The following is a 57,671-nucleotide window of genomic DNA, read 5'->3' as shown; positions in this document are numbered from 1 at the left end:
TAAATAGGTTATTACAAGTAACTTCCCCCTCTGAAAAATCTTTAGAGCTTGCAATTATACCATATTCTACAACCTTACTCTCAGTTTTTTTTAAAATATTGTTAAACAAATTGTAACTAACTTCTGTATCAGGTTTATTTAAAGTAAAATATAATAAAGATATGATAAATAATAGTACTAATAATAAATAATTTCTCTTTCTCATAATTCTGCTATAAAATAGCTTCCCCCCCATAATTTAATAAAAAGTACTAATCCATAAATTACCTTTCACAATTAAATTATGGACATCTCCTATTAAAGTTATTCACTAAATATATTAATAATATATAAAAAAAACAAGAAAATGTTACAAAAAACCATGGTTTTATAATGTTTTTGAATAGTTTAAAAAATAGAAAAACACACTATATAAACCAATATAGTGTGTTTTTCTGGATGTGGTACAATATCTTCATCTATCTATTCAAATATTATGTGTTAAGCATTATTATTATCCATATGAATTTCTTCAAATACAATCTTTATTTCTCCATTTTCAACCTGCATAATACCTGCTGAATTAGAAAAGTTATATTCTTTACCCTTAATATCCTCAACCTTTGTATTAGTGGGTTTTAATACTGTAATAAAATTAGAATGACTAGGTAAAATTTCTATTTTCCCACCAATACTTTCTGTAATTATCTTTTTTATATCTGTATTAAAATATTCTTTATAAGGAGTACATAACTTAAGTTTCATATTATTATTCATAATTTTTCTCCTTAATCATCAATCATTGTCTTAGACTTTTCAACAACCTCATCTATTGTTCCTGCAAATAAAAATGCTGATTCTGGAATATTATCATACTTACCTTCCAAAATCTCTTTAAATCCTCTAACTGTTTCTTTAACAGGAACATACTTACCTTCCATACCTGTAAATTGTTCTGCTACAGTAAAAGGTTGCGATAAAAATCTTTGTATTCTCCTTGCCCTTGCAACTGCTGCTTTATCTTCTTCTGAAAGTTCATCTACTCCTAAAATAGCTATTATATCCTGCAATTCCTTATATCTTTCTAATATATGTTTTACCTCTGTTGCTACTTCATAGTGTTCTTTACCAACTACCCTAGGATCTAATATTCTTGATGAAGACTCAAGTGGATCTACTGCTGGATATATACCAAGTTCAACTATAGATCTTGATAAAACCGTTGTGGCATCCAAATGGGCAAACGTTGTTGCTGGAGCAGGATCTGTTAAGTCATCAGCTGGAACATATACAGCCTGAACTGATGTTATAGAACCATGAGTAGTAGATGTAATTCTTTCTTGTAAAGCACCCATCTCTGTTGCTAATGTTGGCTGATATCCAACTGCACTAGGTATTCTACCAAGTAAAGCTGAAACCTCAGACCCTGCTTGCGTAAATCTAAATATATTATCTATAAATAAAAGTACGTCCTGACCTTTGTCTCTAAAATATTCTGCCATGGTAAGCCCTGTTAAAGCAACTCTCATTCTTGCTCCAGGTGGTTCATTCATTTGTCCAAAAACTAATGCGGTTTTATTTATAACTCCTGATTCTTTCATTTCATTATAAAGATCATTACCTTCTCTAGTTCTTTCTCCAACACCTGTGAATACAGATAGTCCGCCATGCTGTCTTGCAATGTTATTTATAAGCTCCTGAATAAGAACAGTCTTTCCAACTCCTGCACCACCAAATAAACCTATTTTCCCACCCTTTTGATATGGTGCTAATAAATCTATAACCTTTATTCCGGTCTCAAACATTTCAGGTTCTACTGATTGTTCAGCAAACGTTGGAGCTGTTCTATGTATTGGATAAACCTCACTATTTTCCACTTTACCGCATTCATCAATAGGGTTACCTAATACATTAAATAATCTTCCTAATACATTTTCTCCTACTGGTACTGATATAGGTTTACCTGTGTCCACCGCTTCTAATCCTCTTTTAACTCCATCTGTCGCTTCCATAGCAATGGTTCTAACAATATCATCACCTACATGCTGTTCAACTTCTGTAATAAGTTTTTTATCCCCTAAATCTATTTCTATGGCATTGTATATATTAGGCAGATGTTCTGAATCAAATTTAATATCCACTACAGCACCAATTACCTGAACTACTTTTCCTACATTACCTGCCATGTTGCACCTCCTTAAAAAATCATTGGTGTTATTTCTGTGCCTCAGCACCACCAATAATTTCAGATATTTCTTCAGTAATAGCACTTTGTCTTATCCTATTATATTGGGTATTTAACTTATCAAGTAAATCCCCTGCATTCTTAGTAGCACCATCCATTGCTGTCATTCTTGATGCCTGTTCTGCAACTTTAGAATTTAATAAAAAGTATAAAATTTTTTCATTTGTATAAGTTTGAACCATTTGTTCTAGTAGTTCATCTGTACTTATTTCAAATTCAAAATTGTTATATTTAACTTCCTTAGAAAGTTTCATAGGATATAATCTTTCAACTTCTACCTTCTGTTTTATTGTGGATATAAATTTTGTATACACAACATTTACAGATGCGATATCCTCTTTTTGAAACATTTGTAATAATTCATTACTTATATCTTTAACATCTTGTAAATCAGGTAATTCAGATACACTTAAAAACTCTTTATCCACATTAATTTTAAACTTATTAAAATAACTCTTACCCTTTTTACCTACTACTAATACAATGGAATTATTTTTATCTTGTATCTGATTAATAGTTTCACTAACTACATTTATATTATATCCTCCACAAAGACCTAAATTAGAAGTTATCGTTAAATATACATTTTTACCGTTTTTACTATCATCTATATATATACTTTTATTTTGCATTGATGCTACTACATTATCCTTAATTTCTTCAAAATAAGCATGGTATTTAGAATTTTCATCTAATCTTTCTCTGCATTTTCTTAATTTAGCTGTGGCAACAAGCCCCATGGCTCTTGTTATTTTTTGAGTATTAGTTACAGATTTTATTCTTCTTTTTATTCCAATGAGTCCTGTAGCTGCCATGTTTCACCTCCTGCAAAGGGTTATTCCTTTGCTAAAAACGACTTCTTAAATTCTTCAATAACACTTTCAAGCTTATGTTTTATATCATCTGTTAATCGTTTTTGTTCTATTATTTCTTTACTAAGCTCTTTTTGATGAATATTTACATATTCCAAAAACTCTTTTTCAAATTTCTTTATTTTATCAATAGGTACATCCATTAGATGATTATTAACACCTGCATATAAAATCATTATCTGATCTTCTACTTCCATGGGTCTATACTGATCCTGCTTTAATAATTCTACTAACCTTTTACCCTTTTCCAATCTTCTTTTAGACTCTTTGTCAAGATCAGAACCAAATTGGGAAAATGCAGCCAGTTCTCTATATTGTGCAAGCTCAAGTCTTAAAGTTCCAGAAACCTGTTTCATAGCTTTTATTTGTGCATTCCCTCCAACTCTAGATACAGATATACCTGCATTAACAGCTGGTCTTACACCTGAATAGAATAAATCTGATTCAAGAAATATCTGTCCATCTGTTATAGATATAACATTTGTTGGTATATATGCTGTTACATCTCCCGCTAAAGTTTCAATTATAGGAATAGCTGTAATTGAACCTCCCCCTAATTTATCAGAAAGTCTAGCTGCTCTCTCAAGAAGTCTTGAATGCAAATAAAAAACATCTCCTGGATAAGCCTCTCTTCCTGGTGGTCTTCTTAAAAGTAAAGACATTGTTCTATACGCAACTGCATGTTTAGATAAATCATCATATATTATTAGTACATCTTTACCCTTATTCATAAAATATTCACCCATACTACATCCAGCATAAGGAGATAAAAACTGTAATGGTGCTGAATCAGATGCAGTAGATGATACTATTATAGTATAATCCATAGCTCCCATTTTACTTAAATCATTAACTATATGAGCAACTGTTGACTGCTTTTGTCCTATAGCTACATATATACAAACAACATCTTTTCCTTTTTGATTTAATATTGTGTCTATAGCTAATGCGGTTTTACCTGTTTGTCTGTCTCCTATAATCAGCTCTCTTTGTCCTTTACCTATTGGTATCATTGAATCTATGGCCTTAATTCCAGTTTGTAAAGGCTCATTTACTGATTTTCTTTCTATAACTCCTGGAGCCTGAATTTCTACAGGTCTTTTTTCAGTTGTTTTTATAGGCCCTTTATCATCTATAGGTCTACCTAAGGAATTTACAACTCTTCCTATAAGCTCCTCTCCCACAGGTACCTCCACAACTTCACCTGTTCTTTTTACAACATCTCCTTCTTTAATACCCTCCTCTGAACCAAATAATACACATCCTACATTATCCTGTTCTAAGTTAAGTGCCATACCATATACATCATTAGGGAATTCTAATAATTCTCCTGCCATACAATCATCTAATCCGTATACTCTAGCAATTCCATCTCCTATTTGTATTATAGTACCTGAATCCTCTGTTTGAATTTTCTTTTCATATCTCTCTATTTCTTTTTTTATTATTGATGTAATTTCTTCAGGTCTTACATGCATGATATCACCTCTATTCTCTTTTAAGCATTAATTTTTTCATATCATGAATTTTAGATTTTATAGTACCATCTATAACATCATCTCCAACTCTTACATACACTCCACCAATTATACTTTTGTCAATTTCTTCTTTAAGTATAATATCTTTATGATATTTTTTTTCAAGCTTTCCTATAAGCAAACTCTTATCTTCTTCGTCTAAAGGTATTACTGTCTTAACATGAGCTAATAACATATTGTGTTTTTCTCTATATATCTTTTCTAATTCTTTTTGTTTTTCCTTAATGTACAAAATTCTGTCTTTCTCTATTAAAATAAGTAAAAAAGATAATAATTCTTCATCTATTTTCCCCTTAAAAATATCAATAAATATTTTTTTCTTTTTAGAAGTACTTATCTGAGGATGTTTTATAAGTTGAAGTAATTCCTCATTGTTATATATTATATTTACTATTTCAAAAAGATCTCTTCTATATTCTTCAATTTTTCCTTTTTCCTCTGCTACTTTATACAATGCTAAAGCATATCTTCTATCCAAATATTCATACATAACTAAATACCTACCTTAGTAATAAAGTCCTTAATAAGTCTTCTATGTTTTTCCTCATCTATAGATTCTTCAAGCGCTTTACTGCACATTAAAACAGATAAATCCACCACATCTTTTGTCATTTCATCTTGAGCCTTTTCTCTTTCTCTATTAGCTTCAGTTTTAGCTCTATCTATAATAACTGAGGCTTCCTCATGTGCACCTTTTACTATTTCATCATATAATTCTTCGGCCTTTACTTTATAATCTTCTACAATACTCTTTCCTTGTTTCTTTGAGTTCTTTAAGAGTTTTTCATTTTCCATCTTGAAAATATTAGCTTTTTCTTCATTCTCTTTTGCATTATTTAACCTATCTTTTATACCATTTTCTCTAGTATTTAATATTTTTTGTACTGGTTTAAATAAAAAGTATGTAGCTACAACTAACATAATTATAAAATTAATTATAGTAGCTATTGATTCAGAAATATCTATCATTTAAGCACAAAGCCTCCCTTCAGGCTTATTTTACCAAATATAACTTTTATAAAATTACCTTAAATATTAATAACAATCCTATTAATGCTGCATATATAGCAGTTGCTTCTGAAAAGGCACTACCAATAATCAATGCACTCATAATTTTTCCATTAGCCTCTGGCTGTCTTGAAATTCCTTCCACAGCTTTTCCTGTAGCATTACCTGTTCCTATACCTGCTCCTATACATCCTATTGCCGCAAGTCCTGCACCTATTGCTGCCATACCGGCTATAAAAGCTTTTGGATCAATACCATTCATAATTAAATTCCTCCTTAAATTTCAAAATTATTTAATGTTCTGCTGTTATTTTAATATTAATCATTGTTAACATAACAAATATAACCATTTGTATAGTTCCATCAAAAAGATCAAAATACATATGAAGTGGAACTGGTATTACCAGTTGCGCTATCCAACTTATTCCTGCTAATGCACTATAAACAAGATCCATTATAACAACTGCTGCTGTCATATTACCAAATAATCTTAAACTTAATGATACTGGTAACATAATTCTTTCAATAATATTTAGTGGAAAAATAAAAGCATAAGGTTTAAAATAACCTCCAAAGTAATGCCCTATACCTATTTTCCTAATAGCAAATGCCTGTACTACAACAAATGTTATTGCCGCCATACCTAAATTTATACTATAGTCTGATGTTGGTGGTGCTACACCAATAAATCCAGTTAAATTCATAAATAATAAGTACAACATAAGTGTTCCAATAAAAGGAACAAACCCTAAGTAACTTTCTCCCATATTTTCTCTAACAAGTTTATTTACAGTTTCTACAAATATTTCTAATATATTTTGCTTTTTATCTGGAATAACTTTTAAATTTCTAGTTAAAATAAATGATAATAATCCTACTATGACAATTATTGCCCACTGAATTATAATATTAATAGTTACTCCAAAACTATATCCAAATAAGTTTAATGTAAATATAGGTTTTAACGCTTCCACCGTATTCCCCCTTTCTACACTAATTTTTAATTTTAAATGAGTATAAAATTATCCCAATAAAATGCAAACTATACCCTAATAAAAATGGGAATATACTAATTTTGTTATAGTTAAACATTAATAGAGCTATTGCACAAACTATGATAACTCTAAATAAAGAGCTAAGTGTCATAATAATTTTGTGATTACCCTTTTTATTATTAAATACATAGTTAGTAATTATACCATTTAAGAAAAAACTTAAAATAGCAGTTATTATTCCAACTAATATATACAAATAATAATCATACAAGAGAAAATAAGTAATTGCACCAACTATGAGAGCAATAAGTGCATCATAAAATAATACCTTTTTTAACATAGTTAAAAGTTCATCTGCCAAATTTGTCACTCCATAAAATTTATAATTTAAATATGTATAAATTATATATTTGAAAAATTTATATTCAAACTTTAAAAAACAGGTAAATATATTTGTTTAATACTATTTTTCTTTATTTAATTTAAATTATACCTACTTTTTTCTAGATATCTTAGTATTTATTTGCTTTTCTCATTTCATGAATATAATAAAATTCTTTGGTCAATTAAATAATTTTTAGAGAATCTTCTCAATTATTTAATAAATTACTTATGTTTATATAATCACTACAATCACAAATACTCGTTATAAATCTTAATTCAATTTTAGAAATCGATAACACCAAAATATTTTTTTAGAAAAATGAATTTTATTTTTTTATATATTGCAACTTTTTTTGAAAAAAATTTGATATTTAATTATACGCTTAACCTTTTTCTGTTTTTTATTAAGAGTTACTCTGCATTTATAAATAGGTTTTACATATTTTATCTTATTATACCTACTAGCCTAAAAATTTATATTTTATATTATGGAAATAAACTTATATTGTGGTAATATGAAATTTATAATGATACAACCTTTAATATGAATTGGGTGTGTAAATTTAAGAAATGTTAACAATTGTATTATTTTGTACTTACAACAAAAAAAAGTAGGAAATTAACTTCCTACTTTTTTATATATAATCTATATTTATTATCTTTCAACTACAAGAGCAGTTCCCATTCCGCCACCTATACAAAGTGTAGCTAAACCTTTTTTAGCATCTCTCTTTTCCATTTCATGTAAAAGAGATACTAATATTCTAGCTCCTGAAGCACCAATTGGGTGACCTAAAGCTATAGCTCCTCCGTTAACATTAACTTTTGACATATCAAAGTTAAGGTCTTTAGCAACTGCTAAACTCTGAGCTGCAAAAGCTTCGTTAGCTTCAATTAAATCTAAATCTTCTACTTTTAAGTTTACTTTTTCTAAAGCAACTTTTGTTGCGTGGAATGGACCATATCCCATGATAGCTGGATCTAATCCTGCTGAACCATAAGACACAATTTTTACTAACGGCTTTATTCCTAATTCTTCAGCTTTTTCAGCACTCATTATAACTAATGCTGCAGCACCATCATTGATACCTGAAGCATTACCAGCTGTAACTGTACCATCTTTTTTGAAAGCTGGTCTCAACTTAGCTAATTTTTCCTTAGTTGTTCCAAATCTTGGGAATTCATCAGTATCAACTACTTTTGGATCTCCTTTTCTCTGTGGAATAACAACTGGAACTATTTCATCCTTAAATCTTCCGGATTTAACAGCTTCTTCAGCCTTGTTTTGTGATGATGCTGAGAACTCATCTTGCATTTCTCTAGTTATTCCCCATCTTTCTGCTATGTTTTCTGCAGTTATTCCCATATGGTACTGATTAAATGCATCCCATAGACCATCTGTTATCATTTCATCAACCATCTGACCATTTCCCATTCTCTGTCCCCATCTAGCATTATTTAATACATATGGAGCTCTTGACATGTTTTCCATACCACCTGCTATAATTACATCAGCATCTCCTGCTTTTATCATTTGACATGCTAAACTTACAGCTCTTAAACCTGAACCACAAACTTTATTTATTGTAAATGCTGGTACTTCCTGTGGAAGTCCTGCTTTTATAACAGCTTGTCTAGCTGGGTTTTGTCCAAGTCCTGCTTGAAGAACATTTCCTAATATAACTTCTTGTACCTGTTCTGGTTTTATTCCTGCTCTGTTTATAGCCTCTTTTATAACAGTAGCACCTAAATCAACGGCAGGTACATCCTTTAATACTCCACCAAATGAACCTACTGCAGTTCTAACTGCGCTTGCAATAACAACTTCTCTCATTTTTATAAACCCTCCTAATATTTTATATTTTGCGTTTTTTATATACAATTTAAAAATTTTCTGTCAACAATTTAATTATACTCATATTTTAACTATTTATCAATAGATTTTGTTAAAAAAAACACAAACTTTATATAATTTTAAATTCTTCTGGTCTATTATTTAATCGTTTATAGTAGTAAAGTATAGCCTGAACTACTCTCTTAGAAGCCATTCCATCGCCATAAGGGTTAATAGCTTTACTCATCTTTTCATATTCATTTTTATTGTTAATTAATTCATTAGCAGAACTTACAATTTTTGAAATATCAGTTCCCACAAGCTTTACAGTTCCATATTTTACAGCTTCTGGTCTTTCCGTAACATTCCTTAATACAAGTACAGGTTTTCCAAGATGAGGGGCCTCTTCCTGAAGTCCACCTGAATCTGTCATAACCATAAAGCATTTATCCATTAAATTATGAGTCTCTTTTGTGTCTAATGGCGATAATAAATGTACTCTATCTATACCCTCTAAATATTTATGTACCACATCTTTTACAACAGGATTTAGGTGTACTAAATATACCAATTCTACTTCTTGATTTTTTTCCACTATTTCTTTTAAAGCTTTACAAATATTTTCTATTCCTTCTCCCCAATTTTCTCTTCTGTGAGCTGTTACCATTATTACTTTTTTATTTTTATAATCTATAGAATTCAACTTTTCATTTTCAAATTTATAATCTTCATCCACAGTAACATTCATTGCATCTATTACAGTATTTCCTGTAATAAATATATCTTCCTCATTTATGCCCTCTTTTAATAAATTTTCTTTAGATCCTATTGTAGGAGCAAAATGCAAATCAGCAATTGCCCCTGTAAGCCTTCTATTCATTTCTTCTGGGAATGGAAAATATTTATCAAATGTTCTAAGCCCAGCCTCTACATGTCCTACTTTAGTTTGTTGATAAAATCCCGCTAACGCTCCTGCAAAAGTTGTTGTTGTGTCTCCATGTACTAAAATAAGGTTTGGTTTTTCTCCTTCAAAAATCTCCTTTAATCCTGTTAATACCTTAGTAGTTATGCCAGTTAGACTTTGTTTATCTTTCATAATATTTAAATCAAAGTCTGGAGTAATATTGAAAAGTTCTAAAACTTGATCTAACATTTGTCTATGCTGTGCTGTTACACAAACCTTACTTTCTATTTCCTCTCTTCTTTCTAATTCTTTAACCAAAGGAGCCATTTTTATAGCCTCAGGCCTAGTCCCAAATATGGTTATAACCTTTAATTTATCCATTCTTTTCCCTCCAAATTAATAATAGCTAATCTCTGTGCTTAAAAAAACCACATTTCCAAGCGCCAAGCACAAGTATAATCATAACTATGGCCAGTAAAAAATAAGAACTCTGGCTACTTACCTGCATTGCAAGTATAGCTAAACTGCCTAATACTGCACTTATAAGATACATAATTATAACTGCTTGTTTTTGGGTTAAACCCATATCTAATAATCTATGATGCAGATGTCCTCTATCTGCTTGCATTATAGGTTTACCATTTATTTTTCTCCTGATCATAGCAAAAAGTGTGTCATAAATAGGTAATCCTAATGCCAAAATGGGTACAGAAATTGCCACTGCCGCTGCAGACTTTATAGTTCCCTCTATAGATATAGCTGCTAATAAAAAACCTAGTAGTTGAGCCCCTGTATCTCCCATAAATATAGATGCAGGATTAAAATTATAAGGTAAAAAGCCCAAAATAGCTCCACTTAATGCACAGGTTAAAAAAGCAGCCTCAAGCCTAGTATCAATTTTTAATAAAGCAATTATAAGAATTGTCACCGATGATATAAGTGCTATTCCAGCTGCAAGTCCATCTAAACCGTCTATTAGATTTATAGCATTTGTTATACCAACTACCCATATTATAGTCAATGGTATGGAAAATCCACCTATACTTAGCCATTGGGCTGCATCTGGTAATGGATTTGTAATATTTTTTATTGTTACCCCAAAAAATATTAGTACTACTGCAGAACCTACCTGAAACATTAATTTTACTAAAGGACTTAGTTCATATTTATCATCTAAAAAACCGCCTATTACAATTATAGTAGCACCAATTATAATTCCCTTTTCGGAATTCATTAAGGGGCCACTTTTACATATAACAGTTACTATAAATGCAATATATATAGATAACCCACCTAATAAAGGTATAGGTTTTTTATGTACTCTTCGTTTATCCTTAGGTACATCAATGGCACCTATTTTAACTGCTAATTTTTTTACCAGTGGAGTAAGTAAAAACGAAAGAATTGTAGAAAAAACAACTACCAAAAATAAATTGTTCATAACCATCTCTCCATTAATATGATCCATCACCAGAAAGTGAATCATCATTTTCTATCCATTCACTAACAGGTATTTCTCTATATTTTTCTTTTGTATCTCTTATTACTACTTTATCTATTCCTGAATTAATAATAAATCTTTTACATAAAGAACATGGTGCTGCATTCTTAACAAATTGTAAAGTATTCTGCTCTTTACCTACTAAATATAATGTCGCCCCTATCATATCCTGTCTTCTTGCAGAAATAATAGCATTTTGCTCTGCATGAACAGACCTACATAACTCATACCTAGTACCTCTTGGAACATTTAATTCTTCTCTTCTACATTTACCTATGTCACAACAATTTTTTCTTCCCCTAGGTGAGCCTGAATATCCAGTTGATATTATCTCGTCATTTTTTACTATTATTGCCGCAAAATTTCTTCTTAAACAAGTACCTCTTTCTAATATGGTTTCACAAATGTCTAAATAATAATTTTCTTTATCTATTCTACTCATACTTCCTCCAAATCATATAATAACCTTTTCATATAACTATGTATATTCTATACTAAAAAACGGATAATTAAAAGTATAAGTATAAAAGTTTAAAAACAGTCGACTTAAAGTAGTCGACTGTTTTTATCTTACTTAGTACCGTATAGTCTATCTCCTGCATCACCAAGACCTGGTAAAATATATCCGTCTTCACTTAATTTTTCATCTATAGATCCAACATATATATCCACGTCTGGATGGGCATCCATAACAGCTTTTATTCCCTCTGGTGCAGATATAAGACACATAAGCCTTATATGTTTTGCTCCCTTATTCTTAAGTAGTGTTATGGCATCTGCAGCTGATCCTCCAGTTGCAAGCATTGGATCTGTTACTATTACATCTCTTTCCCCAATATCTTGTGGAAGTTTGCAAAAATATTCAACTGGTTTTAAAGTTTTTTCATCCCTATATAACCCTATGTGTCCTACCTTTGCTGCAGGTATAAGCTTTAACATTCCATCAACCATTCCAAGACCAGCTCTTAAAATAGGTACTATAGCGACCTTTTTACCAGCTAACATTTTGCATTTAGCCTTACATATAGGAGTTTCAATTTCAACCTCTTGCAATTGTAAGTCTCTAGTAACTTCATAAGCCATAAGCATAGCTACTTCTTCAACTAATTCTCTAAAATCTTTTGAACCTGTATTTTTGTCTCTTATTAATGCTAATTTGTGTAATATTAATGGATGTGCTATTTGTGTTACTCTACTCATTATAAACTTCCTCCCAAAATATGAAATAAATTTAATAGTTTTATATAAATTATTTATTATAAAAATTAAACACTTTTATTTAGAATAGTTTCCTTCTATCGTAGCAATTTTATCTATTCTTCCTTGATGTCTTCCACCTTCAAACTTAGCATTTAAAAATGTATCTACTATATCTAATGCTAAACCTGCCCCAACAACTCTCTGACCTAATGCAAGTATATTAGCATTATTATGTTCTCTACAAGCATGGGCACTAAATGTATCACTACAAAGTGCTGCTCTTATTCCCTTAACCTTGTTTGCTGCAATACTTATGCCTATTCCTGTTCCACAAACTAAAATTCCAAAGTCAAATTCCTTTAAAGCTACCTTTTCTGCTACCTTCATAGCATAATCAGGATAATCACAAGACTCCTTAGTAAAAGTACCAAAGTCTTCAAGCTGTATACCCTTATCCCCCAGGTGTTTAATTATCTCCTCTTTTAATGGTAATCCTGCATGATCACTACCTAATGCAATCTTCAATATAATACACCTCCAAAAAACTTTCCCATATTTTAATTATATTAGTATTCCCTTATTTCTCTTTCTTTTATTTATATTTTAAAATAGAGAATACATATAAATATTTACCTTAATTTGTTTGCAAAAAAAGAAGATATGAGTATTCTTATTGAACACTTTTATCTTCTCTTAATTTATTTAATAATAATAAAATACCACTTTTTAATTGTTTAAATGTATCTTCATAAACAGAAACTGTGCCGCCATAAGGGTCTATAATCTCCCCTTTAATGCCGACGTAGTCATTTAAAGAATGTATTTTTCTTTTACTTTCTGGAAAATTTTCAACTAAAACATCCCTAATATAAGCTGTCATAGTAATAATTAAATCACTATCATGGGTTAATTGTCTATTTAATTGAACAGCTTTTCTTTTGCTAATATCTAAATTCAATTTTTCATTTAAAACTTTACTTGAATTTATAGAGGTTGTACTTCCTTCTACAATGGCTATGCCTGCAGACTTTGCAAAAAAAGTATCATCTTTTGATAACAGATTAAATATAGATTCTGCCATACAACTTCTACAAGTATTTCCTGTACAAACAAATAATATATTCATAGCCACCTCCATAAAATATTTACTAACTATCAGTAAAATATTCTAACTTACTAAATATTATATGTCAACTATAATTTAATAAAGTTACACCTTTAATATATTAAAACCAGCTGATTTTTTTAGTCTATTCATAATGGCAATACCTATCCCTTTTTCCTCAAAAGCTTCTGAAATTATTACATCCACCCCTTTATCATCTAAACTCCTTAGAGTTTCAAATAAATTTTGGGCAACTGTTTCAATACTATTTCTACTTCCTAAAGACATAGTTAATGCATTTTTATATCTATTTATTGTTTCATCCGTAGCCATTACTCCTACTTTTTTACCAAAGTTTTTATACTCATCTATCATACTATTTATTTTCTCTGCTACTCTATCTACATCCCCTTGTATAATCTTTACAGAAGCTTTTGGAGCATAATGTCTGTATTTCATACCAGGGGCCTTAGGCAAAATATCTTTATTGGGCTTTTGCATAATAGCAGGATCTATATATATATTAGCATCCACATTTTTTAACATTTCTAAAGTTATTCCACCTGGTCTCAATATACATGGTGGATAAACTGTACAATCAATTACTGTAGATTCTACCCCAACATTACATTTTTCTCCCCCTATTATATAATCAATTTTGCCAAATAAATCTTCTATACATCTTTCTATATCTGTAGGACTAGGTCTTCCTGATATATTGGCAGATGGCGCCGCTAAGGGAACTCCTGCTTCTTTTATAAGCTCTCTTGCTATCACATTAGATGGCATTCTTATTCCAACACTATCTAATCCTGCACTAGTTTCATCAGGTATAATATCTTTTTTAGGTAAAATTATAGTCATAGGTCCTGGCCAAAACTTATCCATTAATTTTTTAGCTATATCTGGTATATTTATAACTAATTTCTCAATTTCTTCTATTTGAGATATATGAACTATTAATGGGTTATCCTGTGGTCTCCCCTTCGCTTCAAATATTTTTATTACAGCTTGCCCATCTAAAGCGTTGGCCCCTAAACCATAAACAGTCTCTGTAGGAAAAGCTACAAGTCCTCCGTCTCTTAATATATATCCACATTCTTCTAATACATTTTTATCCAAATTATGTTCATCTAAAATAGCAACTTTTGTATTCAAATTTACATCTCCCTTACATATATGTTTATATGAGTTGTATTAATATTAAACCACACATAACTCCTGCTAGTACTCCTATTGTACTACATATACCATCCCAGAGTTTTGATGATTCTGGTATCATTTCTCCGCATACCACATAAAGCATTATACCTGATGCAAAGGATAGGCTTATTCCCAATGCATTATTGGATAAATTACCAATATATCCTCCAATTAATGTACCTAATACCGTAGGCAATGCTGTTGCCACAGTATATAAAAGTATTTTCAAAGGCTTCATTTTTGATGCCATAAGAGGAGCTGCTACAGCTATGCCCTCAGGCACATCATGAATTGCAATAAGAATACTCATTTTTATTCCTAGTTTACTACCTGCAGCAAATCCACATCCCATAATTATTCCCTCAGGGAAATTGTGTATCATAAGTCCCATAGCTGTTATTAATGCAATTTTTATATGTTTATTCACCTTATTGTCTTTCATGTTATTGTCTACTAAAGCAACTAAAAAGATACCTAGTATAGAAAATAAAATTGTATAAATAGCCCCCCAAGTATTTATTGCCTCTGGTATAAGATCAAAAACCACTATAGAAAGCATTAGTCCCCCTGAAAAACCTATTAAGCTTCCAAGAATTTTATTTGTTGGATTCTTCACTATTAATCCTAATAAAGCTCCTAATGTTGTTCCCGAAAGGGATACTACACTACCTATTAAAATCATGAAAATTAAATTATTCAAATTATCACCTATTTTTTTTACTCTCTATAGATAATATTTTTATAAATATATAAATATTCTTATTCTCTTATTAAACATGCTCTATAATCTTTTATTTTTTCTATAGCCTCTTCTGTAAAAGTAGCGTATACACAGCTTTTATATATACAATCTAAAAGTTCATACTTATAATTTTTCCCTTTTTTAATTATAGAAAATGCATATTTATTTTCTGGATTTAATATCTTCATCTTATTATAATGAAAAGCCACATATGGATGATTCTTTAAAAATTTATAATTCATAGGTATCATTCTTTTACTTCTAAAGGTTGAACAAGCTATAAGTATTATTATAAAATCTTTTTCTTTATCAGATTTTCTTATTATATTTTCTACATGAACGAATTCAACTTTACTACATATTATATTTAATTTATCTTTCTTAAGCCCTGATGTAATTTTTAGTTTATAATTGTCACATTGAAAATTTAATGCTTCGTTATTTTTCTTAACCATTATTGCTATTATAACTAAACACTCTATAATAATAAGGTATAAAATATAAAATATATTAATATTGTTGGAAATTATTAAAATTATTGGCAGTATGAAAAAAATAAAGCTCATTAATAGCATAAATCTTTTATAAGATTTTTTTTGCTTCTTAATGGCTTTATTTATATTCATACTTTTCATCTTCTCCTATACAATTAGATTATAAAATTATAACTCTGATCCTAAATTTTTCATCTTTTCTGCTTGTTCTGCAGTTATTAATGCATCTAGGACCTCATCAATATCCCCATCAAGGAATGCTTCTAATCTATATAGCGTTAATCCTATTCTATGTTCAGTAACTCTTCCCTGAGGATAATTATAAGTTCTTATTCTTTCGCTTCTATCTCCAGTTCCAACCTGACTTTTTCTATCCTCTGCTATATTAGCACTTCTTTCAGCCTGCAATCTATCGTATAATCTTGATTTTAAAACCTTCATAGCTTTCTCTTTATTTTTTAACTGAGACTTCTCATCTTGGCAACTTACCACAAGTCCTGTAGGTAAATGAGTTATTCTTACAGCAGAATCTGTTGTATTTACGCATTGTCCACCGTGTCCTGATGCTCTAAAAACATCTATTCTTAAGTCATTAGAATTAATCTCTACATCAACATCTTCAACCTCTGGTAAAACTGCTACCGTGGCAGTTGATGTATGTATTCTACCACTAGATTCTGTATCCGGTACTCTTTGTACTCTGTGTACTCCACTTTCATACTTTAACTTACTATAAACTTTATCTCCTCTAACCATGAATACAACTTCTTTAAACCCGCCTATATCTGTTTCATTAGCGCTTACTGACTCCACTTTCCAATTATGTCTTTCTGCATATCTAGTATACATTCTAAGTAAATTAGCTGCAAATAATGCTGCTTCATCTCCACCAGCACCAGCTCTTATTTCAATAAATACATTCTTTTCATCATTAGGATCTTTAGGTAAAAGTAATATCTTTAATTCTTGTTCAAGTTCTTCTCTCTTCACTGAAAGTTCTTTTATTTCTTCTTGAACCATTTCCTTTAGTTCTCTTTCTAAATCATCTTTAAGCATTTCCTTATCAGCTTCTAAATCTTCTTCAGCTTTTTTAAATTCTCTAAACTTATTTACCATTTCTTCCATATCTGAATGTTCTTTACATAGTTTTTGCCATTCTTTTTGATTAGCCATAATTGTAGGGTCACTAATTTTTATTGATAATTCTTCATATTTATTTTCTATAAAATTAAGTCTTTCTAACATAAATTTCTCACTCCGTTAATATATTTTAACAAATATTAATTATAACATAAGATTTTCTTATAAATCAATGTTAATAATTTAAAAAATCTACTTATACATTGCTCCAACCACTCTATCCCAACCTGCTAAATCTTTTAGGCTTATTATATTTTTAAATCCATTTTCTAGTAATAACTTTGTCACATCTTCTTTTTGATCATGTCCTATTTCAAATATAACTCTTCCATCTTTATTAAGTACTTTTTTACTTTGTTCTAATATTTTTTTATAAAAATACAGTCCATCTTTTCCTCCACTTAATGCTTCAAATGGTTCATACTTTTTCACATCTTCCATAAGGGTTGGTATTACTTCTTCTCTTATATATGGTGGGTTAGATACTATAATATCGTATTTCTTTTGATTATCTATAGCATAATTTAATAAATCACTTTTAAATACGTTAACTCTATCATTTAAATTGTGTAACTTTAAATTAACACCTGTGGTTTCTACTGCTATGTCAGAAATATCAAAGCAATCTATCTTTGTATTATTCACAAATTTCCCTATAGATATTCCTATTATACCACTGCCACAACATACATCACATACATTTTTATAATTTTTTTCTTTTATAATACTTATAGCTTCCTCAACTAAAATTTCAGTATCTGGCCTCGGAATTAAGACCCCTTGTTTAACTTCAAAATCTAATCCCATAAACTCACATTTACCTAGTATATATTTTATAGGCATTTTTTCTTTTCTAATTTCAATAAATTTAAAATACTCTTTTGCCTGTTTTTCTTCAACTAAAAAATCTCTATTAAGCATTATAAATAAATTATCTTTATCTATAACTTTTCCTAATAACAAACGACAATCTAAAATATAACTTTCAATTCCCACACTCTTTAGGGCAATTATCCCCTCTTCTAAAAGTTTCCCTATTGTATAATTTCTACAATTCTTCATATAATCATTCCTCATTTTTAACAATTTTGTCCTCAATACCCTCCGCGGACTTTAGTGCCTTTATAGCCACTTCCAATTCTTGTAAATCAGGCTCTCTAGTAGTAAGCTTTTGAAGCATCAACCCTGGATATGAAATTATTTTAGATATTTTACTATTACTTTTTCCAATCCACTTTATTAACTCATAAGTAACCCCCGATACTACTGGTAAAAGCAAAATTCTATACATAAGCCTTTGAAAAAGCGAATCCCAACCTGTTAATGAATATAATATTATACTAACTATCATTACAAGGAATAAAAAATTAGTCCCACATCTAGGATGAAATCTAGAGTATTTTTGAGCCTTTTCTGGTATTAACTCCTCCTGATTTTCGTAACAAAATATGGTTTTATGCTCTGCACCGTGGTATTGAAACACTCTATTTATATCCTCCATCTTAGCAATTAAATATATGTATGTTAAAAATAAAATTACTCTTATTAAACCCTCTATTATGTTTAACACTATAGAGTTTTCTATTCCAATTTTTACAAAAAAGTTAGCAGTTATAGTAGGAATTGCTACAAATAAAAATATAGAAAAAAGAAAGGAAACTATTAAAGTAATTATTGTTATTACAGTATCCAATTTGTCTTTAAAGGTATTCTTTAACCATATGTCAAACTTAGATTCCTTTTCCTCTTCTTCTTCAAAGAAAGATGCAGAATAATTTAATGTCTTTATTCCTATTACCAAAGACTCAACTAAAGCTATAAATCCTCGTACTATAGGTATACCCAAAAAAATATTTCTTTTAGAGTAAGGAGTAAATCTCTCCAATTCTACAACTATTTCACCTGATGTCTTTCTTACAGCAGTAGCTATTCCTTTACTTCCCCTCATCATTACTCCTTCTATTACTGCTTGCCCTCCAACTGAACAGTTCTTTTTCATTATCTCACCCCATTATTTTTAGGAACTGTATGGCATTTTCTACATCTAGCCTCGTAAGACTCCTGTGCTCCAACAAGAACTACAGGTTCGTAGTAATTAGCAGGTTTTCCATCTATAAGCCTTTGAGTTCTAGTAGCTGGATTCCCACATACCATACATATAGCCTGGAATTTATCAACAAACTCAGCAATGGCCATAATATTAGGCATGTACCCAAAAGGTTCCCCCTTAAAATCTGTGTCAAGTCCTGCACATATAACTCTTTTCTCATTATCAGCTAAATAATTTATAACTTTAATAATATTTTCATCAAAAAATTGTGCCTCATCTATAGCTACTACCTGTACATCATTTTCTATAAACCTTAATATTTCCTCTGCATTTTCAACTACTATAGCTTCTTCCTTTTCTCCTTGATGTGATACCACATCCATTTTACTAAATCTATTGTCAATCTTAGGTTTAAAAACTTGTATTTTTTGTTTTGCAATTTTAGTTCTTCTAACTCTACGAATAAGTTCCTCAGACTTTCCACTATACATTGGTCCAACAATAGCTTCAATCCAACCATGATTTTTAGGTCCGTACATAATTAAAATTCCTCCTCAATTATTATAAACAAATATATTTTATCAAACATATAGGGTATATAAAAGCCATATATTTAAATTTTGTTGACTATTTATGAAAAGCTGTGTTATAATTTAGTAGTTAAAAATTCGGATAACATATCCACAACTTAAGAGAGGTGAAAAACATGAGAAACGGCATACATCCAGAATACCACCATGATGCGGTAGTTAAGTGTGCATGTGGAAATACTTTTACAACAGGTTCTACAAATAAAGAACTAAAAGTAGAAATATGCTCAAAATGCCATCCATTCTTCACTGGTAAGCAGAATATAGTAGACGCTGGTGGAAGAGTTGAAAGATTTATGAAAAAATTCAACTTAACTAACGAAGAATAATTTAAGTTCTTAACTTTAATGATATTCAAACATAAACCCGAATACAATATATATTCGGGTTTATGTTGAGTATTATTTTTTTATATTTCTTATAATATCATAATTATTATCCACACAATTCACAAAACCATTAACTATACAATCGATATCAGTAAAGTCATTAAACTCAGTAAAAGCCAGTTCTAACTTCCCTATAATCTCTTCATTTAATCTAGGATTAGCCGCAATAGCATCTTTGGGTATATCCTCTGTTTTACTTATTATAACTAAGTCATCTATATTTACTCCCTTTTTCTTGGCACTACTAATAGATTCACTATAGGTAGCACCCGCATCTATTTCCCCATTTAAAACTGATTTTATTACGTTATCATGACTTCCCATAAATGATACTTTACCAAAATCTTTATCTGGATTTATCCCATTACTCTTTAATAAATTTCTAGCATATAAATAACCTGATGCACTTTCCACATCCACATATCCAAAATGCCTATTTTTTAAATCCTCTATAGTACTTATACCATTATTCCTTCTACATATTATATATCCATTATAAAATGTTTTACCATTTACTTTTGGAGTTACCATAGGTATAACTCCATATTTTTTATGGGACTCTACATATGCAAAAGGAGAAAACCATCCAATATCTATACTGTTATTTTCAATACCCTTACCTAAAGAGTCATAGTCTTTAACTATAATTACCTTTGCTTTATATTTAACCTTTTCACATACTCTTTCCAATATAGGTACATAGGAATTCTTTATATTCTGTGGAGATGTAAATGGATTTATTCCAAATATAACCTCATTTTCTTTTTTTAATTTTGATGCAATTTGTTGTACATAGTCTGCTGTATCACTTAATTTATCACAAAATGTTACAATTTCCTTATTTTTATTTTCCTGCATCTGAAGCATTTCTTTAGATTCCATGGTAACCATATGAGTCTTTTCTACTGCAGCGGTTATATCATCTATAGCTATCTCTATGCTATTAGAAGTATTCATTTGATCTGTAGCAACAGTTTTTAATCCTTTTATTGCAAATGTTATTTCTTTAACAATGTCTCCTATTTCCTTTACAAGATTAGATGACTCATCTACAATAACATTAGCACTTTCTATTCTATTTACACATGTATTCATATAAGAATTAGATTCTTTAAAATCCTTTAAAATCTCTTTTACTATACTTTCAATTTCCAATACAACCTCATCGGTTTTTTCAGATAGCTTTCTTATTTCTTGAGCAACTACGGAAAAACCTTTACCAGCTTCTCCAGCTCTAGCTGCTTCTATCGATGCATTTAATGCCAATAAATTTGTCTGAGTAGATATCTGTTTTATATAATTTACAAAGCTATTTATTTTTTTAGAAGATTGTTCAAATTTTATATTTCCATCATATAAGTTTTGTATACTCTTATTTAATTCTATAAGATACCTTCCTATACTTTCAATAGTATCCTTGTTATTATCAAGTAAATTAAAAGACTTTTCTGAATTTTTTTCAATCTCTGATACATCTTCATTAAGTTTTTCAGATATATGGACAAACTCATTAACTGCAGCACTTATTTCTTGGACACTAGCATTATTTTGTTGACTAAAGTTTTGAATTTCACCAGATACGTTTATTACCCTAAACAGCATATCCATACTATCCTTATTTAGCCATAATAATTGTTGAATATCAAAACCAATAGTTTCCCAGGCCTTAAATAATTCCTCATAGTACTTGTCCTTTTCTTTAGTAACAGTAGATTCTAAATCCTCCTTAGTTGCATAGTCATTTTTTTTATTGTATATAAATACAACTATGCATACCAAAGGAACATTTATTATAGTTAATAGAAAAAATTTTATGAAATTACAGCCCCCAAGCAAACAAAATAAAATATTTCCTATGATAACTACAATGGAAAGATATAGAGAAATTTTTTTACTATACACACATACCATCCCCCACCATACAATTGATTATTATTATTTCTCTAAATGGAAAATATACTATGCATCTATTCTACCAAAATTTGGTGAGTATAACAATTCAAAATGCTTCTATAAATACAAAATTTCAAAAAAAAATGAGCAAATTAAAAACTTGCTCATTTATTCCCTTTTTCTCTTCCTAAATCTAATTTACTTATTAACTCAACAAATTCTCTGTTGTTTCTAGTCTTAAATAACATATTAATAAGTTGTTCTGTAATATTTTGTGTATTATTTTCATCATATAATACTTTTCTTATGTTGAAAGCTGCTTCATATTCCTTTTCCTCAAGAAGCAAATCTTCTTTTCTAGTTCCTGACTTATATATATCTATTGCAGGGAATATTCTTCTTTCTTGAAGTTTTCTATCTAAATGAACCTCCATATTTCCAGTTCCCTTAAACTCTTCAAATATCATATCATCCATTCTACTGCCTGTTTCAACAAGTGCTGTAGCAAGTATGGTTAAGCTTCCACCCTCTTCTATATTTCTAGCTGCCCCAAAGAATTTTTTAGGCATTATTAAAGCACCTGGATCAAGACCACCAGATAAGGTTCTTCCTGTAGGATTAATAGTTAAATTATAAGCTCTAGACAACCTAGTTATACTGTCTAATAATATAACTACATCTTGGCCTTGTTCTACCATTCTTTTAGCTCTTTCAAGCACCATGTATGCTACTTTAGTATGGTGTTCTGGTTCCTCATCAAAAGTTGAGTATATAACCTCACCATTTATAGATCTTTGCATATCTGTTACTTCTTCCGGTCTTTCATCTATAAGCAACACTATAAGTTTAATTTCTGGATGATTATTTGAAATACTCTGGGCGATTTTTTTCAGAAGTGTAGTCTTTCCTGCTTTAGGAGGAGCAACTATAATTCCTCTTTGTCCTTTTCCAATAGGACATATAATATCCATAAGTCTTGTTGATAAATCCGTTTTAATAGTTTCTAATTTAATTCTCTGTTCAGGGTAAATTGGTATCAATCTTTCGAAAGGTTTTCTTCCCACTGCTCTTTCAGGATTTTCTCCATTAACTTTTTGTACATATAAAAGTGCCTTAAACTTTTCCCCTTCTTTTGGAGTTCTAACCTTTCCTGAAACCTCATCACCTGTTTTTAAGTTAAATCTCCTTATTTGAGATGGTGATACATATATATCATCTGGCCCTGTTAAATAATTTTTTCCTCTTAGAAATCCATAATTATTGTTTTCAATTATTTCTAGTACACCCTTTGCTGTATCTGACTCATTTATCATTTCCTTAAGTTTTTCTCTTTTGTTTTCATTAGCACATCTTTCAGTATCAGCTGTATCTTGCTTCTCTGAACTATGATTTTCTATAACTCTTTTGCTTAAAACATTTTCTGCCTGTACTTTTACGGTATTCACTTGCTCCATATTATTTTTTTCTTTCGGACTTATCTTTTCTCTTAAAATAATGCCATCTTTTTCAATGTATACAGGTGATACCTTCTTAATTTCTTCTATCAATTCAGCTTTTTTGAATTTTGATAGTCCTTTAATTCCTAAACCTTTTGCAATTTCTTTAAGCTCATTGACAGTCATATTATGTAATTCTTTGCCAACCAAAAAATACACCTCCAATACCTATACGTATTAAATTTTAATGTTGAATTTATAATAACCTTTAGGGAATCATCTAAATAAGAGGAAACTTGAAAGGATATACTGCGTATTACATTATAACCTATTTTAATATTTTTATCCAGATTTATTTATATATAATAAAATTTTAGAAATACAATAGAAGGAAACAAATTCAGAAGGTAAAATAAAATTCTACCTCCACCCATTATAACATTGCATATATAGTATTGTTAATATTATTATACTCCGCAATTTTTTTATTTATCCTATCATGACTACCTATATAAAATAGTGGTAATCCTAATTCTTCACATCCACCTACTATAAGATTATTTTTAAATATATCTTTCAATTTATATTTATAGTTATGATATCCTTCACACAAAGGACAATATACTCTAAACTCTATATATTTGTCAACTACTTTTATATTTTTAAATGAGGTGCTTATTTTATTTTTTATTTCAAATAAAGATACGTCTTTTAAATCATACTCTCCCCTTATATTTTTTAGAGCTAAACTTATATTAGTACATATAATCACCTTATCCCCACCTCCATAATAAATTTAAAACTATGTTTTCTAACATAAATTATTCTATATATATTTATGAATTCCTTCATAAATAATGTAAATTTATTTAAAAAATATAGGTTTTATTGTTATATGTTGCAAATTATTCAAATGTAAAATAAAGCGATATATGCCATTTACTATCGGTATATATCGCTATTTATATGTTTTTATTTATTTAAGGAAGCTTTTATAAATTCTTTAAATAACGGATGTGGTCTATTAGGTCTAGATTTTAGCTCAGGATGAAATTGAGCAGCTACAAACCATGGATGATTACTCAATTCTACAATTTCAACTAATCTATTATCAGGGCTAGTCCCTGATATTATCAATCCTGAATTTAAAAAATCTTTTCTAAATTCATTATTATACTCATATCTGTGCCTATGTCTTTCATAAACGATTTCTTCACCATAAGCTTCAAATGCTTTTGTACCCTTTTCGATCTTACATGGGTATAATCCAAGTCTCATAGTGCCACCTTTTTCATCAACATCCTTTTGCTCTGGCATAAGATCTATTACCGGATAGTTAGTATTTGGATTAAATTCCGAACTATGGGCACCAATATACCCTAATACGTTCCTAGCAAACTCTATTACTAAACACTGCATACCTAAGCATATTCCAAATAGAGGAATATTATTTTGTCTTGCCCAAGCAATAGCTTCTATTTTTCCTTCCACTCCTCTATCTCCAAATCCCCCCGGTACCAACACTCCATCTACTCCACATAAAATACTATCTACGTTTTCTTTATTGATATTAGCTGCATTTATCCATTTTATATTAACCTTTGTATCATTAACATAACCACCATGATTTAAAGCCTCAACTACAGAAATATATGCATCATGTAATTCTATATATTTACCTACTAAAGCTATATTAACCTGGTATGATAAATTTCTTATATTATCAACCATACTTTTCCACTCACTATTATTGATATTACTACATCCTAGATTAAGTCTTTCACAAACTATATTATCTAATCCCTCATTATGAAGCATTAAAGGTACCTCATATAAATTTTCTGCATCTAAATTTTGTATAACACAACCCCTCTGAACATTACAAAACAATGCAATTTTATTTTTTAATTCCTCAGATAATGATTTTTCTGAACGACAAACTATAATATCTGGTTGTATTCCTATACCTCTTAGTTCCTTTACCGAATGTTGAGTAGGTTTTGTTTTAAGTTCTCCTGATTTACCTAAATATGGAACTAAAGTTACATGTATAAAACAAACATTTTCATTACCTACATCATACTTTATTTGTCTTATTGCTTCTAAAAAAGGAAGGGACTCTATATCTCCAACAGTACCACCTATTTCAGTTATAACAACATCTACATTTTTCTCCTTAGATACCCTGTAAACTCTTTCCTTTATTTCATTAGTTATATGAGGTATTACCTGAACAGTTCCTCCTAAATAGTCGCCTTTTCTTTCCTTACTTATTACTGACCAATAAATTTTGCCTGTAGTTACATTATTATTTTTAGTTAAGCTCTCATCTATAAATCTTTCATAATGGCCTAAATCCAAATCAGTTTCTGCACCATCATCTGTTACAAACACCTCTCCATGTTGATAAGGGCTCATAGTACCAGGATCTATATTAATGTATGGATCAAACTTTTGAATAGATACATTTACCCCTCTATTTTTCAATAGTCTACCAAGTGATGCTGCTGTTATTCCTTTTCCTAAAGAGGATACAACTCCTCCTGTAACAAATACATATTTAGTATTCATATAATTTCGCCCTATAATACTTTAACTTATAGCTATTATTTACTACGAGTAATAACTACTCTTAATCTTTCTTTATATAAATGTTTGATATCATTTATTCAAAAAGATTATATAGAGCTATAGTTCACCCCCTATATTTTTTATTTTTATATAAAATGTATTGACAACTATCCAATTTAACTCTATAATAGATATTACCCTAATCTATAAAATGGGATAGTTATGTTTAAATACATAAACAATATAATAACATAAGTTATTATACATTTCTACTGTTTTTTTATTTTATTACTGTATTTTTTGAATTAAGTTCTCCGCTTCAAAATACATTTCTCTAATTCTTTTATTATAAAGCAACTTCTTTTCAGCTGCTTTCAACCTTCTATCTATCTTTTTCTTGCTATCTATACTAAAATCTTTATTTAATTCGTCAATATCTATACAATTATATTTTTTTAGTAATAAAAATAATAAGTGTTTACAATCTTCATCTTCTAATATTTTTATAGAATCCCTTTCATTTAAACCTTTATACTCACATAATAATTTAACTATTATTTTATAATTAAATTCCCTATTAAAATATGTCATAAATATATTTAGAACTCTTTTTCTTAGTTCTCTCTCCTTTCATAGTTATGTATTTAAAATTATTTCCATATATTTTCTTTTTAATCATAAAAAACGCAACAGTCTTTAACTATTGCGCCTTTATATTTATTTTTAGTGTTGTATTTTGTGGTTTTTGTCCTGATATATTCATATCATAATTAATAAAAATATCTCCACCCTGTTCATTAACATCAATATTTATCTTTTTAGTATGAATATTTAATTCTAAGGTACCATAAGGCGTATTATATAATACTATATTATCCATATCATTCTCAAACTCCATTTTTGTACTAGTACTGCCCATTCTTATGAGTGACATCTTACCTTCCTTAGAATTTATCTTAAAAGTAGTAGTAGTCCCTTCCATACCTGATATTTCAGTTTCATCATAAACTACATAAAATTGCCCCTCTTTTTTATAAAATTTCCCTGGTGTAACCACTTCTATATTATCATCTTTTTTTGATTGCACACCACTAACACTAACAAGAGCATTTTTTTTCATTTATCCTCACCTCCAAGGCTCATAAAGAGCTCTTTTAATACTATATAATATACTTACTAATTTCTTCTTCGGAAGCAGGTTTTATAGCTAAACGCATATTTAATTCTCCTAAAAAATTTCCATACTTAATTTTAAGTAGCTTTTCATCTTTTCCTTTACTATACCTTCCTGTCACCATAGCCGCAAAAGCTATATCATCTTCATCAGGGTTACCTATTAATATTACCATTGAACCGTTAAAATCTTCTGCAAAAAATATTAAATCTTTTTCACTTAAGAAAGGTCTTATTTGTTGGGATTCATCAAAAGTTCTAGTAGATATAATTTTAGCTCCCTGGGAAACCCTAAAGTGTCTTCCATATTTTAATAATTCTAATTCTCTGGCTTCTACATTTTGAGAATGATTTAAAAGGTCCTTTAATCTAATTGAGTAATTAGGCTCTGTCAGTTTACACCCTCCAGCAGGAGAAGGATAGTCCTTTATATCCCACTTTTTAGCCAATTCCATCTGAACCTTCCTACTTCTTCCAGATATATCTAAAAGTTTTTCTCTATCAATAAGTCCATTTAACTCCATTTCTGTTTGTGGTAAATTTTTAGCACATAATGGTCTTAAAATTTTATCACTATATCCAGATTCATTCTTTACTATATCTAAAGAGGTTTTTGTTTGTGACATAGGTCTTTGGTTCAAAACCTCACCTGTAACTATAAAATCTGCATTTAATTCATCAAGCAGTTTTCCCGTATAATTAAGCATCATAGCATGACAATCAATACATGGATTCATATTTTTACCATATCCGTGTTTAGGATTTTTTAGCATTTCAAAATGCTTCTCTGAAAAATCTACCACATGTAAAGGTATATCTATTTGTCTTGTCATTCTCAATGCATTACTTTCATCAAAAAAATACGATTTAAAACATATTGCTATTACGTCTATTCCCTGATCTTTTACTAACTTAGCAGCCAATATACTATCTAATCCACCAGATACCATCGCCAATGCTTTTGTCATTTAAACACATCCTTTTTTAAATAGTTTACTATCTATTTTCCCTATTAATAGCTAATTCTATAAGCTCGTCTATTAATTCCTTGTAACATTTCCCAGATGATTCCCACAATTTAGGATACATACTTATTTTAGTAAAGCCAGGGATAGTATTAATTTCATTTAAATAAACTTCATTTGTATCTTTATCTATTAAAAAATCTACCCTTGATAGCCCCTCACAATCTAACATTTTATATATATTTACTGCCAAATTCTTAATATACTCTTGTTCTTCCTTGGTTAAATTTGCTGGTATCAATAATTTTGATGCTTCATTTTCATATTTAGCTTCATAATCGTAAAATTCTTTTGCCGGAACAATTTCTCCAGGTACTGCAGCTAAAGGACTTTCGTTACCCAATACAGCAACTTCAACTTCTCTAGCATTTATAGATTTCTCAACTAATATTTTTCTATCATATTTTAAGGCTTTTTCCAACCCCATCTCTAGTTCCTCTCTATTATGAGCTTTTGTTATTCCAACAGATGAACCACTATTAGATGGTTTTATAAATAAGTCATAATTTAATTTATTTTCTATTACATCCAATAATTTTTCTTTATTTTTTTTATATTTATCCCTATGAACAACTACGTAATCTGCTTGTTTAACTCCAAAATTCTCTAAAACATATTTTGTATAAACTTTATCCATACAAAGTGCTGAAGATAATACACCTGGACCTACAAATGGTATCTCTAATAATTTACATAGCCCCTGGATTGTACCATCTTCTCCATACAAACCATGTAATACAGGAAATACCGCCTCTACTTCTTTATTAAATAATATATTTTGTCCATTATTTATTTTATTGTTGTCATCACTTTCCCAGCTACCCTTTTCTATATTGTCTATTTCTCCCTTATATTCAAACCATTTTCCATCTTTAGTAATACCAATAGCACGAACTTCGAACTTATCTCTATTTATATTTCTTAACACTGATGATGCAGAAACCCTTGAAACTTCATGTTCTGTAGATTGTCCACCAAAAAGTATTGCTATTTTTTTCTTCATATTTTATCTCTCCTCTTAAAATCATATAAATTTAATTGTTGTGAAAACACAACAATTAAATTTATAAATCATATACTACTAATTATAATATCATACTAAAGTTATATCTTAATAAAAGTTTAAATTTTTTACAAGCTATTTTATAATTTTACTATAAAATTTATTTTTTTTACATAGTTAACTGTCCATTTGGAGTATTAATTATTTGTAATATTCTTTGTTCATACCCAGTTTCCGCATTTATATAAACAATAAAATTGTCGTTATTATACCTTCCTGAGAATTCATAACACAATACTTCTTTATTGGTCTCATCTGGGACAACTGCAAGCCTTATACTATTTATATTGAGTTTTTTTCCTACTCTCTTTTTAGCCTCATCTGCAGTTATTTTAGGGGAAGGTATCTTTCTATCTTTACTATGAGCTACCAAATATTTCTCAGATTCTATTCCCATTATAGATCCATCATCTAAAGCTACCTTTAATTTAATTTGGTCTGGATACACTAAAATATTATTTTGTTTATACACATAACTAATTACTGCTATATTATTATAATTTAAAGAATACATAGGCACCATGTCACTATAACCTATTCCTTTTAAGTAATTACTACCGTATTTTATAGCCTTTTCCATAGATATTTTTGCCTTTTCTATATTTTTATTATCTAATAAATATACTACTTTACCACCATTTTTACTTACCTCACATACAATATTATTATCTTTCTCATTTCTTCCCTTTATTGATACATGGAAAGAATATGTAGGTATTTTAGTATTACTTTCTGATTTATTTAAGGTAATATTATTAATTTTATTTTCTCCTACAACTTTTTTTACTACTTTTTCTGCTTCCCCTTGTGATACCTTTTTTTCAGATAATACTTTTGGTTTTATTTCTAGCACATTATCTGAAAAAGGTCCATCGTATATAAGCGCTGGATATTGGGATACCTGTTTTTGTATTGTCTTAAATTTTTCATTTACTAAATTCTCTCCACTTTGTGCAAAAACACCACTAGCTTTTTTTCTTATTTCACCCCATTTTATTTTACCTTGACTTATATCATTAGACACATTATTTAAATTAGCTTCTAGTTCAAATGATCTATTCTTTAGATCCTCTATGTTTTGGTAGTCTTTTTCCTGTAAATCTTTACCTTCGGAAGCAGCTTGACCTAAGGTATAGCAAAAATCTCCTACCTGAGATAAAAATTTACTTGTATTTTCTATAGTTTGCTGTGATATAGGCAGTGAATGAAGCTTATCATTTGCCATAGATGAATGTCTAAATATTTCTTCAAAAACTACTATTCCTTGCTCCTTGGATCCTACAATAGAAGCCTTGCCAAGATTAACTCTTATATTTTGAACTGAATCCATTAATCCATACATATTCTTACTATATTCTGCTTGTAGATAATTTCTATAATCTGTTCTCTCAAGGGTCATAAGTATAGCGAAAGTGGCTGAAAATACAACTATTAAAGTTACAATTGCAGTATAAATCATTCTTTTTCTAGTAAATTTCATATCCATTCCTCCCATATATTTCTTTAATTAGTATCTGTATTTATTTAGCTGCTTATTCATAAATACTAAAATATTTATAATCATAAAATTTATTTTATTATGATATAATGTCTTTAACGATTAAATATGGGTATAATATTATTAATAGTTATACTAAAAATTTAAAGACTTATATTTTTAAAAGAAATAGTGTAAAATAAATACTAAATAAGTTTTCCTACTTAACCTACTACTATCCTCAATATGAAAGGGGAAACAATAATTCATGAAAGCATTAATATTTTCTGTTTCTGCCGGTGGGGGCCATGGCCGTGCAGCTGAAGCTGTAAAAGATTATATAGATATATATAGCCCTGGATCTTGCGTAAAAATTATAGATACTTTAAAATATATAAACCCAATAATAGATAAAGTTATAATAGGAAGTTATTTAAAAACTATCAAAATAACTCCATCCTTATTTGGGAAGTTATATGATTATTCTGAGACCGATTATGGATTAGCAACTATCAGCTCTAAATTTAATGAAATTATGACTTATAGATTATTGCCCTTAATAAATGAATTTGATCCAGATATATTAATAGCTACCCACCCTTTTCCGACAGAAATGCTATCTATCTTGAAAATTAAGCATAAAATAGAAATACCTACAGTATCAATACTTACAGACTATGCTCCTCATAGTTTTTGGCTTCATCCTTGTATTGACGCCTATGTTGTTTCTAATGCAGACATGATACCAGAAATGGTGTCAAAAGGAATCCCTAAAAATACTATTTACGATATAGGTATACCTGTATGTCCGGAATTTCTAAAACAATATGATAGAAATAAAACACTTACAGAAATAAATTTTTCTACTACTAAACCAACCGTACTTATAATGGGTGGTAGCCTTGGAATGGGTAAGATTGAAACTATTTATGAAGAACTACTATTTTCTGACGATGATTTTCAAATACTAGTTATAACGGGTAACAACAAGAAACTTTATTATGAACTTATGAAATATCAAAACTCATATTATACCTGTAAGAAAACTTACATAATAGGTTTTACAGATAATGTTAATAAATATATGCAAGCTAGCGATCTCCTCCTAACTAAACCAGGTGGATTAACTATAACAGAAGCACTTATATGCAAAATCCCTATAGGTATATTTTCACCTATTCCAGGGCAAGAAGAAAAAAATGCAGAATTTTTATTGAAACATAATCTAGCTATAAATTTAAGTAAAAAAGAAACTGCCAATGCCCAGGTTGTAGATTTGCTATTTAATACTGATAGAATGAGAGAAATAAAACTAAGCTGTGATAAATTTTCAAAGCCTTACGTTGGCAGAGATCTCTTTAACCTAATAACTAGATTAATAAATAAAAACAACTATACTCCTGATTATAAAGATGATGATTATAAAAAAAAAGATTCTAATAATAAAGGCTTTTTCAAATCTATCCAAAAACAGTTTCTAAAAACAGCAGAAAAACTATTTTCTATGTAGCAAAAGGGATTAGATGATATCTAACCCCTTTTATTTAATTAATTTAGTGCTTTTTTTATAACCTCAGCAATCTTAAATTTTATTTTTATATTCCCATTAGAAGTATTATCTATAGTTTCATATTCTTTATCATTTAATACTTGCTTCATTTCTTTTTCAGTTTCCTTATATGATACTTCTCCTTTAGTAATATCCACAAAACATAATGGAGGGAACATTACACACCACCAGTTTTGCCCTTCACCTTTTCCTATTATAATTCTATATGCTTCATATTTCCCCTGAGGCAAAGTTATATTTCCATAAGTTTTAACTGGAAAATTCTCCTGAGATAACTTTGTTTCCACACTATAATCATAACCATTCTGCTTTATTATCTTTTCTGCTATATTCTTTATTTCCTTATTATTTTCTAATATAACCCGTCTTGATTCATTTATATTATTACATTGTTTAAGTTTAGGTGACATATAGCTTAACACTTCATCTCTAACTTTTAGTTTTAAATTTTGATCCATTACTAAATCACTATTAGCTATCACATGAAATCTTATAAGTTTAGATGATATATCCTCCCTATAAATGCTTGTCTTAAATTTTATAATAGACCCAATACCACATATTAAAATTAAAGTAATAATTACTATTTTTTTTCTCATTTTAATATCCCCCCGATATTTTCATTTACAATAGTAATTATTACCATTTTGTTTTTTATTATTCACTTATTTTATTTTTTATATATTTATTTTACAGTGCCTATTCTTCTTATATGAGTATCTACATTAACACTTATAATAATATTTTTGTAAATTTCATCCCAATTATTTTTAACTTGTTTCCAAACAGTAGGGTGATATTTTTGTGTATACTCTCTTATTCCAATTAAATCTACAGCATATTTAGTTTGTATTGTTTTTATAACCTGTTCCATTTCCTCTTTTAATGATTTATTTAAATCTTTTTCTATTTCATCTAAAACAGCTTTAGAAAACACATTTTTATCAAAATAATAACCTTTTATTTGCCCCTCAATACTCAAATCTATTAAAAAAGATAATTTCCCATTGCTATTATTTAATTTGATTTTTCTCTCTATTCCTTCTATTTGAAAATCAACAGGGTGACCGTCTTTATACGTTACCTTTTTGCCTCCCTTTAAATCTCCTCTTAATATTTGTATATCTATAGTTTCTGTAGAAGACAGTACATCCTTAAAAGTAAAATCCTTTATAACTCCGGTTCCTGATAATTTTAATTCATTTTTATCCTTTTCCATTACAAGCCATGGCAATATGGCATTACCATTTTCATCCAAGTTGATCAAAAAATCATTTAAAGTTACAGGTATCACTCCACTAGCTTTATTTTCAATTAATCCAGCTATATAGCTTTGAATATTTTTTTCCATATTAGGCTTATAGTTAATGAAATCTTCTATATCTCCATCTGCCATTACAACTAACATATTTCTATTTAAAGAGGCTTCTCTTTGAAAATAGTCCATTACTTCTTTTATAACCTGGGTGTATGCAAAAAGATCACTACTTATAATTAATAATTTTGTATGTCCAAAACTTATAGCTCTACTGCTTTTAGCTGTAGCTTTTGCTATAGAGTCTTCCATGGAATAAGCCTCTGTATTTATAGATTTTTCTTCTGCCACCCCTCCCTTTTCAGGTCCTAACTGACTTATATCTGGAAATGAATATGTCACATTGATTCTCTTTAAATTATTATCAGTAAATGGTTCATCTGGCTTTAGTTTTTTTACTTCCTCCTCTTTATCTATATCTTCCCCCACATCAACACCTATGGTAGAAATAAAGCTTTTCCTATCTATTTCCACTCTGTCCCAACATCCTGTGGTTAAAAAACAACAACATATAATAATTACTATCTTTTTTATTCTCATAATAATTGTCCTGATATACTTCTATACAGGATTTTTTCTCCCTCCCTTCCTTACTTTTGTAATAATTAATAAGATAATAGGGAGAATAACAAAATTTATTACTCCTAACATTGGAACATACTTACTAGATATCTGAGCAACCTGAACCACATTTTGAGGATATAATGCAATTAGATATATAAAAGGAACTATTATAGGCACAGATAGTTTTACATCATTAAATTTACACATCTTTTTTAACATATCCGCTGCAAAATAAAATAAATTAGTAAATGTAGTATAGTAAAATATCACCCATATAGCCATTATTATGCCTTCCCATCTTTCTACAAAAGTTCCTGGTATATCAATAGTCCTTATTAAAGTTATTACTGGCCAAAGCAAAATTTTGGTCTGTTCTTTTCCAAACATGCCTATAACTAATATAAAAGTTATCACATAAAATAACCCAATAAATATTAAGCTCTTCAATATAACTTTGTTTATCTTTTTCTTTTCTTTTACAAAAGGTAATATTAAAAACAATATAGGGAATCCACTATATCTATACATACTCATAGTAATACCATGAATATAATTCATAGGTTTATTATTTAATAATGGCAATATATTTGAAAAATCTGAGTCATATATGGAAAACAAAAGTACTAAAAATACAGGAATGAACATTAGCCAAAAAGCAACTTCATTAAATTTTATTAAAGTATCTATCTCTCCCCTTACAAGATACACTCCTGTAAGTATAGTAAATATAAATATAAACTCTGTAGGTGTCCTTTGAAGAAGATATACCTTTATCTCCTCTGTAAAAACTCTAAGTCCAACAGAAATAACAATTATACTATAGATAATAAAACTTAACCCTATTAATTTTCCAATAAACCTTCCTGTATTTTTTTCTATCAAATCATAAAAGTGAATATATTTATTATTTTTCATAGTTTGATAAATTAAACTCATAAAAATAAAGGCTAAAATAGTTGCTAATATAATAACAATCCATCCATCACCATTTACTACCTCAGTAAGTTCTCGTGGATAGGAAAATACATTCACTCCTACTGTAGTTACAATTATGGTAGCAAATAATGCATACGAAGATATAAAATTTTTATCATCCATAAAATTTTCCTCCCATCTGTCAATAACTACTTCTGCCTAATTTTATCTTTTGTATCCATATACTTAGGTCTACTTTTTAAATTTTTAAGTGGCACTCTTATATATACATCCTTAAAGTCATTAGCATCAGCATTTACAAGTGGTGCCAAATAAGGTTTACCAAAACTTTTTAATCTCATTAAATGTACTAATGTAACTATTAAACCAATCATAATCCCATATATTCCTACTATTGCTGATATAATGATTAGTAAAAATCTTATTATTCTAAAAGCTGAAGTTACACCATAACTAGGAGTAGTAAAACTTGTTATAGTAGTTAAAGCTACTATTATTATCATAATTGGACTTACAATACCAGCACTTACTGCTGCCTGACCAATTATCAATCCACCAACTATACCAATTGTAGCTCCTATTGGTTTAGGAAGTCTTACTATACATTCCATAAGTAGAGCTAAGCTTACTTCCATTATTATAGCTTCTATAAATGCAGGGAAAGGCACTCCCTCCCTAGAGGCCGCTATAAAATATGCAAATTTAGTAGGTATTATATTGCTATGAAATGAAGTTATCGCCACATATAATGCTGGAAGAACTAATGAAATAATTATAGAAATAAATCTTATAAGTCTTAATACCGATCCATATATCCATCTTTGATAATAGTCATCTGGTGATTGAAATAAATTAGGTAGTGTGGTAGGAACAACTATTGCAAAAGGAGAATTATCTACTAAAATGGCTACTCTCCCCTCATATAATGCTGCAGCTACCACATCTGGTCTTTCTGTACTCTGTGTTTGTGGAAATGGAGAATACTTGTTATCTTCTATTAATTGCTCTACATAGCCACTATCCAAAATACAATCAATATTTATTTTCTTTAATCTACTTTCAACTTCTTCTACTATAGAGCTTTCCGCAATATCCTCTATATACATAATAGCTACATCAGTTTTAGATCTTACACCTATAGAATTTGATATTATTTTAAGTCTTGTATCTCTTATTCTTCTTCTAACTAAAGCAGTATTAAATCTTATAGTTTCTGTAAATCCATCCCTTGATCCCCTCATCACAGTTTCTGAGGATGGTTCTGAAACCCCTCTTACAGGCCAAAGACGAGTAGCTATAATATATCCAGTACTCAATCCATCTATAATCATTAATGTATCCCCAGATAGCACCGCATTTATGCCTTCACTAAGCTTCTCTATTTCCGTAACATCTGAAACTGTTAATATTCTATCTTTTATTTCTTTAGCATTAGTAATCTTTTTTTTACTTAGCATTAAGCTTTGAAGCACATAATCATCTAATAAAATCTTATCCCCCATACCATCTATATATATAATTAACGCTTTAATTTCTCCTATATAAAATTCCCTAAAGATTACATCTGAACAATCCTGTAAAAGTTCCTTCAAATATTTATAATTGTTATCTAAATCTTTATATATAACATCACTTATACGTTCCTTCATTTTCTCACTTCCTATCTATAGAATTTCACGCAAATATCCTTACTAAAGAATAGATTATAACTGAAATAAAAATACTTAAAATTCCAATAACTCTTGATTGCTTATAAGATTTATACATTCCTGCATTTTTAAAATTCCTAGTATCTATAATTAAGCTAACTAATCCTTGAATAATCATAAGTATTAAAAAATAATTATCAAATAAAGCTATTATATTCATATGTATCACCCTACTTTTCTTACTTCTAATATATTTTTAACATATACATATTAATTATTCATAAAATAAAAGCATGTGTTTATATAAACACATGCTTTTATTTTAATATTCTATACTTTTATATGGTTCTAGTAATGAAGACTTCATCATATTTAGTCTTCATATAATCATAACATTTTTGTGCAGATAACATATCCTCAAAAATACCAAATACAGTAGGTCCACTGCCACTCATTAAAGAACATAATCCTTTAAAATTTAAAATTTCCTTTTTTATCTGAGAAACAACAGGATGCTTATCTAATACAACACTTTCTAATATATTTCCCAAATTACTATATAATAATTTAAAATCTTCATTTCTTATAGATTTCAATACTATGTCTGTATTTGGATGATTCTTTAACTTACTTTTATCAATTTCTTCATAAACCTCTCTACTTGACACTCCAAAATTTGGTTTAACTAGTACTAATATATTACCCTTTAGATGTTTTATTGGTGTAACTTTTTCACCTATCCCTTCACACAAAGCAGTTTTCCCAAAAATACAATAAGGAACATCTGCTCCTATTTTTACACCTATTTGGGCCAATTTTTTATCTGTTAAATCAGGTTTAAAAATATTTCTCATAGCCTTAAGTACTGTTGCTGCATCCGTACTGCCTCCAGCTAAACCTGCTTCTACAGGAATATTTTTTTCTATATATATATTTACTCCAGAATTTATATCATAGGTTTTTATGAAAAGTTCAGCTGCCTTATAGGCTATATTAGTATTGTCTAAAGGTATTTTATCTGTATTACTTTCTAGCTTTATACCACTGGAAGATTTTTTACTAACTCTTACAATATCATAAAGATCTATAGTTTGCATAATCATTTTTAATATATGATAGCCATCTTCCCTTTTCCCAATTACATCTAGAGCTAAGTTTATTTTTGCATAAGCTTTAAACTCCATAACATTCCTCCTAATATAACAACGAATATAAAATAGTGTCTTATAAAATAGTATAATATATAAAAAAAATTAAAGCTATAAAAAATATAGCTTTAATTTGAAATATTTCTACGCTAATGCCTCTTTAGTTCTAGTATACCTATTAATTTCTTCTTTTACAATCTTTAATAAAGGTTCATATTTTTCGAAGAATATAATAATTAAATCCCCTTTTTTTGAGTTATTTATAGCTACCTTTAACGCTTCTTTTTCATCTAAAATCACTTTTATATTATCTTCAGTAAATCCACTTTCTAGTACCCCATCTTTTAGTATATTAGCAACCTCTCCTTCTTCTCTACCTCTTTTATCTAAATCCTCTTTTATATAAATATAATCGAAACTCTCCCCTGATATTTTACCTATTTGTTCCATACTACTATTTTGTCTATCTCCAGGAACTCCAACAATTCCAACAAGTCTCTTATGTTTCAATTTTTTTACTCCATCCAAAACCGCCTTATATCCCTCTACATTGTGTCCATAGTCTAGAATAATAGTAGCTCCATTAACATTATACATATTAAACCTACCAGGATTATGTTCTTCATCTAAATAAAAATTTTTCATGCCCTTTCTAATAGTTGAATATTTAATATTTAAAGCTACTAATGCAGCACAGGCTGCCATAGCATTTTCAATATTATATTCTAACTTTCCACTCAATGTTATTTTTATATCCTTTATTTTTATAATAGGATATGCTCCCTCACTATTTTCTACATATATATAACCTTCATAAGTATATACAGAAATACCACCTTTTTTTATATTTTCTCTTAAAACTTCTTTATTCTTTTCTTTAGAAAACAAAATAAGTTTAGATTTAACTCTGTCTATAATTTGCATACTTGCTTCATCATCTGCATTAAGTACTGCATATCCATCATTTTTTACAGACTCTATTACTAATGATTTAACAAAAGCTAATTCTTCAATATGATCTATCCCATCTACACCTAAATGATCTGATGTTATGTTTGTAATTATGCCTACGTCTGCCAAATCATAAGCTAAACCTTTTCTTATCATCCCCCCTCTTGCTGTTTCTAAAACCGCCGCTTCTACTTCTCTATTTCTAAGTATGGTCATTGCACTATCATATCCTGTGGTATCTCCATACTCTATACACTCGTCATCTATATAAATTCCTCCTGTAGTTGTCATGCCAGTCTTATATCCAGCTACAGACAAAGTATAAGAAATTAATCTAGTAGTTGTAGTTTTTCCATTAGTTCCAGTAACAGATACTATAGGAATTTGTTTTAAATTATTTTTAAACATCATATCAAATATAGCTTTACCAACATTCCTATTTTTACCACTATATGGAAATTCATGCATTCTTATTCCTGGTGCAGCATTTACCTCAATTATTCCACCATCTATAATTTTACTTATATCACTACAGCATATATCTATGCCACATATATCTAGTCCTAAGGCTTTAGCAGTTCTCTCACAAATCTTAATGTTCTCCTCACATATTAAGTCTGTGCAATCAATTGCTATACCCCCTGTGGATAAATTAGCATTTTCCCTTAATAGTATTTTTTCTCCTTTTTTAGGAACTGAATTAATAGAATAGGAATTTTTATATATATAACTTATCAATCCATCATCTATTTTTATTTTAGTTAACGGCTTTTCATGTCCCTCACCTCTACGTGAGTCACTATTCAACTTAATAATAAGCTGCAATATATTGCTAAATCCATCCCCTATTACATAAGGTGGAATTCTCTCTGACACTGCCACAACCTTATAATCTACAACACATACTCTATAATCTCTTCCTACCATATATTTTTCTAATAATATTTTATTATATTTTTTGACTATAAGCTCATAAGCATGTTCTATTTCTTCTCTATTTCTTAAATTAATAAATACACATTTTCCTTGATTGCCATTCATAGGCTTCAAAACCACAGGATATCCAATTTCTTCAGCGGTAGAAATAGCATGAGAAAGACTTAAAACTTCCCCTCCTTCTGCTACAGGAATACATTGATTGTATAATATGTCTTTAGTTAATAATTTATCGCATGCCAAATCTATACCAATTCCACTGGTATTTTCACCTATGGTGGCTTCTATCATCCTTGAAGTACTTCCGTATCCTAATTGTACTATACTTCCATCTCCCACCCTAATAACAGGTATTCCTCTAGTTTCGCTTTCTTTTATAATAGACAAAGTACTTGGTCCAAACTCTTCTTTAATTAATTGCTCTTTTATTTTTTCCATAGCTTGATTCATATTAAATTTTTCATTATTTATAAGAGAATTAATTATATTTACTGCTGTTTTACCAACTTCTATCCCTACATTTTTATACTTACATTCATATATAATATAATAATTTTCTCCAGATAATTCTCTTGCTTTACCATATGATACATCAATCTTAATCATATTTTGTAAAGCTATTATTATATGCTCACAGATATGAGCAAGATATGTTCCCTCTTTTAATCTTTTCACAAAACCATGTTCTTCATCTATACCACATCTATGCTTCATCAATTCTGGTACTAAATTTATAAGATTATCATTAAAATTATTTATACTATTGCTTGGTCTTTCACTAAATCCTTCCAAATTTACATCCATTCTCATACATGGCTTATGGCTATATATATTTCTTCCATGAAAATACCTAAAGTCTAAAATTTTCATTTTTTAAGGTGTCCTCCTATTTAAATCAAATTTATCATCTCTTCTTAGAACATGCATTTTAATATTAAATATTGATAAAATTTCATCCTGATTTTGTTCTGAAACATTAGTTTTGCTTATTTCACTACCATCTATTACATAAACAGCCCCAGAACCTATAACTTTAAATTGGGCCTTATTATTTACAACTATAGCTGTATCTTCATCTATGCCAATTCCTATAATCTGGGGATTCTCTGCTATACCAACCAAAAGTCTCCCTATTCTTCCCCTCTGGGCAAAATGTTGGTCTATAATTACATCTTTAATTAATCCTAATCCTGGTGCCATTTTTAAAGTACATTTTCTAGGTGAATCATCCTCAGGCCCAGTAACAATCATAGTGTCGCTCATTACAGAAGCTCCAGCGGAGGTACCAACATATATACAACCCTTTTCATAACTTTCCCTCATAATTTTATATAAACTAGTACCCCCTAACAAGCTTGTAATTCTAAGTTGGTCTCCCCCTGTAAAAAACACTACTGATGCTTTATTGATTAAATTCACATTAGCCTTTTCAAAGGCATCCTTCCTTTCTACAACATTTAATATAGATATATTTTTTACTCCTAAGTTTGTAAAAATTTCTCTATATTCCCTTCCTAACTCATCAGGTATACCTGATGCTACAGTTGCTATTACAACCTCATCTTTATCTTTATCAATTCTATTACATATTTCCTTTAATATAACTTTATCGCCCTTTTTATCTTCTGCTCCTCCTATTATTATTAAATCACCACAGGTCTTTTCTTCCAAATAAAACACCTCTCTTTGCAAGTATTTTATATTTTCTCCATTTCTATACGTATTATTCAAAAAAAAATAAAAACCTGCAGCTTTCTAAACTGCAGGCTTCATTTTTACAAACAAGCTCTTCCAGGTATTATTAATTTTTCCCCTGGTTTTATACTATCTGGATTTTCTATATTATTTATTTTCACAAGTTTATCTATAGTAGTATTATACTTCTTTGCAATCTTCCAGAGAGTATCACCATTTTGTACCACATATATTATTATACTTGCTTTTTTTTCAGGAAGTTCTCCTTCCACAGGCTCCATATTGACTAAAAACTCTTTATTGGTTATATAGTTTACTCTAGAATAAACATCCACAACTGCTTTTATTGCAATATCCTCTGCTTCTACAGTTGCATCCAAACTTTCTAAAAATGCCTTAGCTATACTTTGCATATCAATTTTGCATCCTGGCATTTCTACCGTACAGCTAAATGGGATTTCCTCATTTACACTCCCTATATAATTTTCCTGATCCTTAGTTCTGTACATAACATCTACACCTAAAACTGCATCTACTAATACCTTGTCTTCCACAATTCTTCTATCAGTTATACATACTTTACCTGAACAGAAAATAACCTCTGTTGCCTTAGGTAAACCATTATCTAACTCTATATCACCTTTTACCACAGTTTCACACTTAGCTTGACCATGTATAACATTCAATTCATAATTCTGCTTTTTCATATCCATAAATACTGATGGTGAATACGCATCTTCAATAATATCCATTTCTTCCTTATGCATAACTTTTGTATTAGCCTTTATTAATGCATCTACATCTATTATTCTGTTCTCTCCTAAGTCATCTTGTTTAATATTAAATTCAGATGAAGCTACTCTAAAATCTGTATATCCTTCCATTTCAGGATTAACCCCTTGAAATTCTACTTCTTTATTAATAGCAACATCCCCTTGTAAGGAAACCACCTCATTAGAATCCTTACCCCTATATAATACATCAATTAAAACTGCAGCCTGAATATCAACTTTATCTTCCATAATATTAACATCTTTTTTGTGAATATTTATATCACACTTTAATATATTACCTATCTCAGGTTTATCTGATGAAACCTCCATAGTTCCCCGAGCTGTCATATCCGCATCAATAGAACCAATAATTTTATCTATTTCCATTGGATTTTTAAGCATTTGTATATCATCTGAACTCTCAATATCCCTTACCATTTCAAAATCATATTTTTTATAAACTTCAGCCTTAGAATTTATTACTCCCTCTACTGCTATCTTTCTTTCATTTGCAATATTACATTCCATATGTTCTACATAGCATTCAGCTTCGCAATCCATATTATGTTCTGCACCACGTACCTCCACATAGTTAGAGAAATTTCCTGTATACGTGGTATTATATACTCCTAATGCTTCCTCCTCCTCCTTTGCCATATATATTATGTTATATTCCACTTGACCTTCAAGATAAACTTTATCTTGAATAATCTCCTTATTAATAATATATGGCTTTGCATCCACACTTAAAACCTTAAATACGTCTGGGTGAGTATCGGGTATTACATATTCTGCCTTAACAACTGTGTCAGATGAATTTTCTCCTAAAAGCTGTTCACATTCTATATTCTCTTTAACTAACTCTATAGCCATAATCATATTCCCTCCCTATATAAACCTACTATCTATTTATATAATTTAAATATGTAAAATATGATTAAATAAACTATTTATTTATAAATTAATTTAACTTAGAAAAACTACAATTCTGTAACAAAATTCATCATTTTTCTTAGATAATTCCTTATATTTCTTATATATTATACTTATTCTTGTTGACATATAAGCTATTTTGGCGTATTATAAACTTGGTTGTTGACCATATAACCTCTCATAAATTCTCAATACCCTTTTATACCATAGTTGAAAGATGGAACCCACCATCTTTCTTTTTTTATTTACTGTATTTTAATAAAGTATAATAATTCCCCTTTATTATCTATTTAAATTCATAAAAAAGAATCAGCATCTTACGATGCTGACTTATTTAAGCATAAACTAATTGTACTGTCTTTGTTAACACATCTGAATAACTATATGTGACCGTCCTTTGGGTGTCATTTTCTAATCTGATTACAAAAATACTAGGATAAGCCTTTTCAATCACTCCTTTATTTACGAAGGTCTTTCTTCTTCCCCCATTTGCCTTGAGTGTTACACTTTCACCTACATGGCTCTCGATGTCTTTTTTTATTGAAGCCAATACATTGCCTCTTTCCACAATAAACACCCTCTTTCCACATCCTATATTATATATCATAACATATAAAATGTCAACCAAACTTTATATTTTAACTTTATTTTAATGGTTTGTCAATATATATTTAACCTGAAGTATGCAGTTTTTTAAACGTATACAGTAATTTTCTCTAAGTATTAAGCCCTAATCTATTATTCCCTATTAATTTCATATATATTCAAAATATTTAAACATTGAAATATGCTACCATATAAGTTAATGGTAGCATATTATTTAAGAATACTGTGATTTAGGAAACCCTTCCCTATATTTACCTCTTGTTTGAAGGCCACCTATTCCCTCTGATCCACTTATAGTATTTTCTAATGCTTCTTTTATAGGCACAACTTTTTCTATATTTGTATAAGCTATCTTCTCACACAAAAACACCGGGTCTAAGCAGTGTAAAAGTATTCTATTAGGTGAACTAGCAAAATTAGCTCCTGCATCTAAAATAGCTTCATAATTAGACTGACAAGCACCTGCAAAAATAACTAAATTATCATACCCCGGCTCATAGTTTCTTAATTCATTTACAGTCTGAACAAAGTACTTAGAATTTCTATAATTATTTAAATCTATATAGTCACTAATATTTTTAGCCATAGCATCATGCCCTGTTATTATTACTATATCTGGTTTTACAGCCTTTACTATCTCTAATATTTGTTTTGGTTGTTCTTTTTCTGATATAACCTTCCCTATAACATCAAGAGAAAGTTGCTTATATACCTTTAAACATACATCTAAATATTCTGCATCACCATCTATATGCAATATTTTACCAGGTCTTCCGAAAGATAAATCTTTTTTCTCCCTTGTCTTATATGATCTCATGTACTTTTTTATATCTTTTCTATTCACTAAAATCTTTTTTATAGAAGAGTTTACCTTTCTGGTAAAAACCTCTTCATAATCTGAATCTTCCTCATCCTTTAAAAGCTCTAGGTCATCTATAAAAGAATCCGCAATTAATCTTAGATTTATTCCTTTTAAAGTATACATCCTCCCTTCTTCCGTTTCTTTTACATCTATTATTTTAAAAGTTATATCTTTTCCATATGATTTTCTAACAACTACATCTCCTACCTTCATCGTATCCTCTCCATATTACAAAACTTATGCTATATAATATGATAAACTATTAATTTAAGTGCAAAAAATATTGGCATGTACTACTTATAAAAGATAATACATGCCATTTAAAATTACTCATTCTGATTATATATTCTTTTGAAATCTTCAATAAATTTAGTGTACTTTTCTTGCTCAGCTATTAACTCCTCCATTTTATTGTTAAAAGTATTTTGAGGCCAATTCACCTCATTATAATAATATCTATTAGATAATCTCCAAAACCTTTGAGGGAATAATAAGAAGGCAAATAAAACCTTATATTCGTTCTCCTTAATAGGGTAAACGCTATTATAAGAGTCTATTATCAAATTGGCATATTCTATATTCCAATCTACTCTTTTCAATACTTTAATCATAAAGGAAGATACATCATACACTCTAACTTCCCTTTTGCAGTAATCAAAATCAATTACATTAACATCACTATTATCGTCTATTATAATATTATGATATGTGTAATCATGATGGCAAAAACTTTTTTCCTCTTCTGTAAGTTTACATATTTCCATATAGTCAGATTCATTTAATACTTTCATGGCCCTTCTGCCTAGAGATTTATAAAAATCAACTGTTTTTATATAATTCATTTCAAAGTTATTCTTATTACTTCTTTTTCTAGCCATATCTCTCATTTTGTCAAAAGATCTAACCCTCTTTTCCATTAAATGAGGCCATCTTCCTAAATCTGTTTTTAATTTGCTATTTTCAGGTGGTTCATACCCCTTTGAAGCTATATGCATACATGCCAAATTCTTAGCCGCTATAATTAAATCCTCTGTATTTCTAAAATCAGCCTCTCTGCCATTAAGCCACTCTGAAAGAGTATATATATCTTCATTTACAAGTGCATATGGATTACCTTCAACATTCATATAATATCTATCTACTCTTGGAAAACCATTAGCTATTAAATGTTCTTTAGCTCCATATACAAATAACAGTTTTTGAATTCCATAGTTAATTTTCTTTAAACATCTTGCCCCTTCATTTGTTTTTAATAAATAAACACCTCTATTAGGTTTTAGGCTTTCAATTTTAACATCGAATTGTCTTTCAATTTCAAATTCTCTCATCATAGCAATCACCTCCTTATAATTTATATGTACAGCACATATATTTTAGAAGATAACTTACAATAAAGTTAATTTATTAACATTTTCACCTCTATTGTAATATAATGAAATATAACAAATTTAAGAAAGGGTTCTTTTATGAAAATAGGCATAGACGGTAGAGCTGCTAATTGGTATAGAGGTACTGGAATAGGAACTTATACTTATCAACTTATAAAACACATTAATGAAATTGATCTTATTAATAACTATACAATTTTTATCCCACCTAATGTAAAAAAAAATATTTCTTTTAATAATAATATTTCTATTAATAATATAACCGAAAATTGCAAGAACAATTTTTGGGATGAAGTTAATATCCCAAATATATTAAAGGGAAAAGATATAGACATATACCATGTTCCTCAAAACGGCATTGGAATGCCTAAAACCAAAAAATGTTCTTTTATTATTACACTACATGATATAATACCATATAAAATGCCAGAAACAGTTAGTGAACAATATTTAAAACTTTTTCACGAAAAGTTACCTCAAATTATAGATTCATGTGATGGAATAATAACAGTATCTGAATACTCTAAAAAAGATATAATTAAAGCTTTTAATTTCCCAAAAGAAAAAGTTTTCGTAACTCATTTGGCTAGCGAGGATATATACAAACCATTAGATAAAATTATAAGTAAAAACTTAGTGAAAAACTATTATTCTATAGATACTGATTACATTTTATATGTAGGAGGTTTTAGTCCTAGGAAAAATATATTAGGACTTATAGATGCCTTTAGTAAACTTACAGAAAAATATAAAAAGGATATTAAACTAGTAATAGCAGGTACCAAAGGGAAATCATACAGTATATATAAAAAACGTTGTGAAGAACTTAATGTAGATAATAAAGTACTGTTCCCAGGTTTTATTCCACTTAATCATTTGCCTTATGTATATAATGCATGTAAATTATTTGTTTATCCTTCATTCTATGAAGGTTTCGGACTTCCCCCTGTAGAAGCTATGGCTTGTGGAGTACCTGTTATAGCATCAAAAGCAACCTCTATTCCCGAAGTTGTTTCCGATGCTGCAATACTTATAAATCCTCATGATATAGATGATTTATATAATTCTATGTATGAAGCCCTTAGTAATAGAGATTTAAGAAAATCACTTTCCTTAAAAGGCTTGGTTAGAAGTTCCGAACTTACTTGGAATAATACAGCTAAAAACACAATTATCGCATATAATAAGGTCATAAATAATTAAGCCATGTGTTAATCACATGGCTTAATTTTATATTAATTCTTCAAACTTATCTAAAAATGCTATCCTAAATTCTTCACATTCAGTCTTTTTCTTAATCTTGTCAACAAATATATCCTCTTCCCATCCCTTTCTTTTAGTATAATAATCTCTTGAAATGGAATAAAAATCTTGAGGAAAAGTAAGCATACCATAAAGCACTTCTATCTCTCTTTTATCTAAGCTATTTTCACTATTATACTCATCTAATATAAGTTTAGCCTTTTCTATGTCATACGCAAAGTTTTTAGTGGCTTTAGATATAAAATTACACATATCATGTACTCTTAAATCTACAATAGAATAATCAAAGTCTATAAAATATGCCTCTTCCTTTTCATCATTAATAATTATGTTATGATGAGCTAAATCATGATGACATATAGCTATTTTTCCATTTTCATTACACAATTCATAATAACTAGAATCTTCTAAAATATTTATACTCTTTTTTATTTCATCAATATAGTAATCTATATTATCTAAAAATATACTATCAAACTCATCTTTATTTTTATGAAGTGAAGCTATATTTTTAAACACCTTCATTTCCTCTATACTTTCCTTAAAGTTATCTAATAATTTACCACTATAATTTCTGTGGTTTAAATCTGTTTTAAACCCTATAGATGCACTATGCAATTTCGATAAACCCTTTGATGCTATTTTAATATCGATAGGGTTATTATAATCGCTTTCTCTACCATCAACTAAATCAATCATACAATACATATTGTTTTCCCAATTAGTATATATTTTCTTATCATAAGTATGAGTAAAACTCATAACCTTATCAAATTTACTTCTTATATAATTTAAAGCCTTATAAATAAACAATAATTCTTTTTCATTATATTGTATCTTTTTTAAAATCTTCATTCCTTTGTCCGTATTTACCACAAATATACTTCTTAATGGATATAAATCATATGGTTCAATATTAAATTTTTCAAATAAACTAGAATCTAAATCATATTCAGCCAAGTATAATTTATCATTGAATATTTCATTCATATAATCCCCCCTTATATTAAGCTCTCCTTATCCACCTCCATAGCCTTTTTAAGCCTTAAAACATACTCCTCTTCCGTCCAGCCCTTTTTCTCTTGTCTGTATCTATTGCATTGCCTTATAACTTCGTAAGGATATGATAATAAAGCTATTATATATTCATAACTATTTTTATTTAATTTTTCAAACTCACAAAATTTAGATACCAGTTTTTTATAATCAAATTTATATCCCTTTTTTTTATATTTATATAGTAAATTAAAGCAATCCATTTCCACCATGTTATATGAGCACTTATCAATTCTCTTTACCATTATGTTATCCAATAAAACTATATTTTTAAAATCTACACTTCCTAAACATATTTCTCTATTTTGCATACTTCTAGTTATTAAATCATAGTACTTATTATCATACACATGCTTTATAACCTTTTCTCCTCTTTCTATATAGTAATTTCCCATGGATAGGATTATTTTCTCAAACTCATTTAAATCCTGACCATATTTATTGTCACTTTTTAATCTTTTCATATCCCTTGCAAGTTTCTTAGTTCCAACCTTATAGTTTTCTACTACTCTTCCTATAGAACTATCTAATCTATCTTTTATAGGTCCTGTATCTCCTTTTACAATTTTATGGAAACTACTTATTAATAATAACTGTTCCTCTAATAAATGCTCATTTACAGTTTTATTAGTATCATAACTAGAAAATTTATCTACCACCTGTATACCCTTAGCTAATATATAATCCTTAAAAGTATTTTTATAAATCATATACCTACCTCCACTTTAGCCATATTTTAAAATTCTAAACTCATTAACAAACCCCTGTCTTTCATCCTTATCTTCACAGATTTTAGCTAATTTATTTATAAAAAATTCTTCTCCCCAGGGTTGCTTTTCAAAATAATATTGTATTCCCAATTGCCAATAGGCTTGAGGGAACTCAATAAAAGCTGCCATTATAGGTATATCATCTTGTTTTATGGGATATATATTACTATAACAGTCTAAAATATTTATAGCATTTTTAATATCCCACTTCCCGTTTTTCATAACCCTTATTATCAAACTACATAAATCATGTAAATGGGTATCTAATATACAATAATCAAAATCAATTAAGTTTACCTTTTTATTATCCTCTATTAGTATATTATGGTGGGCATAATCATGATGACAAAATCCCTTTTTCTCCATTTCTTCTCTCATCTTATTAAAATAATTAGTTTTTTGTAAATTCTTTAAGCCTTCATCTATCCTTCTAATTTCTTCTGACATTGACTTTAAATATGCATTGTCAAACTCCGTTGTTCGCCATTTTTTAATAATAATATTTCTAAACTTAATTATTTCTTGTTTCTTATTTTTAAAACTTTTCTCCCATTGTTTCCAGCCTATTCTTGGATTCATATTATCTGTTACATTAAACCCTAGGCTTTTATTATGAAGCTGAGCCAATTTAATTGTAGCTAATTTTAAATCTAATGGATTATCATAATTACACTCTCTACAATTTATCCAAGGAGTTAAATATGCATAACTTTTCTCTATGGATATATAGTCTTCTTTTTTCTTATTTTTAATTATTTCAGGTATCTTTTCAAACCCATTATTCTGTAAATGTTTTATTGCTGAAAGGATAAATAAAAAGTGAGGGAAATTATAATTAATTACTTTAAGACAATAATTATCTTCATTTGTATATATTTTATATACATTCTTTATCTTTTCTATAGATTGTATGTTTAAATCATATTTTTCTTCCACTAATGCCTTTACACCATCGATTTGCAAGACTACTTCCTCCTGCTGGCCTTACTCATAATTGTATTATATGTATTACTAGCTTTGTATGTGCTAAATGACACATTTTTCATATAAACTTAATATTATTAATATATAAGAGTATAGTTGTTTTTTTCTTATCACTAATAGGGGGAGGATTTCATGAAAATTGCAATTGACGCCAGAGGAATTAATTGGTATAGAGGCACTGGTATTGGAACATATACAGAAAATATGCTAAAATGCCTACTTGACATAGATAAAAAAAACTATTATCACATATATTGGTGGGGAAAAAATTCTAAAGAATTCTTAAAAAATAATTCTAAAATAATATTAAGTTCAAAAAAACACAAAAGTTTTTTTGAACAATACTATTTCCCAAATAACTTAATAAAGGAAAATATAGATTTATATCATGTCCCGCAAAATGGTATAGGAATAAATACAAATATACCTTGTAAAAAAATTATAACAGTTCATGATTTAATTCCTTATACTATGCCAGAGACTGTTGGTAAAAGTTATCTAAATAAGTTTTTATCAGATATGCCAAAGCTAACAGAAATTTCTGATGGAATACTAACTGTTTCACAGTGGTCTAAAAAAGATATCCTTAAATTTTTTCCTATGGACCCAGATAAAATCTTTGTTACTCCTTTGGCTGCTGATGCAAAATATCAACCATTAGATAAAGAAAAATGTAATTTTATATTAAAAAAACAATACAATATAGATAAACCTTTTATATTGTATGTAGGCGGGTTTAGTCCACGAAAAAATGTTAAATCTTTAATAATTGCCTTTTCAAAGGTATATAGAAAGCTAAATAAAGATTATAATTTAGTAATAGTTGGTGCAAAAAAGGATAGTGCTTCATACCTAGATAGTATAAGTACCAACTTAGATATATCTAAAAATATCATATTTACTGGATTCGTTCCAGAAGTTCATTTGCCATTATTATACAATGGATGTGATGTATTTGTATATCCTTCTACCTACGAGGGATTTGGTCTTCCTCCATTAGAAGCTATGAGTTGTGGAAGTTGTGTAATTTCTTCAAATTTAACTTCTATACCAGAAGTTGTAGGAGATGGTGGTCTTCTTATTAATCCATATGATACTAATTCTATTTCTGATTCTATAGAAAAGGTATTAAATGATGATAAAATAAGTTCCTCTCTAAAAGAAAAGGCATTAAAAAGGGCATCCTTATTTTCTTGGAATAAAACTGCACAATTAACTTTAGAAGCATATAACAAAATATTATTTAATAATAAAAAAACTGCACACAGTTAATCTGGGTGCAGTTAGTTCCTTTTATTTTATACTTTTTTGTATTTCTTCAGATATATCCTTTAAATTTTTTTGTATATCACCATTACCCTTATATAGTTTACTAAAATTTTTACTTAAAATGTCAGTTATCTTACTATAATTTTTTGTATATACAGTGCCTTCACTTTGCATTTCTATGTTGCTAGCTAATAACCATAATTTAATATTATTAAAATACTCTACTTCTTTAAAGAAATCCTCACTTTTGTATACACCAAAATTACTAGGAAAAAATCCATAATTATAAAGTCCCTTTACTTGAGCTTTCTCATTTTGAACAGTGAATTCTAAAAATTTTACAGCTAAATTCTTATTTTCAGTATCCTTATTAATAATAAAATTATTTTCTCCAAAGGATACATCCCTATTCCCTCCATGTTCGAATGCAGGTAATTTAATTACTCCAAACTTACCTTTCATCTCTGGAAACTTTTTCATTATTTCATTTAAATCCTTTATACTACATATACTACTAGCAATTCTATTATTTTCTAAATTTTTTAAAAATTCTTCCTTAGAATTTATAGTTAATATTAATTTTTCATTTTCAAAAGATTTTAATAATTCTACCGTTTTAACTGATTGGGAAGATTCTATTGTCAACTTGCCCTTATTATCAACATAATCCATTCCTAATTCTTTTAAAAATATTTTATATAATCCTACCTTAGAATTTTCACACATAAAATAAAATTTTTTATTATAGCTCTTATTTATACCTTTACAAATTTCTAAATAATCATTCCATATTTTTATGTCATCTACATTTATTTTGCTAAATATATCTTTTCTATATAATATAATATATTCACTGCTATCAAATGGTATAGTATAAACCTTACCATTAAACGTTCCATTTAAAATCCTATATTTATTAAAATTGTTCTTATAAGAGGATACTTTATCTGAAATATCTAAAAATTTACTTTTATACTTATTTAATATGTACTGGGTGTCCTCATCTTTTACCATAATTATATCAGCTTTATTTTTATTATTTGTATTTTCAACAACCTCTTCAATATTAGTAGAATTTTTTACTTCTATTTTTACCTCAGGGTATAATACATTAAAATCAGTTATAATATTGCCAATATAACTATTATATTTCTTATCAATAACTAATGTTAAACTTCCTTTCAAATCATCTTCAGTCTCTTTACTAAAGTTTCCACAGCCTATATAAGTTATAGATATAATAAATATGATTATGGATATAATAAATTTTCTCATAATATACCACCTATATTTTCATTTATACTTATTTTTAATGATAATCTACAACTAAAAAATTGTCAAAAATAAGCTGTATTAAATCACAAAATTTTATATATAAACTTAAAAAGGGATACCTAAGCACCCCTTTTCTTAACCTTTTGACATATCATAATTTCCCGTAGAATTAAACTGCTCCTTCCAAGCCTTTTCCGCATAAGGTTTAAAATCCTTAGCCAGTTTATCTAAATTATGTTTGAATTCCTCATTTTTTATCATCATTTCCGCACCTTTATCTGTAGGTTTAGCCCCCACCTTATCTACCACTTCTCTTACTACCTCTGGATTATCTATCATCATACAAGGTAATAATAAATTATCATTATATGGTTGTCTGTTCCTTAGTTCTTTAAAGAAAGACCCTTTAAAAACATCTATTAATGGCTTTCCTTTTAAATTATCTGTAGCAAAATGTGCGAATATACAAGGCTCTACATCTTCCTTAGAATTTATATGACAATAAAACTTTCCTGCAATGCATCCACCAACATATGGAGCATCATTAAAAAAGTCTATAGCAAAATATGGTTTAGTATTTCTAATTTTTCTTACCCTCTCACCAAGCATAAGTCTTTGCTCCGGCGTTAACATTGAATCAAAATCTGGATCATCTCCTACGGGCATATATATAAAATACCAACTCATTTTTGACCCTTTTTTAATTAACATATCAATGAATTCTTGTGAACTTACTGTATCAACATTGTGCCTTCCTGTAGCAGAGGATACTCCAAATAATACTCCTCTTTCTCTTAAAAGATCCATTCCATGCATAACCTTATTAAATATTCCTTTGCCTCTTCTAGCGTCTGTCTCTTCTTCAAACCCTTCCAATGAAAACATGGGTATTACATTTCCTAAGTCTCTTATTTTGTCTGCTAACTTCTCATCAAACAATGTTCCATTAGTAAACGGAGTAAAGATTACATCATTATATTTTTCATATATGTCTAACATATATTCATTAAAAAATGGCTCCCCACCTAATATAACAAAATAATATATTCCTATTTCTCTAGCTTCTTTTACAATTCTGTCTACCTCTTCATAAGGTATATCATCTTCTTTACTATAATTTGCCGCATAGCATCCTTTGCATCTTAAATTACATCTCATAGATGGACTAAGTAATATTGTAAAAGGGGTTTTTATACCCTTTTCCTCTAAAAGTTTTGCTCTTTTAGGCATACCATACCATGCTGCGTTAGCAAAAAAATTTGTAAATAACTTTTCTATACATTTTTTATCTGTGGTTTTTAATATGTTTTGTATATACTCATGTATTGATGGTATATCATTGTAATAACTTTCAACTTCGTCTACCATCTTTAGACTTTCTTTATCCCTTATAGTCCTCCTTAACAAGTCAAATATCTTATCCATATTTTTTTCCGGGTCTTTGCTGAGTAATTCTACGCCTTTTTTTACAAGCATGTCCTTTACGCCTTTTTCCATAGAATTTATTACTTTCATTTTTATTCCCCCCGATATCAGATATGTTATTAGTAAAAGGAGTGTTACTTAAATTAAATCTTACATTCCATAGTTAATACTATTATATTGCTTAAAATTTCCAAGTCAATAAATTTAAATCATAGTTAACAAACTATTAATAATATAATTTTTGTTTTAACCCATTATAAATTTTATTCAAATATTTAGTTTATTAATAATATTAAATCTGGAATTTGATTATTTTATTTAACATAAAAAAATCTCAAAAATTGCATAAAACACCCTTATTGTTTTATATATTATATGATAATAGTACACAAATATTCTCCATAAAAGATAAACCTAAGATAACAATATTCTACTATTATCCTAGGTTTATTTAAAAAGTTTTATATTCTATTTATAATACTAGCATTATATCCAGCACCAAAACCGTTATCTATATTTACCACACTTACTCCACTAGAACAACTATTTAACATAGATAATAATGCAGATAGTCCATTAAAATTAGCACCATATCCAATACTAGTAGGTACTGCTATAACAGGCTTATCCACTAAACCTCCAATCACACTAGCTAGGGCACCTTCCATTCCCGCAACTACAATAACAACTTTAGCTTTTCTTATTTTTTCTAATCTATTAAATAACCTGTGTATGCCTGAAACACCTACATCGTAAATTCTGCAAACCTTATTACCAAAGGTTTCTGCTGTAATAGCTGCTTCTTCTGCCACTGGTATATCTGATGTTCCCCCAGTAACTACAGCTATATAACTTTCACTCTCCTCAACTTTTTTATTCATTATTCTAACGATATTAGCTTGTTTAAAATACTCTGCTTTTTCATATATCTTTTTTATTCCAAAATACATTTCTTCATTAGCCCTTGTAGCCAATATATTATTTTTCTTTTCCATCATAGATTCTATTATATCCACAACCTGCTTTGTGGTCTTACCACCGCAATATATAACCTCTGGATATCCTACTCTTAACTCCCTATGGTTATCAATTTTTACAAACTCTAAATCCTTAAATGGTAAATCTTTTAACTCTTTTAATCCCTGTTCCACGGAGACTTCATTATTTTTTATTCCTTCTAATAATTTTTTTATTTCTTTTTCATTCATTTTTATTCCTCCTTTTAATTTTGGTCCATACTCCCAACCCTATACCCTTCTAAATCTATGGTTATAAAGTTATACCCTAAAATTTTAAATTCATTTACTATCTTATTTCTTATGTTTTCATCAATAACACTTTTAAATTTTTCTTTAGGTATTTCAATCCTAGCCATATCTTTATAATCTCTAACTCTAGCCCCTTTAAATCCAATGCTTTCTAAATATTTTTCACACTGCTCAATCCTTACCAAATCGTTAATTTTTATCTCTCTAAAATAAGGTATCCTAGTTAATAAGCATGCATAGGCTGGCTTATCCCAGGTACTCAAATTTAATTTTTTAGAAAATTGCCTTATTTCTTTTTTGGTAAGACCAGCTTCCTTCAAAGGACTTGTAATATTTAATTCTTTTAAAGCATCAATCCCAGGTCTATATTCTTTAATATCATCAGCGTTTGTTCCATCCAAAACAAATTTAATGTTATTCTCCCTTGCTACCTTTATCATATTAGTAAATATATTTTTTTTACATATATAACATCTATTATTAGGGTTATTTTTTATCTCATTTACTATTGGAATATCTAAAAATAAATGTCTAACACCTAAATCTCTCACAATTTGAGAAGCCTCATCTAACTCTCTTTTAGAAATATATGGTGACTTTATTGTTATAGCCATAACCTTATCTTTCAAAGTATCTTTACAAACCTTTAATAAAAATGTACTATCTACACCTCCTGAAAAAGCCACTAATACTTTTTCTAAGCTCCTTATATTTTCAACCAATTTGTCATATTTATACTTTTTTATCATAATATTTTCCTCAGTTCTATACATTTTTTAGTAATTTAGTTATATAGTCATATAACTGAATCAAAGGTATTCCCTCACTTTTAGATACTCTCTTCATATCCTCATACTCTGGCTTATATTTTACATTTCCATCATTTAAATATGATTTTTTTACATTTATATTGCCATAGGTTGTTTTAAGGTTTATAGTCTCTCTATTCAAACAAAATCTATCTATTTTATATTTTCTAATACCAATGGTAGATGTTTCTTTAAATAATGTATTCTTTATTTCATCTTCAAACTCGTGTTCATATAAAATAGATATCATTATGCCTGGTCTTCCTTTTTTCATAAATATAGAAGTTAAATAAACATCTATAGCTCCCTTTTCAAATAATACATCCATTACATATGGATACATTTCAGAGCTCATATCATCTATATTACACTCCATAATATAAAGTTCTTTTTTTATATCTATACAACCTAATACTACTCTTAAAACATTTGGGATATCTCCTTTATTATTACTGCCTATTCCATATCCTATTTTCTTTACAACAAATTCACATTTATCCTGAAATTCATCTGCTAAAGTTACAGCTATAGCTGCACCTGTAGGAGTAGTTGCCTCAAAAGGTATATTGCCTAACTTAACAGGAATATCTTTTAAAATTTCCCATGTAGCTGGTGCAGGAACAGGCAATGTACCATGAGCACATTTTATAAACCCCTTACCTAGTTCTAAAGGTGAAAATAAAACTTTGTCTACTTTTAGAAAATTAGCACATATAGCAGCCCCTACTATATCTATTATAGAATCTATAGCCCCCACTTCATGAAAATGTACCTCCTTTAATTCTTTTCCATGAACCTTTGACTCTGCCCTAGCTACCTTCATAAATATATCCATGCTTAACTTTTTTACATCCTCATTTAAATCACTATTATATATAATATCTCTTATATCATTTAAATTTCTGTGACAATGCTTGTTTTCACTATTATTATGTAATATTACATTTACCTTTGTTCCAGTTATCCCTTTTATTCCCCCCCTATTTACCTTAATACTAAATTCATCTTGAAGATTTAATTTTGATAGCTCATTTATTAAATACTCTTTTTTAACCCCTAAGTCTATCATAGCTCCTAAATTCATATCCCCACTAATTCCAGAAAAACAATCATAATATATTACTTTCATACTATTCCCCCTTGCGTATTACTGTACCGAAAAATCTTAATTTTTTGTCATTTATACTTATATTTTATCACAATATTCTAAATATAAAAATAACCCAAATCTTAATAGATCTGAGTTATTTTATAAAGACTATGGATTAATTATTATTTATCTAATACTTTTATCTGAGCTATGATTTCAGGAATAACTTTTTTGTAATCCCCTACTATTCCTAAATCAGCAATCTGCATGATTGGAGCACTTTCATCTTTATTTACAGCTACTATGTAATCAGAATCCTGCATAC

57 protein-coding genes and 1 pseudogene (1 of these 58 running past the window's edge) are annotated in these 57,671 nt (G+C 28.8%); 4 read left to right on the top strand and 54 right to left on the bottom strand.

Going from position 1 to position 57,671, the window contains the following annotated elements; translation table 11 throughout:
* The 24 genes from EJL03_RS07525 to EJL03_RS07410 all read right to left on the bottom strand — a co-directional run.
* Nucleotides 1-205, bottom strand: the beginning of a protein-coding gene (locus EJL03_RS07525) for a YwmB family TATA-box binding protein (RefSeq protein ID WP_125153358.1). Its footprint begins 482 nt before the window's first position; 205 of the gene's 687 nt are visible here — the first part of the coding sequence; the start codon lies at nucleotides 203-205; the stop codon falls past the left edge of the window.
* A gap of 275 nt (nucleotides 206-480) precedes the next feature.
* Nucleotides 481-756: a F0F1 ATP synthase subunit epsilon gene (locus EJL03_RS07520; RefSeq protein ID WP_125153357.1), complete on the bottom strand. Its 276-nt coding sequence runs from the start codon at nucleotides 754-756 to the stop codon at nucleotides 481-483.
* A gap of 11 nt (nucleotides 757-767) precedes the next feature.
* Nucleotides 768-2,165: a F0F1 ATP synthase subunit beta gene (atpD, locus tag EJL03_RS07515; protein WP_125153356.1), complete on the bottom strand. Its 1,398-nt coding sequence runs from the start codon at nucleotides 2,163-2,165 to the stop codon at nucleotides 768-770.
* A gap of 28 nt (nucleotides 2,166-2,193) precedes the next feature.
* Complete coding sequence (gene atpG, locus EJL03_RS07510) at nucleotides 2,194-3,039, bottom strand: ATP synthase F1 subunit gamma (RefSeq protein WP_125153355.1); 846 nt, start codon at nucleotides 3,037-3,039, stop codon at nucleotides 2,194-2,196.
* Between the two features lie 20 nt (nucleotides 3,040-3,059).
* Entirely contained in the window at nucleotides 3,060-4,574 is a 1,515-nt protein-coding gene (gene atpA / locus EJL03_RS07505; RefSeq protein WP_125153354.1) for a F0F1 ATP synthase subunit alpha, read from the bottom strand.
* A 10-nt stretch (nucleotides 4,575-4,584) separates the two neighbouring features.
* Nucleotides 4,585-5,124, bottom strand: coding sequence for a F0F1 ATP synthase subunit delta (locus tag EJL03_RS07500; RefSeq protein ID WP_125153353.1), 540 nt, complete (start codon nucleotides 5,122-5,124; stop codon nucleotides 4,585-4,587).
* 2 nt (nucleotides 5,125-5,126) lie between these two features.
* Nucleotides 5,127-5,603, bottom strand: coding sequence for a F0F1 ATP synthase subunit B (locus EJL03_RS07495; RefSeq protein WP_125153352.1), 477 nt, complete (start codon nucleotides 5,601-5,603; stop codon nucleotides 5,127-5,129).
* Between the two features lie 46 nt (nucleotides 5,604-5,649).
* Nucleotides 5,650-5,895 (bottom strand): ATP synthase F0 subunit C, encoded by a 246-nt coding sequence (gene atpE / locus EJL03_RS07490; RefSeq protein ID WP_125153615.1) that lies wholly within the window; start codon nucleotides 5,893-5,895, stop codon nucleotides 5,650-5,652.
* Nucleotides 5,896-5,935: 40 nt separating this feature from the next.
* Entirely contained in the window at nucleotides 5,936-6,616 is a 681-nt protein-coding gene (locus EJL03_RS07485; RefSeq protein WP_125153351.1) for a F0F1 ATP synthase subunit A, read from the bottom strand.
* 19 nt (nucleotides 6,617-6,635) lie between these two features.
* Nucleotides 6,636-6,998, bottom strand: a complete 363-nt coding sequence (locus EJL03_RS07480) for an ATP synthase subunit I (protein WP_125153350.1) — start codon at nucleotides 6,996-6,998, stop codon at nucleotides 6,636-6,638.
* A gap of 678 nt (nucleotides 6,999-7,676) precedes the next feature.
* Complete coding sequence (locus tag EJL03_RS07475; RefSeq protein WP_125153349.1) at nucleotides 7,677-8,855, bottom strand: acetyl-CoA C-acetyltransferase; 1,179 nt, start codon at nucleotides 8,853-8,855, stop codon at nucleotides 7,677-7,679.
* A gap of 130 nt (nucleotides 8,856-8,985) precedes the next feature.
* Entirely contained in the window at nucleotides 8,986-10,140 is a 1,155-nt protein-coding gene (gene wecB, locus EJL03_RS07470; protein WP_125153348.1) for a non-hydrolyzing UDP-N-acetylglucosamine 2-epimerase, read from the bottom strand.
* A gap of 25 nt (nucleotides 10,141-10,165) precedes the next feature.
* Entirely contained in the window at nucleotides 10,166-11,200 is a 1,035-nt protein-coding gene (locus EJL03_RS07465; RefSeq protein WP_125153614.1) for a glycosyltransferase family 4 protein, read from the bottom strand.
* A 13-nt stretch (nucleotides 11,201-11,213) separates the two neighbouring features.
* Complete coding sequence (locus EJL03_RS07460) at nucleotides 11,214-11,702, bottom strand: deoxycytidylate deaminase (protein WP_125153347.1); 489 nt, start codon at nucleotides 11,700-11,702, stop codon at nucleotides 11,214-11,216.
* A 128-nt stretch (nucleotides 11,703-11,830) separates the two neighbouring features.
* The gene (gene upp / locus EJL03_RS07455) at nucleotides 11,831-12,460 is read right to left on the bottom strand and encodes a uracil phosphoribosyltransferase (RefSeq protein ID WP_125153346.1); all 630 of its coding nucleotides are present in this window, start codon (nucleotides 12,458-12,460) and stop codon (nucleotides 11,831-11,833) included.
* Between the two features lie 75 nt (nucleotides 12,461-12,535).
* The gene (gene rpiB, locus EJL03_RS07450; RefSeq protein ID WP_125153345.1) at nucleotides 12,536-12,985 is read right to left on the bottom strand and encodes a ribose 5-phosphate isomerase B; all 450 of its coding nucleotides are present in this window, start codon (nucleotides 12,983-12,985) and stop codon (nucleotides 12,536-12,538) included.
* 145 nt (nucleotides 12,986-13,130) lie between these two features.
* A complete protein-coding gene (locus EJL03_RS07445) occupies nucleotides 13,131-13,586 on the bottom strand; it encodes a low molecular weight protein arginine phosphatase (RefSeq protein WP_125153344.1) in 456 nt (151 codons plus the stop codon).
* 84 nt (nucleotides 13,587-13,670) lie between these two features.
* The gene (locus EJL03_RS07440; RefSeq protein ID WP_125153343.1) at nucleotides 13,671-14,723 is read right to left on the bottom strand and encodes an L-threonylcarbamoyladenylate synthase; all 1,053 of its coding nucleotides are present in this window, start codon (nucleotides 14,721-14,723) and stop codon (nucleotides 13,671-13,673) included.
* Between the two features lie 25 nt (nucleotides 14,724-14,748).
* Nucleotides 14,749-15,468, bottom strand: a complete 720-nt coding sequence (locus tag EJL03_RS07435) for a ZIP family metal transporter (protein WP_206427352.1) — start codon at nucleotides 15,466-15,468, stop codon at nucleotides 14,749-14,751.
* Nucleotides 15,469-15,527: 59 nt separating this feature from the next.
* Nucleotides 15,528-16,136 carry a hypothetical protein gene (locus tag EJL03_RS07430; RefSeq protein WP_125153342.1) on the bottom strand — a complete coding sequence of 203 codons (609 nt, stop codon included), beginning with the start codon at nucleotides 16,134-16,136 and terminating at the stop codon, nucleotides 15,528-15,530.
* 36 nt (nucleotides 16,137-16,172) lie between these two features.
* Complete coding sequence (gene prfA, locus EJL03_RS07425) at nucleotides 16,173-17,249, bottom strand: peptide chain release factor 1 (RefSeq protein WP_125153341.1); 1,077 nt, start codon at nucleotides 17,247-17,249, stop codon at nucleotides 16,173-16,175.
* A gap of 87 nt (nucleotides 17,250-17,336) precedes the next feature.
* The gene (prmC, locus tag EJL03_RS07420) at nucleotides 17,337-18,206 is read right to left on the bottom strand and encodes a peptide chain release factor N(5)-glutamine methyltransferase (protein WP_125153340.1); all 870 of its coding nucleotides are present in this window, start codon (nucleotides 18,204-18,206) and stop codon (nucleotides 17,337-17,339) included.
* Between the two features lie 4 nt (nucleotides 18,207-18,210).
* Complete coding sequence (locus EJL03_RS07415) at nucleotides 18,211-19,143, bottom strand: DUF1385 domain-containing protein (protein ID WP_125153339.1); 933 nt, start codon at nucleotides 19,141-19,143, stop codon at nucleotides 18,211-18,213.
* On the bottom strand, nucleotides 19,143-19,733 hold the full coding sequence (locus EJL03_RS07410; protein WP_125153338.1) for a thymidine kinase: 591 nt from the start codon (nucleotides 19,731-19,733) through the stop codon (nucleotides 19,143-19,145). Before EJL03_RS07410 ends, EJL03_RS07415 begins: the two co-directional genes overlap by 1 nt.
* A gap of 167 nt (nucleotides 19,734-19,900) precedes the next feature.
* On the opposite strand from EJL03_RS07410, the gene rpmE reads away from it, so the two are divergent.
* Entirely contained in the window at nucleotides 19,901-20,113 is a 213-nt protein-coding gene (gene rpmE / locus EJL03_RS07405; protein ID WP_125153337.1) for a 50S ribosomal protein L31, read from the top strand.
* Nucleotides 20,114-20,185: 72 nt separating this feature from the next.
* Here the strand turns inward: rpmE and phnD are convergent, their stop codons facing one another.
* The 9 genes from phnD to ypeB all read right to left on the bottom strand — a co-directional run bounded on the left by phnD (nucleotide 20,186) and on the right by ypeB (nucleotide 30,814).
* Nucleotides 20,186-22,075 (bottom strand): phosphate/phosphite/phosphonate ABC transporter substrate-binding protein, encoded by a 1,890-nt coding sequence (gene phnD, locus EJL03_RS07400; RefSeq protein WP_243108674.1) that lies wholly within the window; start codon nucleotides 22,073-22,075, stop codon nucleotides 20,186-20,188.
* A gap of 155 nt (nucleotides 22,076-22,230) precedes the next feature.
* Nucleotides 22,231-23,688 (bottom strand): transcription termination factor Rho, encoded by a 1,458-nt coding sequence (rho, locus tag EJL03_RS07395; RefSeq protein ID WP_423243340.1) that lies wholly within the window; start codon nucleotides 23,686-23,688, stop codon nucleotides 22,231-22,233.
* 247 nt (nucleotides 23,689-23,935) lie between these two features.
* Entirely contained in the window at nucleotides 23,936-24,274 is a 339-nt protein-coding gene (locus tag EJL03_RS07390) for a hypothetical protein (RefSeq protein ID WP_125153334.1), read from the bottom strand.
* Between the two features lie 200 nt (nucleotides 24,275-24,474).
* A complete protein-coding gene (locus tag EJL03_RS07385) occupies nucleotides 24,475-26,073 on the bottom strand; it encodes a CTP synthase (protein ID WP_125153333.1) in 1,599 nt (532 codons plus the stop codon).
* A gap of 288 nt (nucleotides 26,074-26,361) precedes the next feature.
* Nucleotides 26,362-26,664, bottom strand: coding sequence for a ribose-5-phosphate isomerase (locus tag EJL03_RS07380; RefSeq protein WP_125153332.1), 303 nt, complete (start codon nucleotides 26,662-26,664; stop codon nucleotides 26,362-26,364).
* Between the two features lie 109 nt (nucleotides 26,665-26,773).
* Nucleotides 26,774-27,193: a YwiB family protein gene (locus EJL03_RS07375; RefSeq protein WP_125153331.1), complete on the bottom strand. Its 420-nt coding sequence runs from the start codon at nucleotides 27,191-27,193 to the stop codon at nucleotides 26,774-26,776.
* 40 nt (nucleotides 27,194-27,233) lie between these two features.
* Complete coding sequence (locus tag EJL03_RS07370; protein ID WP_125153330.1) at nucleotides 27,234-28,214, bottom strand: tRNA 4-thiouridine(8) synthase ThiI; 981 nt, start codon at nucleotides 28,212-28,214, stop codon at nucleotides 27,234-27,236.
* A gap of 28 nt (nucleotides 28,215-28,242) precedes the next feature.
* Entirely contained in the window at nucleotides 28,243-29,274 is a 1,032-nt protein-coding gene (locus EJL03_RS07365) for a D-alanine--D-alanine ligase family protein (protein ID WP_125153329.1), read from the bottom strand.
* A gap of 169 nt (nucleotides 29,275-29,443) precedes the next feature.
* The gene (gene ypeB / locus EJL03_RS07360) at nucleotides 29,444-30,814 is read right to left on the bottom strand and encodes a germination protein YpeB (RefSeq protein WP_125153328.1); all 1,371 of its coding nucleotides are present in this window, start codon (nucleotides 30,812-30,814) and stop codon (nucleotides 29,444-29,446) included.
* Nucleotides 30,815-31,079: 265 nt separating this feature from the next.
* Between ypeB and EJL03_RS07355 the strand changes: the two genes are divergently transcribed.
* Nucleotides 31,080-32,321 carry an MGDG synthase family glycosyltransferase gene (locus tag EJL03_RS07355; RefSeq protein ID WP_125153327.1) on the top strand — a complete coding sequence of 414 codons (1,242 nt, stop codon included), beginning with the start codon at nucleotides 31,080-31,082 and terminating at the stop codon, nucleotides 32,319-32,321.
* A 38-nt stretch (nucleotides 32,322-32,359) separates the two neighbouring features.
* On the opposite strand, the gene spoIIR is transcribed toward EJL03_RS07355, so the two are convergent.
* The 12 genes from spoIIR to EJL03_RS07300 all read right to left on the bottom strand — a co-directional run bounded on the left by spoIIR (nucleotide 32,360) and on the right by EJL03_RS07300 (nucleotide 46,080).
* Entirely contained in the window at nucleotides 32,360-32,980 is a 621-nt protein-coding gene (gene spoIIR / locus EJL03_RS07350) for a stage II sporulation protein R (protein WP_125153326.1), read from the bottom strand.
* A gap of 86 nt (nucleotides 32,981-33,066) precedes the next feature.
* A complete protein-coding gene (locus tag EJL03_RS16040; protein ID WP_164509032.1) occupies nucleotides 33,067-34,236 on the bottom strand; it encodes a Ger(x)C family spore germination protein in 1,170 nt (389 codons plus the stop codon).
* A gap of 21 nt (nucleotides 34,237-34,257) precedes the next feature.
* Nucleotides 34,258-35,358, bottom strand: coding sequence for a GerAB/ArcD/ProY family transporter (locus EJL03_RS16035; protein ID WP_164509031.1), 1,101 nt, complete (start codon nucleotides 35,356-35,358; stop codon nucleotides 34,258-34,260).
* 26 nt (nucleotides 35,359-35,384) lie between these two features.
* Entirely contained in the window at nucleotides 35,385-36,845 is a 1,461-nt protein-coding gene (locus tag EJL03_RS07340) for a spore germination protein (RefSeq protein ID WP_125153325.1), read from the bottom strand.
* A gap of 25 nt (nucleotides 36,846-36,870) precedes the next feature.
* Nucleotides 36,871-37,065, bottom strand: a complete 195-nt coding sequence (locus EJL03_RS07335; protein ID WP_125153324.1) for a CLC_0170 family protein — start codon at nucleotides 37,063-37,065, stop codon at nucleotides 36,871-36,873.
* Nucleotides 37,066-37,183: 118 nt separating this feature from the next.
* A complete protein-coding gene (ispE, locus tag EJL03_RS07330) occupies nucleotides 37,184-38,029 on the bottom strand; it encodes a 4-(cytidine 5'-diphospho)-2-C-methyl-D-erythritol kinase (RefSeq protein WP_125153323.1) in 846 nt (281 codons plus the stop codon).
* 108 nt (nucleotides 38,030-38,137) lie between these two features.
* Complete coding sequence (cphA, locus tag EJL03_RS07325; protein WP_125153322.1) at nucleotides 38,138-40,750, bottom strand: cyanophycin synthetase; 2,613 nt, start codon at nucleotides 40,748-40,750, stop codon at nucleotides 38,138-38,140.
* 3 nt (nucleotides 40,751-40,753) lie between these two features.
* Nucleotides 40,754-41,551: a cyanophycinase gene (locus EJL03_RS07320; protein ID WP_125153612.1), complete on the bottom strand. Its 798-nt coding sequence runs from the start codon at nucleotides 41,549-41,551 to the stop codon at nucleotides 40,754-40,756.
* 104 nt (nucleotides 41,552-41,655) lie between these two features.
* Nucleotides 41,656-43,221, bottom strand: a complete 1,566-nt coding sequence (locus tag EJL03_RS07315) for a DUF3794 and LysM peptidoglycan-binding domain-containing protein (protein WP_125153321.1) — start codon at nucleotides 43,219-43,221, stop codon at nucleotides 41,656-41,658.
* 394 nt (nucleotides 43,222-43,615) lie between these two features.
* Entirely contained in the window at nucleotides 43,616-43,849 is a 234-nt protein-coding gene (locus EJL03_RS07310) for a Veg family protein (protein WP_125153320.1), read from the bottom strand.
* A gap of 252 nt (nucleotides 43,850-44,101) precedes the next feature.
* Nucleotides 44,102-44,962: a sporulation peptidase YabG gene (yabG, locus tag EJL03_RS07305; protein WP_125153319.1), complete on the bottom strand. Its 861-nt coding sequence runs from the start codon at nucleotides 44,960-44,962 to the stop codon at nucleotides 44,102-44,104.
* Nucleotides 44,963-45,075: 113 nt separating this feature from the next.
* The gene (locus EJL03_RS07300; RefSeq protein ID WP_125153318.1) at nucleotides 45,076-46,080 is read right to left on the bottom strand and encodes a CotS family spore coat protein; all 1,005 of its coding nucleotides are present in this window, start codon (nucleotides 46,078-46,080) and stop codon (nucleotides 45,076-45,078) included.
* Nucleotides 46,081-46,215: 135 nt separating this feature from the next.
* Between EJL03_RS07300 and EJL03_RS07295 the strand changes: the two genes are divergently transcribed.
* Complete coding sequence (locus EJL03_RS07295) at nucleotides 46,216-47,340, top strand: glycosyltransferase family 4 protein (RefSeq protein ID WP_125153317.1); 1,125 nt, start codon at nucleotides 46,216-46,218, stop codon at nucleotides 47,338-47,340.
* 27 nt (nucleotides 47,341-47,367) lie between these two features.
* On the opposite strand, the gene EJL03_RS07290 is transcribed toward EJL03_RS07295, so the two are convergent.
* From EJL03_RS07290 to EJL03_RS07280, 3 genes are read right to left on the bottom strand one after another with little or no spacing between them, the layout of a single operon-like run.
* Nucleotides 47,368-48,390 (bottom strand): CotS family spore coat protein, encoded by a 1,023-nt coding sequence (locus EJL03_RS07290; protein WP_125153316.1) that lies wholly within the window; start codon nucleotides 48,388-48,390, stop codon nucleotides 47,368-47,370.
* Nucleotides 48,391-48,401: 11 nt separating this feature from the next.
* Complete coding sequence (locus tag EJL03_RS07285; protein ID WP_125153315.1) at nucleotides 48,402-49,166, bottom strand: protein kinase family protein; 765 nt, start codon at nucleotides 49,164-49,166, stop codon at nucleotides 48,402-48,404.
* 15 nt (nucleotides 49,167-49,181) lie between these two features.
* Nucleotides 49,182-50,189, bottom strand: coding sequence for a CotS family spore coat protein (locus EJL03_RS07280; RefSeq protein WP_125153314.1), 1,008 nt, complete (start codon nucleotides 50,187-50,189; stop codon nucleotides 49,182-49,184).
* A 153-nt stretch (nucleotides 50,190-50,342) separates the two neighbouring features.
* On the opposite strand from EJL03_RS07280, the gene EJL03_RS07275 reads away from it, so the two are divergent.
* On the top strand, nucleotides 50,343-51,482 hold the full coding sequence (locus EJL03_RS07275) for a glycosyltransferase family 4 protein (RefSeq protein WP_125153313.1): 1,140 nt from the start codon (nucleotides 50,343-50,345) through the stop codon (nucleotides 51,480-51,482).
* Nucleotides 51,483-51,503: 21 nt separating this feature from the next.
* Here EJL03_RS07275 and EJL03_RS07270 read toward each other — a convergent pair whose 3' ends face one another.
* From EJL03_RS07270 to EJL03_RS16425, 6 genes and pseudogenes are all read right to left on the bottom strand, one after another.
* On the bottom strand, nucleotides 51,504-52,754 hold the full coding sequence (locus EJL03_RS07270; RefSeq protein WP_125153312.1) for an ABC transporter substrate-binding protein: 1,251 nt from the start codon (nucleotides 52,752-52,754) through the stop codon (nucleotides 51,504-51,506).
* 135 nt (nucleotides 52,755-52,889) lie between these two features.
* The gene (locus tag EJL03_RS07265; protein WP_125153311.1) at nucleotides 52,890-54,269 is read right to left on the bottom strand and encodes a radical SAM/SPASM domain-containing protein; all 1,380 of its coding nucleotides are present in this window, start codon (nucleotides 54,267-54,269) and stop codon (nucleotides 52,890-52,892) included.
* Nucleotides 54,270-54,640: 371 nt separating this feature from the next.
* On the bottom strand, nucleotides 54,641-55,387 hold the full coding sequence (larB, locus tag EJL03_RS07260) for a nickel pincer cofactor biosynthesis protein LarB (RefSeq protein ID WP_125153310.1): 747 nt from the start codon (nucleotides 55,385-55,387) through the stop codon (nucleotides 54,641-54,643).
* 14 nt (nucleotides 55,388-55,401) lie between these two features.
* Nucleotides 55,402-56,196, bottom strand: a complete 795-nt coding sequence (larE, locus tag EJL03_RS07255; protein WP_125153309.1) for an ATP-dependent sacrificial sulfur transferase LarE — start codon at nucleotides 56,194-56,196, stop codon at nucleotides 55,402-55,404.
* Between the two features lie 16 nt (nucleotides 56,197-56,212).
* Nucleotides 56,213-57,385: a nickel pincer cofactor biosynthesis protein LarC gene (gene larC, locus EJL03_RS07250; protein ID WP_125153308.1), complete on the bottom strand. Its 1,173-nt coding sequence runs from the start codon at nucleotides 57,383-57,385 to the stop codon at nucleotides 56,213-56,215.
* A 143-nt stretch (nucleotides 57,386-57,528) separates the two neighbouring features.
* A pseudogene (locus tag EJL03_RS16425) lies at nucleotides 57,529-57,671 on the bottom strand (electron transfer flavoprotein subunit alpha); the annotation flags it as partial.

This window comes from Clostridium rectalis (assembly GCF_900626095.1).
GTDB lineage: Bacteria > Bacillota > Clostridia > Clostridiales > Clostridiaceae > Clostridium_AS > Clostridium_AS rectalis.
This window is presented reverse-complemented; position numbering and strand designations above follow the sequence as displayed.

Coding starts and splice junctions, on each gene's coding strand:
- EJL03_RS07355 (WP_125153327.1), top strand. CDS start 31,080: ATGAAAGCATTAATATTTTCTGTTTCTGCCGGTGGGGGCCATGGCCGT.
- atpG (WP_125153355.1), bottom strand. CDS start 3,039: ATGGCAGCTACAGGACTCATTGGAATAAAAAGAAGAATAAAATCTGTA.
- ispE (WP_125153323.1), bottom strand. CDS start 38,029: ATGGAGTTTAAAGCTTATGCAAAAATAAACTTAGCTCTAGATGTAATT.
- EJL03_RS07380 (WP_125153332.1), bottom strand. CDS start 26,664: ATGACATATTTTAATAGGGAATTTAATTATAAAATAATAGTTAAATTA.
- EJL03_RS07465 (WP_125153614.1), bottom strand. CDS start 11,200: ATGAACAATTTATTTTTGGTAGTTGTTTTTTCTACAATTCTTTCGTTT.
- EJL03_RS07375 (WP_125153331.1), bottom strand. CDS start 27,193: ATGAAAAAAAATGCTCTTGTTAGTGTTAGTGGTGTGCAATCAAAAAAA.
- EJL03_RS07520 (WP_125153357.1), bottom strand. CDS start 756: ATGAATAATAATATGAAACTTAAGTTATGTACTCCTTATAAAGAATAT.
- EJL03_RS07285 (WP_125153315.1), bottom strand. CDS start 49,166: ATGATTTATAAAAATACTTTTAAGGATTATATATTAGCTAAGGGTATA.
- larB (WP_125153310.1), bottom strand. CDS start 55,387: ATGAATGAAAAAGAAATAAAAAAATTATTAGAAGGAATAAAAAATAAT.
- EJL03_RS16035 (WP_164509031.1), bottom strand. CDS start 35,358: ATGGATGATAAAAATTTTATATCTTCGTATGCATTATTTGCTACCATA.
- EJL03_RS07265 (WP_125153311.1), bottom strand. CDS start 54,269: ATGAAAGTAATAAATTCTATGGAAAAAGGCGTAAAGGACATGCTTGTA.
- EJL03_RS16040 (WP_164509032.1), bottom strand. CDS start 34,236: ATGAGAATAAAAAAGATAGTAATTATTATATGTTGTTGTTTTTTAACC.
- prfA (WP_125153341.1), bottom strand. CDS start 17,249: ATGTTAGAAAGACTTAATTTTATAGAAAATAAATATGAAGAATTATCA.
- EJL03_RS07315 (WP_125153321.1), bottom strand. CDS start 43,221: ATGGCTATAGAGTTAGTTAAAGAGAATATAGAATGTGAACAGCTTTTA.
- cphA (WP_125153322.1), bottom strand. CDS start 40,750: ATGAAAATTTTAGACTTTAGGTATTTTCATGGAAGAAATATATATAGC.
- yabG (WP_125153319.1), bottom strand. CDS start 44,962: ATGAAGGTAGGAGATGTAGTTGTTAGAAAATCATATGGAAAAGATATA.
- EJL03_RS07475 (WP_125153349.1), bottom strand. CDS start 8,855: ATGAGAGAAGTTGTTATTGCAAGCGCAGTTAGAACTGCAGTAGGTTCA.
- EJL03_RS07340 (WP_125153325.1), bottom strand. CDS start 36,845: ATGAAGGAACGTATAAGTGATGTTATATATAAAGATTTAGATAACAAT.
- EJL03_RS07300 (WP_125153318.1), bottom strand. CDS start 46,080: ATGATGAGAGAATTTGAAATTGAAAGACAATTCGATGTTAAAATTGAA.
- EJL03_RS07500 (WP_125153353.1), bottom strand. CDS start 5,124: ATGTATGAATATTTGGATAGAAGATATGCTTTAGCATTGTATAAAGTA.
- EJL03_RS07335 (WP_125153324.1), bottom strand. CDS start 37,065: ATGAATATAATAGCTTTATTTGATAATTATTTTTTAATACTTATGATT.
- EJL03_RS07495 (WP_125153352.1), bottom strand. CDS start 5,603: ATGATAGATATTTCTGAATCAATAGCTACTATAATTAATTTTATAATT.
- EJL03_RS07415 (WP_125153339.1), bottom strand. CDS start 19,143: ATGAAAAAGAACTGTTCAGTTGGAGGGCAAGCAGTAATAGAAGGAGTA.
- EJL03_RS07385 (WP_125153333.1), bottom strand. CDS start 26,073: ATGAATACTAAATATGTATTTGTTACAGGAGGAGTTGTATCCTCTTTA.
- larE (WP_125153309.1), bottom strand. CDS start 56,196: ATGATAAAAAAGTATAAATATGACAAATTGGTTGAAAATATAAGGAGC.
- EJL03_RS07370 (WP_125153330.1), bottom strand. CDS start 28,214: ATGACAAAAGCATTGGCGATGGTATCTGGTGGATTAGATAGTATATTG.
- atpA (WP_125153354.1), bottom strand. CDS start 4,574: ATGCATGTAAGACCTGAAGAAATTACATCAATAATAAAAAAAGAAATA.
- EJL03_RS07275 (WP_125153313.1), top strand. CDS start 50,343: ATGAAAATTGCAATTGACGCCAGAGGAATTAATTGGTATAGAGGCACT.
- prmC (WP_125153340.1), bottom strand. CDS start 18,206: ATGAAGAATTGTAGAAATTATACAATAGGGAAACTTTTAGAAGAGGGG.
- EJL03_RS07365 (WP_125153329.1), bottom strand. CDS start 29,274: ATGAAGAAAAAAATAGCAATACTTTTTGGTGGACAATCTACAGAACAT.
- upp (WP_125153346.1), bottom strand. CDS start 12,460: ATGAGTAGAGTAACACAAATAGCACATCCATTAATATTACACAAATTA.
- EJL03_RS07410 (WP_125153338.1), bottom strand. CDS start 19,733: ATGTACGGACCTAAAAATCATGGTTGGATTGAAGCTATTGTTGGACCA.
- rpmE (WP_125153337.1), top strand. CDS start 19,901: ATGAGAAACGGCATACATCCAGAATACCACCATGATGCGGTAGTTAAG.
- spoIIR (WP_125153326.1), bottom strand. CDS start 32,980: ATGAGAAAAAAAATAGTAATTATTACTTTAATTTTAATATGTGGTATT.
- EJL03_RS07295 (WP_125153317.1), top strand. CDS start 46,216: ATGAAAATAGGCATAGACGGTAGAGCTGCTAATTGGTATAGAGGTACT.
- larC (WP_125153308.1), bottom strand. CDS start 57,385: ATGAAAGTAATATATTATGATTGTTTTTCTGGAATTAGTGGGGATATG.
- EJL03_RS07430 (WP_125153342.1), bottom strand. CDS start 16,136: ATGAATATAAATAAAGCCATTAAGAAGCAAAAAAAATCTTATAAAAGA.
- atpD (WP_125153356.1), bottom strand. CDS start 2,165: ATGGCAGGTAATGTAGGAAAAGTAGTTCAGGTAATTGGTGCTGTAGTG.
- EJL03_RS07460 (WP_125153347.1), bottom strand. CDS start 11,702: ATGAGTAGAATAGATAAAGAAAATTATTATTTAGACATTTGTGAAACC.
- ypeB (WP_125153328.1), bottom strand. CDS start 30,814: ATGAAATTTACTAGAAAAAGAATGATTTATACTGCAATTGTAACTTTA.
- EJL03_RS07445 (WP_125153344.1), bottom strand. CDS start 13,586: ATGAATATATTATTTGTTTGTACAGGAAATACTTGTAGAAGTTGTATG.
- rho (WP_423243340.1), bottom strand. CDS start 23,688: ATGACTGTCAATGAGCTTAAAGAAATTGCAAAAGGTTTAGGAATTAAA.
- EJL03_RS07270 (WP_125153312.1), bottom strand. CDS start 52,754: ATGAGAAAATTTATTATATCCATAATCATATTTATTATATCTATAACT.
- wecB (WP_125153348.1), bottom strand. CDS start 10,140: ATGGATAAATTAAAGGTTATAACCATATTTGGGACTAGGCCTGAGGCT.
- EJL03_RS07290 (WP_125153316.1), bottom strand. CDS start 48,390: ATGAATGAAATATTCAATGATAAATTATACTTGGCTGAATATGATTTA.